The following is a 56,586-nucleotide window of genomic DNA, read 5'->3' as shown; positions in this document are numbered from 1 at the left end:
GATGGGTGCGCCTGCGCCGACAATGCCGTTCGCGCCCAGCATCCCGACATTCATGTCGGCAATGTGCATCGACCCGCCCTTGCCTTTGCACAGGCCGTCGCGTGACCCGTAAATCTCCTTCATCATCGCCATGACGTCGCATCCCTTGGCGATGCAATGCCCATGGCCGCGATGGGTGGAGATGATATAATCGGTCGGCCCCAGATGCTCGCACACCCCCACGGCGCAGGCTTCCTGGCCCGCATAGAGATGGGTGAAGCCGGCGATCTCGCCCAGCGCGATTTCGTCGTGAAGGCGCTCCTCGAACAGGCGGATCGTCTTCATCTGACGATAGGCCCGGATCAGTGCCTCGCGGCTCAATTGCATATCGTCTCTCCCGATCGGTCGATTCTGCCGGTCACAGCCCCAGAACCGTTTTTGCTATGATATTGCGCTGAACCTCATTGGTCCCGCCAAAGATGGTCCAGGCGCGTGAATTGAGATAGCGGGGCGCGGCGAGTTGCGCGGCCTTGCCATGCAGGGCGGGCGGTGCCTGATTGCCATAGAGCGGCCTTTGCCCCTCCAGTGCGATCCCGGCATAGCCGTAGAGCTGCACCGCCAGCCCGTCGACCTGCTGCCGCAGGGTGGACGCGACCAGTTTGGACAGTGACGTCTGCGGTCCGGGCGGCAGCCCCTTGGCCATCTCCGCCAGCACGCGCATCTCGGTCATTTCCAGCGCCTGTGCCTCCAGTTCGACCCGCGCCAGCCGCGCCATATAATGGGGATCATCGCTCATGCAGCCGCCCTTGCCGTCTGGCTCCGCGCCCGCCGCCTTGCGCAGCCGGGCGATGTCGGACAGCAATTTGGGCGCATGGCACGCGCCGCCGCGTTCATTTTCCAGCAGGAATTTGGCGATGGTCCAGCCTTGCCCCTCTTCGCCCACCAATTCGCTGGCCGGGGTGATGGCGTCGTCCAGAAACACCTCATTGACCTCATGATCGCCCGCCAGCCCGATGATCGGCCGCACCTCTATCCCCGGCTGGGCCATGTCGATCAACAGGAAGCTGATCGCGCGCTGCGGCTTGGCGGCGGGGTCGGTCTTGGCGAGGCAGAAGATATGGGTCGCATGGTGGGCGTGGGTCGTCCACAGCTTGCGTCCGTTGATGACATATTCGTCGCTGCGCCTCTCCGCCCGCGTCCGCAGGCTGGCGAGATCGGAGCCGGAACCGGGTTCGGAAAAGCCCTGACACCAGAAATCGGTGCCGTCGAGAATGCGCGGCAAGATGCGCGCTTTCTGCTCCTCCGTGCCGAAGCGGCAGATCACCGGCCCCAGCAATTTCAGGCTCAGCACCGGCAAGCTGGGCGCATCGGCCAGCGCACATTCCTTTTCGAAAATATAGCGCTGGATCGGCGTCCAGCCAGTGCCGCCGCAGGCGACCGGCCAGTTATAGGCGAGCCACCCCTTCGCGTGCAGGATCGCCTGCCATTCACCGCCAATGTCCGGTTCCACGAACACGCCGGGCGTGCCACGCATCCCCTCGCGCAGATGCTGGGGCAGATGCTCGTCCAGAAAACGGCGAACCTCGGCGCGGAACGCCTGATCCTGCGCGGAAAAATCCAGGTCCATCTTATCGTTCCAATATGGTCACGCCGGAAATGCCCGGTGCGCCGTAAACATGGGAGTAAGCGGTGCGCGGTTTGCCCGGCACCTGCCGCCCGCCACCAAGCCCGCGCAGTTGCAGCGCATTTTCATAGACCTGCCGCAGGCCCGACGCGCCGATCGGCTCGCCACAGGCAAGGCACCCGCCATCGGTGTTAACCGGCAGGCGACCATCGATGTTGGTCCAGCCATTGGCCAGCCATTCTTCCTGATCGCCATCGCCACAAAAGCCATTTTCGGCCATGTGCATGATTTCAGCGCCGGACTCGGTGTCCTGCAATTGGACCAGATCAATGTCCTGCGGGCCGATACCGGCCATTTCATAGGCCGCTTTGCTGGCCAGAAGGGTCGGTGCGCCGCCGCGCTCTATGTCCATGCAGGGCGCGAACACCTCGAACGATCCGGGCGGGCGGGTCCGCACGACGGCGGCCTTGATCCGCACCTGATCGCGCCCCAGTTCGCGCGCCTTTTTCGCGCTCGCCAGCACCAGCGCGACGCCACCTTCGGCAGGGGAGCAGAACATATATTTGGTCAGCGGGTCGCTGATCATCTGGGCGTTTAGAATCGTGTCGATATCGACCGGCGATCGCCGCCAGGCATGGTCGGCATGAACAGCGTTGCGAAACGCCTTCTCCGCGACGCGACCCAAGGACGTCGGGCTGATGCCGTGCAGCGCCATATAGCGTTGCAGCTTCATCGCGAAAAACTGGGTCGTCACCATGAAGCCTGCTTCGCCATACCATTCGGGCAGGCTATATTCGGCCGGCAGGGCGTTGAACGCGCCACGCGGATGCTTGTCGAAGCCGATGGCGATGCCGACATCATGCGCGCCCGACGCGATCGCCTGCCATGACCCGATAAGCGCCGACCCGCCGGTAGCACAGCCATTTTTGACGTTGATGAAGGGCAGGCCGGTCAGCCCCAGTTCGTTGACGATCGTGTCGGCATTGCCCGCCGAATCCGATCCGCCGAAACCGAATTGCATGTCGGGCCATTCCAGCCCCGCGTCGGCCATCGCGGCGCGCGCGGCGTTTGCGCCCTGCTGCAACCCGCTGACCCCGTCAGTGCGGCCGAAGGGGTGGATGCCGATTCCTATGATATAGACGTCCTGCACCGCTCAGCCCTCCGTCACGGGGGTGAAGGCGTAGAGGCGAACATCCTTACCATCGGCGTCGGTCGTAAAGGCTATGGTCGTCAATTCGATGGCCATGCCGATCATCAGCCGGTCGAAATCCACGCCGGTGAGCTGCGTCTCCACGATCGTCGCGCCAGGCAATTCGACATAGCCGATGGCGAAGGGGGCAAAATCCTCCGGCCCGGTATAGGGCGGCGACTTGGGGCGGAACCGCTGCACCGTCCAGGACCAGAGCGTCCCCCGGCGCGGCAGGTCCACCGCCTCCCAGCGCGCGGCATCGTCCGGGCAGGGAAAGACGATCCGTCCCGTCTCACGATGGCGGCCGCCGATCAGGGTCGGTTCGGGCGTCTCCCGGAACAGTCCTTCGGCAATGGCAGATGCGCCCAACGTTCTAACCCTCTCATCCTTGTGTCGGGCCACTATGGGAAGAAGATGGGGCAAAGGCTTCTGTAAGAAAGCATAGGTTGGTCATTGAACATCTTCCGCCGCGCGGGGAGGGGGGGGAAGAGCATCCTCCACTTATTTTCTTGTCATCCCCGCCAAGGCGGGGATCCATCTCCAGACCTAAAATCAAAGTGATAAGTTGGGAGATGGATTCCCGCCTTCGCGGGAATGACGAAGATTTGACATAATCAGACGAAAAAAAGGCCAGCCGGTCGCCCGGCTGGCCCATGCGGTGTCCCAAGGGGGAGGGAGCTTTATTTCGCGGCGACCTGCGCCTCGATCTGCGGATGGGGGACCATCACGGCAGCGACATTGCCCAGATAGCCCAGCTGGGTCGCCTTGAACACGGTCTGGCTGCGGTTGACGGCTTCCAGCTTGATCGCGGCATTATGGATGTGGAAGCGGACCGTGGCGCAACTGCGCTCCAGGATCAGCGCGATCTCGACGTCGGTCTTGCCGACTGCTGCCCAGCGCAGACATTCGACCTCCCGCTTGGACAGGCGGCAATTCTTGGGAATCCAGGGGCGCTGGCTCGATACGCGGGTATAGCCATGGACGAAGCGCCGGGCGTGATATTCCAGCTGGTCGCTGTAAAGGTCGAATTCCTTGCTCAGATCGTCGCGCTTGTCGCTGAAGGGCGAGAAGCTGATCGCCGCGATCTGGCCGAAGGACATATGGACCGGCACGCAGATGACCGCGTTCGCATTCACTTCGCCCTGGAATAGGCTAAGGTCAATCTGGTCGAGCAGGGGATTGGGCGAGCGGGTGTGGATGCCATGGGCATTGGCCCAGAAGGGTTCATTTTCATAGCGACAGGCGAAGGTGAGCGGTGAGCTGAGCGCCAGCAGCGGCTTTTGCCACCATTGTTCCTTGGTCGCGGGCCAACCGAACACGCCGCTGGCCAGCACGTCGCCATCGGCGTCGGTCATAGGTGATCGGGAGGCTATGTTGGCGCAGGCGGCGACGCGGAAATTGCCCAGTTCGCGGGCAATGTCGCGTAGCGCTTCGGCAGCGGGCCGAATGTCGGCGGCCGTCTGAATCGCGGTTGGAACCTGCCTGCCCATACGAAAATCGGTCGCTGTCTTTGCAGCGTCCCCATTGTCGGACCGGGCGGCGACGAGCATGTCACCTGATCTCTCCATGGCGATGATGCTAATCCTGCTGCACGGCTGCGACAAGCGGCAAAACCTATGACTAGCGATAGGTTTTGCCGTTCACGGGACGGTATCACCAACCTAGCGGAAAGCCCAGTCAACGCCGCGCCTGCCCACCGTGCATAAAAGCGTCATGGAACAGCAACAGCGGGGCAGCGCACGGCGCGTCCCAGCCATGACAGACCGGGGGATGGTGGCTTGAATTTCGATCTCAGCGAAGAGCAGGCCATGCTTCGCGATCTGGTCGACCGGTTCGGCGCGGACCGTTACGATCCCGCCCGCCGCCTTGCCTATCTGCGCGAACCGCGCGGCTTTGCCGACGCCAACTGGGCGATGCTGGCGGAAACCGGCCTGCTGGCCTTTGCCCTGCCGGAGGAAGCGGGCGGATTTGGCGGGTCGGCTGTGGATATCATCACGGTGATGGAGGCGCTGGGCCGCTGTGTCGCGGTGGAGCCGGTGTTGCCTGCGATCATATTGGGGGCCGGGCTGGTCGCAGCGGCAGGGACGGACAGCCAGAAGGCGACGCTGCTGCCCGCGATCGCGGCGGGCGAGGCGATCGTAGCCGCTGCCCTGTTCGAGCGGCAGGCGCGCTTTGATCTGGATGGCATCAAAACCCGTGTCCATGACAGCCGGATCAGCGGCACCAAGCAGATGGTGCTGGGCGGCAGCTATGCCAATCATCTGCTGGTCGCGGCGCGGACGGGAGAGGGCGCGCTGACGCTCCATCTGGTTAAGGCCGATGCTCCGGGCATCACCATTACCCCCTACCGGCTGGTCGATGGGTCTATCGCCGCCGATCTACAGTTTGTCGATACGCCGGCCCAGCTCATGGCGGGCGGGGAGGCGGCATTGGCGCAGACTCTGGATCAGGTGCGGCTTGCCATTTGCGGCGAATTGCTGGGGCTGATGGACATGATGTTCGCCGCCACGCTCGACTATATCAAGACGCGCCAGCAATTTGGCCAGCCGATCGGCAGCTTTCAGGCGATCCAGCACCGCATGGCCGATTGCTATGCCCGCGTCGAACTCAGCCGATCGCATCTCTACCGCGCCGCTGCCGCCGATGGCGCGACCTGTGCCGCTGCGGTCATGGGGGCCAAGGCCTATATCGCGCAGAGTGCGATGCAGGTGGGCGAGGAAGCGGTGCAGCTGCATGGTGGCATCGGCACTACCGAGGAACTGATGGTGGGGCAGGCGTTCAAGCGGGTGATGACGCTTTCCACATTTTTGGGCGACACTGACCACGACATTATGGCCTATATCGCGATCACTAGCGGCGCGACGCAGCAGGATCTGGCATGACGGAGAGCTATCACCGGGTCGTGGAGGCCAGCTTGGTCGAGGAGCGGGCGTTGCTCCCGTTCCTCGTCAATGGCTGGCCGGTGCTGATCTGCAAGGATGACGGGCAGATCCATGCCCTGATCAACCGTTGCACCCACGCAGCGGCAGAACTGGCACCGGGCGGCCGGGTGCGGCGCGGGGCGGTAATGTGCCCGCTGCACGGCGCGCGGTTCAAGCTGGACAATGGCGCATGTCTGGGTGGAGCGGGCTACAAGCCGCTCAAACTCTACCCCTGGCGCGAAAGCGCGGATGGGTGGATTGAGGTCGCGGTGCCGGATGCAGCGCCGGGTGCGGAGGATATGCCGGTTAAGCCACTGATATAATTGTGACTATGACCCAGAGTTCCTCCCCTGCAAGGGGAGGGGGACCGTCGGCGTAGCCGATGGTGGAGGGGTTCACCCTATCGATCGGGCGACACCCCTCCGTCAGGGCTTCGCCCTGCCACCTCCCCTTGCAGGGGAGGATTTTGGCGAGTTTATCTGCTCTCGCTTTTGCACCACTCGATACCCCGCCGCAGCAGATCGTAGAAAACCGGCAAATCCCAGGCGCAGCGATCGACGGTGGGCCACCAGTCCAGAAATGGCTGCATGTCATAATGGCCGCGACAATGGCCGAGCGTGTTGTACAGCACCGCGCCCTTGCCCTGCGCCTTGATATACATCACCGGGTGCCGGTCCTGCGCCCAGTCATGTTCGTCAAAGCCGGTCGCTTCGCCCGCAAATTCAGTGTCGAGCAGGACGTGCAGGTCGCCATGCCGCTCCATCAGATAGAGTTCGTCGGTCGTTTCGAAGGGTGCGATGCCGCGCGTCAGCACATGGTCTGGGTCGGCCACATCGACCCGGTAGGGCGCGATCGGCGGGTGGGCGATGAATTGGCTGCCCAGCGTTTCCATCATCAGTGGCGCCCAGCGCGGGCTGCCATAGAGGCCGTTGTCAAACAGCCGCAGCACCGAATTGGTGCCGTGCAACGCATACCAGCGCCCGCCATCGCGCACCCACTCCCGCAGCGCTTCCTGCGCGGGCAGTGGCGGCACGACGTCGCAGGTGTAGGTGATGAGCATGTCGGCGGCGAGGATGGCGTCGAGATGGCCATAATCCTCAAACACGCGGGTCCGCACGCGCGGATCGTCGGCCAGCAGCTTGAGCAATTCCAGCCGGGCGAAATCCATGTCGTGATAGAGACCACCGACGATCAGCACACAATTGATGCGGGCAGGCTGCGTCTCGCTCATCATTGCCGCCTCGCTCAATATTGCACGCCCTTGGTGATGCCGCCGTCGATGAGGACGTTGGCCCCGGTCATGTAGCGGCAGGCGGGCGAGGCGATGAAGGCGATCGCCTTGGCCAGTTCTTCGCCCGTACCCATCCGGCCGAACGGGATTTGCTTGAGGATGCCATCGTGGAAATCGGCCATATGTTCCTTGATATAGGCCCAGGGACCGTCATCGGTATAGACTGGGCCAGGCGACACGCAATTGACCCGCAATCCCTGCGGCGCATGTTTCTGCGCCAGCGCGGCGCTATAATTGATCACTGCGGCCTTCATCGCATTATAGGGCTGCGGTCCCATAAACTCCTCCAGCGCGCCGGTGGAGGATATGGTGACGATCGACCCGGCGTCGGATTGTTCCAGCGCGGGCAGGGCGGCGTGGATGCCGCGCACCAGCGGCAAAATGTCGCCGTTCAGCACTGTGGTCCAGGCTTCGGGCGTATCCACCCCCGGATTGACCGAGACGAAGGAAATGAAGATGTCGCACCCGCCCAATTGCTCAGCGGCGCTGGCGACCCAGTTGGGGAAGGCCTCCGCATCGGTCACGTCCACCGACGCGCCGATACCGCGCACGCCCAGCGCCTGCACTTCGGCGACAACCATATCGACCTTGTCCTGCGTCCGCCCGCACAGCGCCACGTCGCAGCCTTCGGCCGCCAAGACCTTCGCTACCGCCCGGCCGATGCTGGCATTGGCCCCTGCCAATATGGCTTTGCGCCCTTTCAGACCAATGTCCATGACGGCATCCTTTTCCTGAATTTTCTTCAATCGTCCGCCTGTTTACCGGCATATGTGACGGGCTGCACTGGCAAAAGCGTCAGGGTAGGCTGGCCTGCTTAGCGATTGTGACAGGGCGACGCCCGGCCTTTTTCCGCTATGCAGGGCGTCCAAGCGGAGGGACCATGGGGACGAGCGTCATCACTATAGCGGATCATGTCCGGGCGCACGCCGCTGCGACGCCCGATGCCGTCGCCCTTATTTTCGAGGGGCGGGAGACCAGCTATGCCGCGCTTGACCGGCAGGCGAGCCGGGTCGCCAACGCGCTGATCGCGGCGGGCCATGCACCGGGTGATCGGGTCGCCTATCTCGGCAAGAATCGCGACGACTATTTCGGTTTCTGGCTGGGCGCGGCCAAGGCGGGCCTAGTCACCGTGCCGGTCAACTGGCGGCTCGCACTGCCGGAGGTCGCCTATATAGTGGCCGACGCGCGCCCCTGCCTGATCCTGGTCGAACCGGAATTTCTCGACCGGGTAGCGGGGCAGGGGGCGACGATCCTGCTGACTGATCCGTGCGGCGATCACCCGCTCTTTGCCGACTGGCGCGATGCGCAGTCCGACGCTGATCCGCGCCGCGACGGCGGCTATGACGATGCGGTACTGATGCTCTACACGTCCGGCACCACCGGCAATCCCAAGGGGGCGATGCTCTCCAATCGCAGCCTGCTCGGACTGCGCGCGTCGGAGCCGGACCTACCGGACTGGTATCGCTGGACCGCAGCGGACGTGTCGCTGATCGCGATGCCGATCTTCCACATCAGCGGATCGGGCTGGGGCCTGTGGACGCTCCAGCATGGCGCGAAGGGCGTGGTCGTGCGCGAGTTTGATCCCGCGCGCGTGCTGGACCTGCTCGTCACTTTCCGCATCAGCAAGATCATGCTGGTGCCGACCGCGCTGCGCATCTTGTGTGATCATCCCGCCGCTGCCGCCACGGATTTCAGCTTCCTGCGGACCATCTGCTATGGCGGATCGGCGATCCCGCTCGATCTGCTGCGGCAGGCGATCGCCGTCATCGGCTGCGGCTTTGCGCAAATGTACGGCATGACCGAGACGGCCGGCACCATCATCGGCCTGCCGCCGCAGGATCATGATCCGGCAGGGAGCGAGCGGATGCGCGGCATCGGCCTGCCGCTGCCCGGCGTCAAGGTGCGGATCGCGGACGAGGGCGGTGATACGCTGCCGCCCGGTGCGATCGGCGAGATAGTTGTGGCGTCGCAGGCCAATATGATCGGCTATTTCGACCGGCCCGACGCGACCGCCGAAGCGATCGACGCCGACGGCTGGCTGCGCACCGGCGACGCCGGCTGGATGGATGCGGACGGCTATCTCTATCTGGCCGACCGGATCAAGGACATGATCATCACCGGGGGCGAGAATGTCTATCCGGCGGAAGTGGAAAATGCGCTCTACAGCCACCCCGCGGTGGCGGACGTCGCGGTGATCGGCGTGCCGGACGCCAAATGGGGGGAGGCGGTCAAGGCGATCGTCGTGCCTGTTGCAGGCGAGACGCCCGATCCCGCGACGCTCATCGCCTGGGCGCGCGAACGCGTTGCGGCGTATAAGGCACCCAAGACAGTGGAATTTCGCACCGACCTGCCCCGCAACCCGTCGGGCAAGATTTTGCGCCGCCTGCTACGCGACGAGTATCGGTAAGACCTGCGATTTCCGGCAGGTTCCGGGCGTCCGGTCCCCGCCTATCCTCCCACAAAACAGAATGAGGAGAGAGGTTTTGACCGCTAATTTTTCCGGTCCGCTGGAGGATCGTCTGGCCATTCGGGAGTTGCTCGAAACCTATGCCGATGCAGTCAATCGCGTCGATCGCGATTTATGGGCCTCGCTCTGGGTGGAGGACAGCCATTGGGATCTGTCGCACTATCCCGAACTTGGCGTGGTGTCGGGCAAGGCTGCCATCGTCGAGTTATGGGCCAGCGCCATGCCCCATTATCCCCAGCTCAGCTTCCTGCTCAATCCCGGTATGATCCGCGTGGATGGCGACCGGGCGGAGGCGCGCGCCTATTTCTCCGAAGTCTATGCCGAGCCGGGAACGGGCAAGGATAAGCGCGCGCGGGCCTGCTATATTGACAGGCTGGTGAAGCAGGACGGGCAATGGTTTTTCCAGAGCCGGTCCTTCACCATCATCCACCAGAGCTGACGATATTTCCGCCAGCTCGCTCTCCAGGAGCTGCGGAAATTGACCCGGTCGCCTCGCGCGACCGGGTTCTTTTTTGCCTTCAAACCCTGGCAAAACAGCAATCCTCCCCCTGCGGAGCGGTGCTGTTGTCTGTGAAACTGCCCTCTTCTCCAACGTCATCCTGAACTTGTTTAGCTGCACTGGCCTGCGGCTCAGGATCCATTTCTCGTCACGGGCAGCGGCTTTTGGGGCACGATGGATGCTGAAACAAGTTCAGCATGACGAAGTAAAAATGAGGTATGTTTCACATGCGATGGCCGCGGCGTTGGAGGGGAGGATTTTTGGCGACGGTCAATGCGCGGTCATGCCGCCGTCGATCACCAGTTCCGATCCGGTCACGAAGCTGGCGGCAGGCGCGGCGAGATAGACGATGCCGTCGGCAATCTCCTGCGCGGTGCCCATCCGCCCCAGCGCATGGCCCGCTGATACCGTCGCCCGCGCGGTCGCTTCATCGGGGAAGGCGCCGGTTTCGACATAGCGGGCGTAGATGGTGTCCATCATATGGGTGTCGATGCCGCCGGGATGGACGCTGTTGACGCGGATGGGCTGACCGAGCGCTGCATATTCCAGCGCGGCGCATTTGCTGAATAGCCGCACCGCGCCCTTGGACGCGCAATAGGCCGACATGAACGGCGCGCCAGCCAGCCCGCCGACCGACGACAGGTTGATGATCGACGATCCGCCCCGCCGATCGGCACCACTGCGTCCAAGCAGGTCGGCCATGGCGCGAGTGCCCAGAAATATCCCCTCGACATTGATGCTCATACATTTGCGGAACGTCGCAAGGCTGGTTTCGGCAATCGCATCGGTGACCGAAATCCCGGCATTATTCACCAATATGTCGAGCCGCCCATAGGTTGCCGTCACATGGTCCGCCAGCGCGGCCCAGCCCGCTTCGTCGGTCACGTCGAGCGGTCGATAGTCCGCCGCGCCCCCCACCGTCGTGCTCGCCGCCATATCGGTCGCGATCACGGTCGCGCCGGCGTCGGCCAGCGCCTGGACGGTCGCCCCACCAATCCCGCCGCTGGCCCCGGTTACCAGCGCCACCGCACCGCTCAGGTCAAAATTGCTCATCGCGCCGTCCATCCTCCGTCCACCACAACCTCGCTGCCGGTCATATAGCTGGCGTCGTCGCTCGCCAGAAAAGCAACCACTTTGCCGATCTCAATGGGTTGGGCCAGCCGCTTGATCGGCGTCGTCTGCGCCATCTGGTCGATCAGATCGTCCGCCGTTAGCGTTCCGTCGCGCGCGGCCCATCGCTCCATCCCCTGTCGCAGCAGCGGCGTGTCGACAAAGCCGGGATGCACGCTGTTGACGCGGATCGGGACGCCCGCATCGGCAAATTCCAGCGCATTGGACTTGCTGAACAGCCGCACCGCGCCCTTGGACGCATTATAGGCCGACACTTCGCCCATGCCGACCAGCCCCATGATCGAGCTGATATTGATGATGCTGGAGCCATAGGGCGTCGTCGCCCCGCTTTGCGCGAGCAGCGGCTGGAACGTCTTGGTCCCCAGAAACACCGTGTCCATGTTCAGCGTCATCAGCCGCCGCCAGGTCGCCAGTTCCAGATCCTGCACCTTGCCGGTCAGGTCCGCGCCGACATTATTGACCAATATGTCGAGCCGCCCGTGCGCCGCCATCACCCGGTCGCGCGCCGCCTGCCACGCCTCCTCCAGCGTCGCGTCCAGCCGGATATAGGAACAGCCCGGCATTGCCCCGATCGCGGTGGCGACGGCCTCGCTATCCTCGGCATCCAGATCGGTGATGATCGTCGTCGCGCCATCGGCGGCCAGGCATTGCGCTATGGCCCGCCCGATGCCCCGCAGCGCGCCCGATACCAGCGCCACTCGTCCGTCCAAACGCCCTGCCATGCGCAATCCTCTCCCGCTTGGCCCGCACCGGGCCTAGCCTCTTTGTCGAGCTATTTGTCGGCCCGTCGGCCCTTTGCTTCACCTGCCGCTTTTTACAGGTTCGCGGCCATCCCCAAGCGCGCATCTAGGCTGGAACAGGAGAGTATTTGCCATGGATTCGCACCGCTACACTGCCATCCGGGCGATGGTTGAAACCATCTACGCGCTGACCGGCGCTGGCCGCTGGGACGAGGCGGAGGCGATGATGACCGATGATTTCCGTATCCTGGAGGCCGACAGCCTGCCCTATGCCGGGGAATATCTGGGCAAGGGCGCGCTGCGCGACCTTTATACCAAGGTGTTCGCCTTCTGGGAGGATGCCTCACTGGAAACCAGCGACATTACCGTGTCGGAGGATCATGCGATCGTCATGCTAACCGTCCATGCCACGTCGCGCCATAATGGCCAGCGGCTGGCCATGCCGTTGTGCGAGGTATTTCATCTGCGCGGCGATAAGTTCAGTGGCATCACCCCCTATTATTTCGATACAGCGTCGATCGCGCGGGCGACCGGCACGCTGATGGCGGATTGAGGACAAGATATGACTGATCTTTCGGGCAAGGTGGCGATCGTCACCGGCGGCACATCCGGCATAGGCCGCGCGACCGTTCAGCGGCTGGCGCGGGACGGGGCGCAGGTCGTGTTCACCGGATCAAATGAGGATGCCGCCAGCACCCTGTGCGCACAGACCGGCGCGCGCTTTGTCAAGGCGCGGGTGCAGGAGGAGGGTGATTGGGACAAGGTTGCCGCCCTCATCAGCGACGAATTTGGCCGCCTCGACGTCGCCTTCGCCAACGCCGGGACCGAAAGCGGCGACGGCAGCGTCGAATCGATCAGCATGGATGGCTGGGCCGGGATCATCGGCGTCAACCAGACCGGGGTGATGCTGACTGCCCGGACGGCGCTGCGCCTGATGCGTGCCAATCCCGGCGGTCCGTGCGGGTCGATCATCATCAATTCGTCCATGTCGGCGCACAAGGTGATGGGCAATTATATGGCCTATTCGGTGACCAAGGCCGCCGTGCTGGCCATGGCCAAGTCGATCGCCATCCATTGCGCAACGGAAAAACTGCCGATCCGTTGCAATGCCATCCTGCCCGGTGTGGTGGAGACGGAGATGATCAGCGCGATCATCGCCAAGTCCGCGTCGCCCGAAGGCGCGCGCGCGGCCTATAACAGCATGTCCCCGATGGGCCGGATGGGCACCGTCGAGGATATTGCCGCGCTGGTCGCCTTCCTCGCGTCCGACGAGGCCGGTTTCATTTCCGGCGCGGAATATGCCATTGACGGCGCATCCACTGCCGGGATGACCGGGGTGTGATGGCGCTGGCCGTCAATGGCATAGTGTCCTGTCCCAAAAGAGGGATCGGCCCGATTATTGCGTGAACATATTCTTGTCGGTGACGATCAGGTTGGTGACGCCGCAATAGTCGACCGGGCTGTTAAATTCGCTGGCATCGGCAAAGACCACGCGGGTCTGCACTTCGCAGCGTTCGTCGCCTTCAAAGAATTTGAGCGCGCGCGTCGTGGCGGGTTTGACCGGCAGCTTGAGCCAGTCGTTCGACCAGGTGCCATTCTTGCGCTTGGTAAAGAACTGGATGGCGTCTACGGTCGATTTGTTGACGAGGACAAAGGCATTGTCGTCGCCATCATCGGCCTGGGCGGCGGGCGCAGCGAACAGCAAGGCGGCGGCAAGCGTGGCGGCGGTGGCAAAGAATTTCATGGATGGTCCCTCCCCGTATTGGCGCGCGAGCGGAGTCGTGGCCTTGGGTCAAGGGGTTAGCAGCATTTTAGGCAATTGCCAGCGGGTTGGGTTACCAGTTGCCGCCAATATCCTTGATAGCCTTGAGCAGGGCTTTCTTGCTTTCGGTGCGCCGGGTGCCGCTGTTGCGGGGGATGTCGGCGTCAGTGATGCCGAGTTCGGCGCGACGGCGCGCGATCTGGCGACCGAGTTCTTCGAGCGAAACGGCTGGTTGGCTAGACTTGTAGGTCCGAAACGCCAAATTCACTTCCTGTTTCTTCGCGGATACGCTTTTCCATTTAATGGAGGTTGAGGTCTTTAGAAAGAGCGAACAGGGCGCGAGCCTGCCCCAGCAATAGCATTTTTGGCACTATCTCAAAGTTCAAGCGGATCAATACTGGCTATCAAGCCCAAGCCTGACTGTCCCGTTCGGCCTTCTCGTCGCTTTAAAAGGGCTTAAGAAGTGTTGTGTGAAATATCAGGTAGGGGACCACGGCAAAAACCCAGCCTTGCTTCTTAAACCCTCTTAAATCGGTCTTAGATTGCTTTTCAGGATAATCCTGATAAGCAGGAAAATGACTATAGACAGAGGTTTCGGCAAGTGACAGATTCTCTTTTTGCGGTTCCAGCGAAGGAAGTCGCCAGCCGTTTTGGCTTCTACACGGACGAGGCCATGCAGCGTCCGGTTGGCATCCAGAGGCATGGCACGACGCGCATCGTGATGATCTCGCTCAAGGAGTATGAGCGACTCAAGCGGCGGGATCGCGAAGTGATGTTGACGAGAGACCTTGATGACGAAACGCTCGACGCCATCCTCACCGCAGAGCCGGGGGAGCGCTCCAGGGAAGCCGGGCGGCGGCTGGCCGATCCCGACGCCGGGTGATGTCCTGTGCTATGCCTATCTCTGGGCGCGTGAGGCGGCGCAGGGGCAGGAAGAGGGGTTGAAGGACAGGCCGGTCGTGGTCGTGCTGGCAGCGACGGATACCGGGTCCGGCACAAGGTTGACGGTTGCACCGATCACGCATAGCGCGCCGGACGGGGCGGGCGATGCGGTGGAGGTGCCGCTGACGGTGAAGCGCGATTTGGGGCTGGACCGCGAACGCAGTTGGATCGCGGTGAGCGAGGTCAACAGCTTCCTGTGGCCGGGACCGGACGTGCGACCGCTGGCGGATGGCAGTCCCTTTTATGGCGCGATACCGGACTGGCTGTTCCTGCGGATGCGGGAGGGGATTGGCGTTCATGCCGGGCGGGGTCGGGTTAGGGTTACGAAGAGGACGGAGTGAGGTTGTTGAGAGTTGTAAACTGTCCGTGCAATTCCAAGGGGCATTGGGCAGGCTATTAGTGGGTATAAGTTTCTGTTGCTGTCAGGGTGGTTTCCCGCGACGGTTGCAATATCGGATCGTTGTGGGGCAACAAAACATGGGGGATGCAAAAGGATTTTATGCGGCACTTGAACTCGATAGTTCGGCCTCCGCGACCGAAATTAAAACTGCTTACCGTCGATTGGCAAAAGAGCATCACCCTGACACTGGAAGGGTCCGAGACGGAGGTGCCCGTTTCCAACAGATTAGCGCTGCATACGAGATTTTGGGCGATGCAGAGAAGCGTGCCAACTACGACAATTTATCTGAGCAAACTGATCAGGCAGACTATTCCGAAAAGCGTAGTCGCTTAAATCCAATACGATGCGGGGTCTGTAGACAGGTCACCGCTCAACCGCGCTATATCATTTTTTGGCGGGTCATTAGCGTAGTGTTGGCAACAACGCGCACGCCGGTCCAAGGTATTTTTTGCTCTGCTTGTGCGGCAAAGGAATCACTGAAGTCCACAGCAATCACAGGGCTCATAGGTTGGTGGGGATTCCCTTGGGGACCGATTTGGACGGTGTTGGAGGGGCTGAAAAACCTCGTTGGGGGCGTCCAAAATAACGAGCATGAAGAGGCCTTACTTTGGCACAACGCTTTGGCTTTTGCAGACGCTGGTAAAGTACCCTTGTCATACGCACTTGCCGAACGGCTCCTGTCTGCAAAAAGTAGCGAAATCAGGGCCGGAGCAGCCCACTTGACGACTTTTTATCGTTCTCAGGGATTTAAACCGACTGGGACACTAAAAAACAACTGGACCATCAATCCGGCTCAATTTTTGGTTAAACTGCTTTTTCTATCTGTTGTGCCGGTCGCTTTGACTGCTGCCATTATGTACTCGGATCGCTCATCTTCTGAGGCATCCTATGGCGTAGCGACCCCGCCGTCGGTAGCCTATCGCGAACCGACATCAAGCTCTTTGGACGCTCCAGCGATTGACTACAATGCCTTTGAGCCAGCCACCCCCACGTGCGACCACGAGGTCGCAAGTGGCAAAATATTGTCTGGTGCCAAGCGGTTGAGCAAAGAAGGGCATATTTTGCAGATCAGCAACGGTTCAAGCGGAAATGCTATCGTGAAGGTGCGGAAGGCCGATACTGGCAGTTTACTCGCCTCCTTCTTCATAGAGCAAAATGGTGAATCTCAGCTTTCGGGGATACCAGATGGACTTTACAGAATCCAATATGCCATTGGAACACAACTAGCAGAAAACTGTAAATCATTTACCGAAACATCTACCGTAAATGAGTTCCCAAACCTCGAAGCATTAATAACAACAAGTGAAGAGACGTTTGAAGGCACGCTGGTCAAACGCAAGAGGCTCTCGTACACGTTATATGCCGTACCCGGCGGAGACGTGGCTCCGACTTCCATAAGTCCTGCAGAATTTGAGGACGGAAATTGACATCACTCCGCCGCCACACTCTCCAGCCCCAGCAACGGTGCCAGATAATGCCCGGTAAATGAGCGTGGCTCCTTCGCGACCTTTTCCGGCGTTCCCTCGGCCACTACTTCACCGCCCTTGACGCCGCCCTCCGGTCCCATGTCGATGATCCAGTCGGCGGTCTTGATGACGTCCAGATTATGTTCGATCACGACGACGCTGTTGCCCTGGTCGACCAGCGCGTGGAGGACTTCGAGCAGTTTGCGGACATCCTCAAAATGCAGGCCGGTGGTGGGTTCGTCCAGGATGTAGAGGGTCTGGCCGGTGGCTCTGCGGGCGAGTTCCTTGGCGAGTTTGACGCGCTGGGCTTCGCCGCCCGACAGGGTCGTGGCCTGCTGGCCGACCTTGACATAGCCCAGGCCCACTTCGGCGAGCATGGCCATCTTGTCGCGGATCGGCGGGACGGCCTTGAAGAATTCGACCGCATCCTCGACCGTCATGTCCAGCACGTCGGCGATGGAGTGGCCCTTGAACTTCACCTCCAGCGTTTCGCGATTATAGCGCGCGCCGTGGCACACGTCGCACGTCACATAGACGTCGGGGAGGAAGTGCATCTCGATCTTGATCAGGCCGTCGCCGGTGCAGGCTTCGCAGCGGCCGCCCTTGACGTTGAAGCTGAAGCGGCCGGGCTTGTAGCCGCGGGCCTGGCTTTCGGGCAGCCCTGCGAACCAGTCGCGAATGTTGGTGAAGGCGCCGGTATAGGTGGCCGGGTTGGAGCGGGGGGTGCGGCCGATGGGCGACTGGTCGATGTCGATCACCTTGTCGCAATGTTCCAGGCCCGTCACCTTGTCATGCGCGCCGGCGAGGATGCGCGCGCCGTTCAAGGCACGGGCGGAGGCGGCGTAGAGCGTGTCGATGGTGAAGCTGGACTTGCCGGAGCCGGAGACGCCGGTGATGCAGGTGAAGGTGCCGAGCGGGATGCTGGCCGTGACGCCGGTGAGGTTGTTGGCGCGGGCATTATGGACGGTGATCTTCTTGCCATTGCCCTTGCGGCGTTTGGCCGGCACGTCGATGCGGCGGGTGCCGTTCAGATAATCGGCGGTGAGGCTGTTTTTGGCTTTCAGGATTTCGGGCAGGGTGCCCTGGGCCACGATCTGCCCGCCATGGATGCCTGCGCCCGGTCCCATGTCGACAATATAGTCGGCGTGGCGGATCGCGTCCTCGTCATGCTCGACGACGATGACGCTGTTGCCGAGGTCGCGCAGGCGTTTGAGGGTCACGAGCAGCCGGTCATTGTCGCGCTGGTGCAGGCCGATCGAGGGTTCGTCGAGGACGTAGAGGACGCCGGACAGGCCGCTGCCGATCTGGGAGGCGAGGCGGATACGCTGGGATTCGCCGCCGGACAGGGTGCCGCTGGTCCGGTCGAGGTTGAGATAGTCGAGGCCGACATTGTTGAGGAAGCCGAGGCGTTCGACAATTTCCTTGAGGATGGCCTTGGCGATCTGGTTCTGCTGGTCGTTGAGCTTGTCCGGCATCGCGGTGAAGAAATTGAGCGCGTCCACGACCGAGCGGCGGGTGGAGAGGGAAATGTCCTCGCCCGCAATCTTGACCGCGAGCGCTTCGGGTTTCAGGCGCGCGCCGTGGCAGGTTTCGCAGGGCTGGGCGCGTTGGTACTTCGAGAGTTCCTCGCGCATCCAGGCGGATTCGGTTTGCAGGAGACGGCGGTTCAAATTGCCGATGACGCCCTCAAACGCCTTCTTCACCTCATAGCTTTTGCGGCCGTCCATGAATTTGAGCGTCACCGGCTTGCCGCCGGTGCCGTGGAGGATGATGAGCTTCACCTCGCCGGGCAGGTCGGCCCAGGGGGTGTCGAGGCTGAACCCGAATTCGCGGGCGAGGGAGCCGAGCACCTGCATATAATAAGGCGAGGGCGGGTTGGATTTGGCCCAGGGGACGACCGCGCCCTTTTTGAGGGAGAGGGCTTCGTTGGGGACGACCAGTTCGGGGTCGAACTCCTGCCGTTCGCCGAGGCCATCGCAGGCGGGGCAGGCGCCCATCGGGGCGTTGAAGGAGAAGAGGCGCGGCTCGATCTCCGCGATGGTGAAGCCGCTGACGGGGCAGGCGAATTTTTCGCTGAACACGATGCGGTTGGCGGGGATGCCGGACCCCTTCATCTTCTTGTCGGCGGCGGGGGCTTCATCCTCGCGGCCCGGCACGACGCCATCGGCCAGATCGACGAACGCCAGCCCATCCGCGAGTTTCAGCGCCTGCTCGAAACTGTCGGCCAGGCGGGTGCCCATGTCGGGTTCCACGGCCAGACGGTCGACCACGACTTCGATGTCATGCTTATATTTCTTGTCGAGCGCGGGGGCGTCCTCGATCAGCATCATTTCGCCGTCGATGCGGACGCGGGTGTAGCCCGCCTTCTGCCATTCGGCCAGTTCCTTGCGATACTCGCCCTTGCGCCCGCGCACGACGGGGGCGAGGAGGTAGAAGCGCGTGCCTTCGGGCAGGAGCATCACGCGGTCGACCATCTGGCTGACGGTCTGGGCGCTGATCGGCAGGCCGGTCGTGGGGCTGTAGGGGATGCCGACGCGCGCCCATAGCAGGCGCATATAGTCGTAGATTTCGGTGACGGTCGCGACGGTCGAGCGCGGGTTTTTCGACGTGGTTTTCTGTTCGATACTGATCGCGGGGCTTAAGCCCTCGATATGCTCGACATCGGGCTTCTGCATCATCTCCAGAAACTGGCGCGCATAGGCGGAGAGCGATTCCACATAGCGCCGCTGCCCTTCGGCATAGATGGTGTCGAAGGCGAGCGAGCTTTTGCCCGATCCCGACAGGCCGGTGATGACGATCAGGCTGTCGCGCGGCAGATCGACATCGACGCCCTTGAGATTATGCTCGCGCGCGCCGCGGACGGATATGTGGGTCAGACTCATGGGGCGTGTTGTTCCAGATTTGTTCTGATCGGGCAAGACCATCTGCCGGTCGCCCCGACAGATGGGGCGAGGGCAGGGATTTGAGAAGGGAAAATCCGCAGGGTGGGGCGGAAAGAGGTTTGTCCTGCACCAAAGACATGGGCGCGCGGTCAGATGCTATGTCGGATTTTCTTAGCCATGACGTAGCGTTATCGGCCCAAGTCGAGGGTGCGCTGGCTATCGCTGGCTGACCGCCGTTGGACGCATGATGTCGTTGGTGGACGCAGGTTGACGGTTTGTCGCCCGATCATGCTGCCGGGCGTGTTGCGGGGGCAGATTGTCGAACGGCGGGTTCGCGGGGCCGTGTTGGGGCTATGATGGGCGTCATGCAGGATACGGTTGCGCAAATGTCGCACCGTCATTCCCGCGACAGTTTATCGCGATCCCGGTGCCCGACAGCATCCTGGATACGCCCCCGGCCATCCCTTGCGCCGGGGGCGTTTTTGCGTCTGGGCTGTGGGGCGCATTATTGACGATAGGGTGACACCCCTTGTATCTGGACGGACGCAGCTTGTTTCTGCTGGAAGCAACTGAGCACAGGGGTGGGTGGCCACCCACCCCGGCGCTACGGTGATGTCGCCCGTTACCCCTCAGGTGTCCGCCGAGACGGAGCTTGGGATCATCGCCGTTGTCACGCATGACCGAACAGTCGGTTGATTTGCAATCGTACAGACAAGGCAGGTTACCGTGATGCACAACATTTGTGGAGTCGATGTTTCCAAGGCCTGGCTCGATAGCTGGGTTGCCCAACACTATTGCCGTTTTGCCAGTACAGACGAAGGCGTCGGACAGTTGCTGGCATTTTGCCGCGCGCACAGCGTCGGACTGGTTGTGATGGAGGCGTCGGGTGGGATCGAACAAACGGCCTTTCTGTTCCTGTGGAGCCAGGGCCAGCCCTGCGCCATCGCCAACCCCAGGGCAGTGCGCAGCTTTGCCGATGCCATGGGTCATTTTGAAAAGACCGACCGGATCGATGCGCAGATGATCGCGCGTTATGCCGATGCCAAAAAGCTCGTCGCAACGCCTCCGCCCTCGCAGGATCAGCAGCGGCTGACCGCGCTGGCCGCAAGATTGCGGCAGGTTTCCGCCGATCTCTCGATCCAGAAGCAGCGGCTCCACAGCACCAGCGACCCTGACGCTCTGGCAAGCCTCAAGGAAGCGGTCGCCTTCTTCACGCGTCAGGCCAAGGCGCTCGCCGCCCGCATCGCCACACTGGTTGCCAGCGATCCTATATGGGCCGAACTCGATAAAACGATCCGTTCGGTCAAAGGCCTTGCCGATCGCACCGTCGCTATCCTGCTTGCCGATCTGCCCGAACTGGGCACCATCTCCAACAAAGCGATCGCCAAGCTCGCAGGCCTCGCGCCGCTGGCCAATGATAGCGGAAAACGCCATGGCCCACGGTCCGTCCGTGGGGGCAGGGCATCGGTGCGATCCATCCTCTTCCTCGTCGCCGACGTCGCTCGAAAATACGACACCAGCCTCGCCGATTTCAGACAGAGGCTTCTCGATCAGGGCAAACCAAAAATGGTCGTCCGTATCGCACTCGCCCACAAACTCCTCGTCCGCCTCAACGCCAAAGCCCGCGAAACACGAACAAATATCGCTCAGACCATTTGACAAGCCAGATAGTCGCTCCGTCAGGCCTGCCGCCCGACACCTCCCCTGCAAGGGGAGGATGACGGAGAGAGCGCTCCCCAAACTCAAACCGGTCGCGTGCGCCACATCGCGATCGGCATCATCGTCAACACCGGCTTGTCGTCCTGATTAAGGATTGTCACCTTGCTGCGCACAATCCCCATTTCCGGGCGGCTTTGCGACGCTTTCTTGTCGATCACCTCGCTGGTGCCGCGCAGCGTGTCGCCGGGCCGCACCGGGCGCAGCCAGCGCAACTCGTCCACGCCCATCGCGCCCAGACTGGCCGCCTGCCGCCCCGGATCGCGCTGAATTTCGGCCACAAACATCTTCATGAACAAAGCGGTGGTATGCCATCCGCTGGCCGACAGCGTGCCGAAATGGGTGGTCGCCGCCGCCTCGTCCGACAAATGAAAGGGCTGCGCGTCGAACTCGGCGGCAAAGGCGATCGTCTCCTCCCGGCTCACCGTCAGCGGGCCGAAGGTGAAGCTGTCGCCCACTTCAATATCCTCGAAATAGACCGTTGCGTCCGTCATGGCATTTCCTTTCGCAACGGATCTAATGTCAGCTTACGTTTACGTCAATGTCAGCTGATCTGGAGCGAGGGCTGGCCACGCGGCACGGTCATGCTCGCCCGCGTGCTGATCGCGCCGCCCGGCGTCGATACCTGATCCACCACCCGCGCCCTGGTCGTCCAGGCGTCGGGCGTCACTTCGCACACCAGATAGCCGCGCTGGTCGTTGATGAATTTCAGCTCCGGGTTGTTCTTGAGCATCACATCACTTCCGGTCCGCCGGTCCGACCCGTTGCCACCGGACGAGATCGAGGTGGACACAAATTCCACCGCCACCGTCTTGTCACCATTGTCCAGCAAGCCGGCGAAATTCTGATGCTCGTCGCCGGTCAGCACCACGACATTGTCCAGCCCGCGCATCTTGCCCAGCAAGCGGTTGCGCGGCGCGCTATAGCCCGCCCAGCTGTCGATATTATAGATTTTAGCCTTCTCGTCCGCATAACGCCGCCGGTCGAGCGACATCATCATCACCTGCTGCGCCAGGCAATTCCACTTCGTTTGGCCCCGCGTCATGTTGCGGACCAGCCAGCTTTCCTCCTCGGCGGAAATCACCTGCGCCTTGCTGTCGTCAATGCCGGGGCACCAGGGCTTGAACCCGTCATCGCACGGCTGGGCGCTGCGGAAGGATCGTGTGTCGAGAAAATCGATCGACAGCAGGTCGCCAAAGCGCGCCTCGCGATACATGTTGGTGATGATGCCATCGTGCGGCAGCATCGCGGCCCGCACCGGCATATATTCATACCAGACCTGCAATCCCGCCTGACGGCGCAAGCGGAATATCTCCGGCGGCACATCCTTCCAGTTGTGGTCGCCGGTCCAGTTATTCTCGACCTCATGGTCATCGAAGGTCGAAAACCATGTGTGTTTCGCCCGCGCCGCCTGCAAATCATAGTCGCTCAGATATTGGGCATAGCGCAGCCGATAGTCGGCCACGTCGAAACAGTCCTGGCCGATATGATGGCGGATCTGATCCTCCGGCAGACCATCCTTGTCATAATCCGGCCCGCGCTGCTTATATTCGTAGATGAAGTCGCCATAATGATAGACGAAATTCAGGTCATCCTCGCGCGCCAGATGGCGGAAGGCGGTGAACAGCCCATCCTCGTAATTCTGGCAGCCCGCGACCCCGAATTTGAGCGCAGCGGGGCTGGCCGACGCCAGCGGCAAGGTCCGCGCGCGCCCGCGCGACGACTGGTCGCTGCCCAGCGAAAAGCGATACCAATAGGGCCGATCAGGCTGCAATCCTGCCACCTCGACATGGACGCTATGGCCCAGTTCCGGCCGCGCTATTGCCTCGCCCGATGCCATGATGGTCTTGAACCTGTCGTCGCTCGCCACTTCCCACTTTACCGGCAGCGGCACCATCGGCATCCCGCCATGCGGCTCGAACGGCTTGGGGGCGAGCTTGGTCCAGATAACAAAGCCGTCCGCCGCCGGATCACCCGACGTCACCCCCAAAGCGAAGGGATAGCCCGCAAACCAGCTTTGCGCCTTCAACAAAGCCGGCGCGCCGATCAGCGGCGCTGTGGTGGCGACGGTCAGCAACTGGCGACGGGAAAACATGGCGGCGACCTTCTGTGAAGCTGTTTTAATACTGTCTCTTAGCCTGCTGATCTAGCCGCGCAATATGACAGGGATATGCAGCCCCTCAGACGATCCAGTCGCAGAGCACCCGCCACGCCTGCACCTTTTGCCCGCGTGACACTGTCGCATGAGCGCCGCTGGAGGAGGGCAGGTCGATCAGCGCCAGATCATCCCGGTCGCCCAATTGCCGCCGCCCGTGCAACGCCGCCATCTTGCCGTTGAACGCCACCGCCTGCAAAGCGGGCAGGGCCGCGATGAAGCCACCCAGATCGCGAACATCCGCATCGCTGATCGCGCTGTCCAGACTGCCGGGCCGGGTAGCACTGGCCATCACATCCCACAGCCCCACACCGCGCGCCTGCAACCGCGCGAGCCGCAGCGGATAGGGCTGCCCCGCCAATGCCTCGCCCAGCACATCGCCGATCAGCGCCCAGAACGCATTGCCCCGATGGGCATAATATTCCTGCCGTGCGATCGATACATCGCCCGGCAGGCTGCCCAGGATCAACAGGCGGGTGCTGGCATCGACGCTAGGCGGAAAGGCGAATTTGGGCGGCATCGCGTTCTCTCAATCCGTCACCCCAGCGCAGGCTGGGGTCTCAGGCTCAGCGCGCTGCCGCACGAGGCCTCAGCCTGCGCTGGGGCGACGATGCGCTATTACACGTTAAACCGGAACAGCATGATGTCGCCATCCTGCGTGACATAGTCCTTGCCTTCCGACCGCCACTTGCCCGCTTCCTTGGCCCCGGCCTCGCCATTATACTGGACATAATCGGCATAGGCCATGGTTTCGGCGCGGATAAAGCCCTTTTCGAAATCGGTATGGATCGCGCCCGCAGCCTGCGGGGCCTTCGATCCCTTATGCACGGTCCAGGCCCGCGCTTCCTTCGGCCCGACGGTGAAGAAGGTGATGAGGCCCAGCAATTCATAGCCCGCCCGGATGATCCGCGCGAGGCCCGCTTCGGTCAGCCCCAAAGCCTCCAGATATTCGCCGCGTTCCTCGACCGGCATGGTCACCAGTTCCGCCTCGATCGCCGCCGACACGATCACCGCGCTGGCATTTTCCGCCGCAGCCTTCTCGAACACCCGCCTGGAAAAGGCATTGCCTTCGGACGCCGCAGCTTCCTCGACATTACAGACGTAGAGAACCGGCTTGGCCGTCAGCAGCTGCGCCTGCGCGAACAGCCTTTCCTCTTCCTCGTCACGCGGTTTGGTCAGGCGCGCAGGCTTGCCATCGCGCAGCAATTCCAGCGCCTGTCCCAGCACAGCGGCAGCAGCCTTGGCTTCCTTGTCACCCTGCGCACCTTTTTTCAGCAGGTTCGGCACCCGCTTTTCCAGGCTCTCCAGATCGGCCAGCATCAGCTCGGTCTCGACCGTCTCTGCGTCGGCGATCGGATCGACCTTGCCCTCGACATGGGTGATGTCGTCATCCTCGAAACAGCGCAGCACATGGACGATGGCATCGGTCTCGCGGATATTGGCCAGGAACTGGTTGCCCAGCCCTTCGCCCTTGGACGCGCCCCGCACAAGGCCCGCAATGTCCACGAACGCCAGCTGCGTCTCGATGATCTTCTGCGACCCGCCAATCTTCGCGATCGTTTCCAGCCGGGCGTCCGGCACGGCCACGCGCCCCTCATTCGGCTCGATCGTGCAGAAGGGATAGTTCGCCGCCTGCGCCGCCTGCGTCTCGGTCAGCGCATTGAACAGGGTGGACTTGCCCACATTGGGAAGCCCGACGATACCGCAACGAAAACCCATTTGACTGCCTTCACTTCATATTCGATGGCGCGCCCGATAGCGGTTTCAGTCCCTATTGGCCAGCATCTCCATCAGGTAATGACGCTGGGCGCATCCATGCCGGTATAGCCGCTTATGTCCGCCAGTTCCTGCGCGGCGGCGACCAGCGGTGCCAGCGCATCGCCTGTCGCAAGCTTAAGATCGCCGTCAGGGGCCATGTAGCGCTCGATATAGACGCGCAGCGTGGCCCCTTGCGTGCCGGTGCCGGACAGGCGGAACACGACGCGCGATCCGTCCTCGAACAGGATGCGCACGCCCTGATGGCTGCTGACCGATCCGTCGGTCGGGTCGGTATAGGCAAAATCGTCGGCGGCGCAGATCGTCCCGCCGCTGTTGCCAGTTCCGGGCAAACTGTCGAGCTTGCCGCGCAACGCCGCCATCAGCGCATCGGCCCGGTCGGTGGCGATCGCTTCATAATCATGCCGGGCATAATAGTTGCGGCCATAGGTCGCCCAATGATCGGCCATGATCGCCGCGACGCTCTGCTGGCGCACCGCGACGATGTTCAGCCATAGCAGCACCGCCCATATGCCATCCTTCTCACGCACATGGTCGGACCCGGTGCCAGCGCTTTCCTCGCCGCAGATCGTCGCCATGCCTGCGTCGAGCAGATTGCCGAAGAATTTCCAGCCGGTCGGCGTCTCATAAAGCGGAACGCCCAGCCTCTCCGCCACCCGGTCGGCCGCACCGCTGGTCGGCATCGACCGCGCAATACCTTTCAGGCCCGCCTTATAGCCCGGCGCGAGATGCGCGTTCGCGGCCAGCACCGCCAGCGAATCCGACGGCGTGACATAGCAATGCCGCCCGATGATCAGGTTGCGGTCGCCATCGCCATCCGACGCCGCACCGAAATCGGGTGCATCGGTGGCCATCATCTTGTCGTAAAGCTCCTTGGCGTGGACCAGATTGGGATCGGGATGGTGATGGCCGAAATCGGGCAGGGGGGTGCCGTTCATCACCGTGCCGGACGGCGCGCCCAGCCGTCGCTCGAATATCTCGACCGCATAGGGACCGGTCACCGCGCTCATCGAATCGAAGGCGAGGGTAAAGCCACCTGCGATCATCGCCCCGATCGCGCCGAAATCGAACAGCTGCTCCATCAAATCGGCATAGAGGGTGACCGGATCGACCACCTCGACCAGCATATCGCCCATCCGGCTGGTGCCGATACTGTCCAGGTCGATGTCGACGGCCTGCAATATGCGATACTGGTCGATGGTCAGCGTCCGCGCGTGGATCGCGTCGGTCACCTTCTCCGGTGCGGGGCCGCCATTGCCGACATTATATTTGATCCCGAAATCCTCGTCCGGCCCGCCCGGATTATGGCTGGCCGACAGCACCAGCCCGCCAAATGCCCCCGACGACCGGATCAGGTGCGATGCGGCAGGCGTGGACAAAATCCCGCCCTGGCCCACCAGCACCCGGCCAAAGCCATTGGCCGCTGCCATTTTCAGGACGATCTGGATAGCCTCGCGATTGAGATAACGCCCGTCGCCACCCACCACCAGCGTCTGCCCGGCAAAGCCATCAAGGCTGTCGAACACGGACTGGACGAAATTTTCGGCATAATGGGGCTGGGCAAAGACCTTCACCTTCTTGCGCAGGCCCGACGTGCCCGGCTTCTGGTCGGTAAACGGCGTGGTCGAAACTGTCTGAATCACCCGGTAATCCCCTGCATAACGCAATGCCCCGCGCCCTTATGGCCTTGGAAGGTCCTTGGGTGCAATGCGAAGGATTCTTGAATCCTCCCCTGTGGGGGAGGTGGCAGCGCGTAGCGATGACGAAGGGGTATCTCAGTCTCGATAGGGTGGCACCCCTTGTATCTGGACGGACGCAGCTTGTTTCTGCTGGAAGCAACTGAGCACCGGGGTGGGTGGCCACCCACCCCGGCGCTACGGTGATGTCGCCCGTTACCCCTCAGGTGTCCGCCGAGACGGAGCTTGGGATCATCGCCGTTGTCACGCACGACCGAACAGTCGGTTGATTTGCAATCGTACAGACAAGGCAGGTTACCGTGATGCACAACATTTGTGGAGTCGATGTTTCCAAGGCCTGGCTCGATAGCTGGGTTGCCCAACATTATTGCCGTTTTGCCAANGGCAAACCAAAAATGGTCGTCCGTATCGCACTCGCCCACAAACTCCTCGTCCGCCTCAACGCCAAAGCCCGCGAAACACGAACAAATATCGCTCAGACCATTTGACAAGCCAGATAGTCGCTCCATCAGGCCTGCCGCCCGACACCTCCCCTGCAAGGGGAGATTTGTTGTCATTGCGATTCCCGCTTTCCGTTACGGCACATGTCGTTTGGCGGAGCATCCATGTCGTTCGTCGCGCTGTTTGTCTGCGCCGCGCGGCGCTTTGTCGATGGGGGTGTCGTTGGCCGATGCGGGGCGCTGCCGGTCGAACCGGGCGGGCGCACTGACCGCCATGCGCCTAAACAGGATGGGCGAACGGGCGATGGCGCCGCCCCAAAGACCCCCAGGCCCACCCCGTTCGCACCCGGACCGCCGCCAGCCCCTAACCGGCAGCGGCCGGGCCGCAACAGTTTAGAGGAGATAAGCCGATGTTCCGTTCGACCCTTTTTGCCGCGCTGGGTTCGCTTGCGCTGATCGCCACCGCCGGTTCGGCCAGCGCCGGGGAGTTTGTTTCCAATGGCCGTACAAGCGAAGTGCGCCATGGCGACCTGAACCTGTCCAAGGCGTCTGACCAGCAGCAACTGCGCCAGCGGATCTCCCGCGCCGCCAGCAAGGTGTGCAGTTCGATGGATCGCTCCACCGCGCAGATGTGCAAGGCGCGGGCGATCGCGCAGGTCGAAGCGCCGATCAACGCCGCCATTGCCCGCGCCGAAACCAGCGAACGCTATGCCGATGCAGGCGCGAAGGGCGTGCAGAACTGATCGCGGATATGCCCGCCAAGACGTGAAGAAGCCCGGTGGATGCCGGGCTTTTTTTGCGTGGGGCTTGTGCCATGCCCCCTCCGTCAGCGCTTCGCGCTGCCACCTCCCCAAGACAAGCTTGGGGAGGATTTTTTTAGCGTCCGGTCATGGCTCTGGCGTTGGCCAGGAAGGTGCGGCCGATGCGGATTTCATTGCCGTCGGTGAGGGCGGCGAACCAGACGCCGCTGCCGTCGTGGCGCAGGCGGGCGATATGGTCGCGGCGGACGATGTGGGAGCGGTGGAGGCGGACGAATTGCTGCGGGTCGAGCCGCTCCTCCAGGCTGCTGATGGTCTGGTGCAGCAGATAGCTGTGGCTGCCGACATGGAGGCGCATATAGTCGCGCTCCGCCTCTATCCGGTCGATCTGGTCGGTGGCGATGCGGATCAGTTCGGAGCGATGGGGGACCCAGAATTCCTCGGCCCAAGCGGGTTGTGGCTCGGTAGGGGCGGGGGGGGGGACGGGCGCGCGGTTGCGCAGCGCCGCCTCAACCCGGTCGATCGCGCGGGTCAGGCGATCATGCGCGACGGGCTTGAGCATATAGTCGATGGCGGCAAGGTCGAAGGCTTCGACCGCGAAACCCTCAAAGGCGGTGACGAAGATGACCGCCGGGCGGATGCCCATGCGCCCAACGGCGCGGGCGACGCCGATGCCGTCGAGCAGGGGCATGGCGATGTCGAGCATGACGAGATCGGGCTTCAACCCCTCGATCAGGCGCAGCGCGGCTTCGCCATCGGTGGCGGTGCCAACGAGCGCGATGCGCGGTTCGCGCGCGCACAGCATCTGGAGCCGCTCGACCGCGAGCGGTTCATCATCAACGATCATGGTACGGATGGACATGGGCGTCAGCAACCCCGGCGGATGATAGGTAGGGTGAGGAGGACTGAAAAGCCCTTCTCCTCACGCGGACCATAGGCGATCTGGCCCTGATCGCCAAAGCGTGCCGTCAGCCGATCCCGCACATTCGCAAGGCCAATGCCGCTGCCGCTGTCCGACAGGCCGGGCGGGTTGTCGCCATCGTCGGTGACGGCGATGTGCATCAGATCGCCATCCTCCCGCGCGGTGATGCGGATTTCCACCGGGCTGGAGGTGCGCGAGACGCCATATTTGATCGCGTTTTCAACGAGCGGCTGGAGGATGAGGCCGGGGACGCAGGCGCTCATCAGGGCGGGGGGGATGTCGATCACCGTATTGAGCCGGTCGGGGAAGCGGACCCCCTCAATATCGAGATAGAGTTTCTGGAGATGGACCTCCTCCTCCAGCGGCACGTCGTCCAGCGGATCGCCGGTCAGGCTGGTGCGGTAGAAGTTGGAGAGCGACATGATCATCTGCTCGGCCTCGTCCCGCCGATCCTTCATGACCAGGGAGGAGAGGGAGTTGAGCGTGTTGAACAGGAAATGCGGGTTCACCTGATAGCGGAGCGAACGCAGTTCGGCCTGCTGGGCGGCGCGCTCCAGCCGGGCGGCGCGGCGTTCGGTGCGGTGCGCTTCGCTGGCGTAGGAGAGGGCGAGGTAGAGACCGGCCCAGGCGGCGAGGAAGAAATAGCGGCTGATCGCATCCTCTACGATCTGGACGAAGGCATAGGCTTCTTCGCTGCCATATTTGCTGTGGTCGGCATCGGCAAAGATGTTCACCGGGTCATAGACGTTGAACATGTAGAAATTGGCCGACGCCATGGCGAGCGCGAAGGGCGCGGCGAGCGAGAAGGCGGCGACGATGCGGACGCTCAAGGGTTTGGCATCGAAGCGGCGGAGCACCAGATAGAGTATCCAGGTGACGACGATGCCGATCACGGTGACTACGGCGCGGCGGACGCCCAGTTCGCCCTGCGATTCAAAGCCCATCACGGCGGCGCGCAGGGTCACGAGTATGGCGTAAAAGAGCCAGAAACCCAGGATGGAATAAAGCGCGATCGCTGGCGATACGCCGCGTTCGCCGTCGTCGGGAAGGCTTGTCATCCTGTCCTTTTACGCGCTGCCAAACGAAATGTCGCCCCAGCCGCGCGTAGCTGGTCGAACTGGCCCGACAGTTGGTCGAACGAGGCCGGGAACCGCCGCCCGTCGCTGCCCGTTGATCATGGAAATGAGGAGAGAGCGATGAACGAGCAAGATGGCGTGCGCCCCAACAGCCGCGAGGAAGCGGGCGACGAGCGCGAATCCGACGCGCAGGACCATGTGTTGAGCGAGGAAGAGAAGCTGGACGAAGGGTTGAAGGACTCGATGGATGCGTCCGATCCGCCCGCCAACAGCCATCCCGATGACAAGGGCGATCCGGTGCCATCATCGGGCTTCAAGCAAGATCAGGATTGATGGTTATTTGCCGGGAATCATGCTAGTTTTGGTTCGCAGGACAGCGAATACGCGCCTGCACTTTTGAGAGGAGCGACCAATCCATGCCGACATCTGCCACCCCTGCGATCGAACGCATTGCCCGTGTTCTGGCCGGCCGCCAGCTGAGCCACAATGGCGGCGGCTCTGATCCCCATGCGGCCAATGCAGTGGATGCGGCGTGGCCCGATCATGTCGATGATGCCTATGCGATATTGCACACACTGCGCGAGCCGGATGCGCAGATGGCGCAGGCGGGGGATGTGGCGGTGTGGCGCAGCATGATCGGCGCGGTACTGGAGCGGCGACCGGGCGCGTGACTCGCTTCAGCGCGGCTGTGACATTTTCATGTTGCGCCGCACAAAAAAATCTGGTCCCTTGTGAATGGCCGTGGAACAGGTGCTTAAGCCTATAGTAACCATAGTAGGCGCATGTTCTGACGATCGACTTCAAGTCGGAGGGCATGACAATGGGTACGAGTGCAAGACCTGCGGACGGGGCCGTTACCCTGGCGGAGTTGCGTGAATTCGCCAGTTTCCCGTCAGCCACACAACGCTATATTCGCCGGTCGCTCGACATCGGCCTGCATCGCCGCGATGCGATGAAACTATGGTCGCGCGATCTGGTGGAGGAAGCCTCCATCCGGGCGCAGGCGCGGATCTATGGCCGGATCGAGGAGATCAAGGCGCGCGTCCCTGATGACAGCGGGCTGGACCAGGTGGAGCCGTTCATGGCGCCGCTGGTGACGATCTCCGCCTTCGACCTGGGGCAGGACCGGCTGGCGAGTTTTTCGGCCTATCGTTTTCTCTATGAGCGGCTGCTGGGCGCGGGCGCGCGGCCATGGTTGCCGGGCGCTTTCTGCGCGGCGGCGAGCCTGCCGCATCTGCATCCTGAAAAGCGGCGCGTGCTGCTCCAGTCGATCAGCGAAGCGGCGGCAACAGCTGCGGGATGGTCCAATCGTGAGCCGACCTTTTACCCTGAGTGGGTCGAGAAGGTGGATCTGAGCAAGGCCAACTGAGGCCGGGACTGAACAAGTCAAGCGATCTGGCTTCAACCGCCCGTGTCGATCTGGGCCGGGCCGAACTGGTCGATCGCCTGGAACAGCCGGGTCAGCGCTTCGCGTTCTTCGGGGCTGATTTCGGGACGCCAGACTTCGAACAGCAGGACGACGCGGGTGTCCGTGCCGCGGTTCCATGCTTCATGTTCCACGCTGTCATCGAAGATCAGCATTTCACCAAGGCGCCATGCACGGGTTTCCGCGCCGACGCGCAGGGCGCAGCCTTCGGGGACGAGCAGAGGCAGGTGGCAGATCAGCCGGGTGTTGAGCAGGCCATGGTGCGGCTGGATATGGGTGCCGGGCTTGAGCAGCGACCACAGCGCCATCGGCGAGCGGCCAGCGATGACCGGTATTGGGGCCAGGGCCAGCGCGGCCATAACGGCGGGGCAGCGAGCGGCATGGTCTGCGACGGGTGCGCCGCCCTGCCAGAAATAATAGGCACCCCAGCTGGGATCGTCGCGCAGCGGATTGTTGGGAGCGGGGCCATTGGACGGGGTTTCGACATAGGGGGCAAAGTCGGGCGCGCCCGCGCGCAGGGCGTTCAGTTCAGTAACAACTTCGCCGGTCATAGCCTCCATGGGGGCGACCCATTCAAACTCGCTGCGTTCGTAAAAGGCGCGCTGGGGCAGGCCGGGGAAATAGAACATGCTCGGTTGCTGGAGGTAGAGCTGGCTTTTGCCCAGCAGCAGGTCGGTCGCGTGGGTGATGCGGGGGAGGGCAGGAAGGTCGTGGATGGCGGCGCTCAGATGATCCTCGAACCGGGCGCTGGCATTGTTCAGGATCGCCTGCGCCTGGAGCAGCATCGGCTGGAGTTGGGCTGGCGCGCCGGTCGCGGCGGCCTGCGCCACGGCAGCGCGGCACCAGCGAGTGGCCTCTCGCTCATCGCCACGCCGCAGGGCGTTCTGCCCCATCGCCAGCAAGGCGGGCAGGTCACGCGGCTGTTCCCGCAGGATATGTTGAAGCGCGGCGGCTTCGCCGTCCCAGTCGCCGGTGCGATTGCACGCCTGCGCCAGCAGCATGGGCGGTGGGGCGACCATGTCGTTCAATGCCGCGCGCGCAACGGCGGCCTCCCCGCGTCGTAACGCGGCGATGGCGGCCTCTTGCAGCGCGCTTTCTCTTGCCTGATCGGTCATGGTCCCGCCTTAAACGGCGACGGGGCGGGGCGAAAGCGGCTTATTCGCAGGGAATGGCGACAAGGCGCGTCGTGCGCCGTTCCAGCATGATCGACAGGAGAAAGATGCCAAGGCCACCCAGCGCCAGCGCCGCGCCGATCCAGCCGGTCGAGGTCAGGCCATAGCCCGCCGCGATCGACAGGCCGCCCAGCCATGGGCCAAGCGCATTGGCGATGTTGAAGGCGCTATGGTGGAGCGCGGCCGCGAGCGTCTGCGCGTCGCCCGACACGTCCATCAGCCGCGCCTGCAACGGCGTGCCGAGGCCGCCACCTGCGCCGATCAGGAAGATGCTGAGACAGAGCGTCCAGATATTGCCCGCCATGAAGGGGAAGAGCGCCAGCGCGGCGGCGCTCCACAGGGTGACGCCGATGACGGTGCGGTTGAGCGAGCGGTCCGCGAGCCAGGCCGAGACGAAATTGCCTATCGTCAGGCCGATGCCGAAGATCGCCAGCACCACCGGCACCCAGGCCGGGGAGACATGGGTGATCTCCATCATGGTCGATGCCACATAGGTATAGACGGCGAACAGGCCACCAAAGCCGATCGCGCCGGTCAGCAGCGTCATCCAGACTTGCGGCTTGGCCAGCGCGCCCAGTTCGCGTGCTGGGCTGGCTTTGGGATCGCCCGCGTCGCGCGGCGCATAGAGCGCCACCAGCGTCATCGTGGCGATGGCGAGGGCGGCTACAACGAAGAAGCCGGAGCGCCAGCCCATCGCCTGTCCCATCCAGTTGGCGACCGGCACGCCGATGACGGTGGCAATGGTCAGGCCCGACATAACCCGCGCGATCGCCTGCGCGCGCTTTTCGATCGGCACCAGACTGGCCGCCACCAGTGCGGCGACGCCAAAATAGGCGCCGTGCGGCACACCGCTGAGGAAACGGAAGGCCAGCATCCAGCCATAGCTGGGCGAGAGTGCGGAGAGGCCGTTGCCGACTGCAAACATCGCCATCAAGCCGATCAGCAGGGTGCGGCGCGGCAGGCGCGCGCCGAAAGCCGCGATGACTGGTGCGCCGGCTACGACGCCGAGCGCATAGGCGCTGATCGCATGGCCCGCAGTCGGCGCATCGATGCCCAGGTCGCGGGCGAAGAAAGGCAGCAGGCTCATCGCCGCAAATTCGGTCGTGCCGATGGCGAAGGCACCGACCGACAGGGCGAAAAGGACAAGGGCGGGGTGCGCCTGATGAGGGCGTGTGCCCATGGCATGGCTCCATGCTGCGATGCAAAAAGGGTGAGCCGGGCAGATGGTCCGCATGACAACGCTGGTCAAGGGCTGAGGCGGGTGAGTTTATTGCAAGTGCGTCGTCATGGCGCGCAATGGGGGTGAGGCGTGGGCGGATTTGCAGCTTGGTAGGATTCGGGTTCCCTCGCTTTCACGGAAGGGAGGTTGCACAAGACTTTCCGTTATCAATTCAACGTCATGCTGAATTTATTTCAGCATCCATTTCTCGGCACAAACAACTGCTTGAGCGGGAGAAATAGATCCTGAAACAAGTTCAGGATGACGATGAAGGTGGGGGCGGTTTCATATGCGGTAGCCTTGTCCTTGCAGGGATGCCACCTTGGTCTGCTCTACATTAGCGCAGCGTCATGCGCCGACTTGCGCCTTGCTGACATCCAGCATCTTGCCGTTGGTGATGACGACGAGGTCGCCGGGCTTGGTCACACCGAACAGTTTTTGGGCGAATTCCTTCGGCACACCGATGCAGCCATGGGTGCCGCGGCCCCATTGCACATCGCTGCCGTGGATGAACACGCCATCGTTGGTCAGGCGCTGCGCGAAGGGCATGGGGGCATTGTCATAGGTGCGCGAATAATAGTCGGCATGTTTGGCCATGATCGGGAAGGCGCCCAGCGGGCTGGGCTTGTCGGTCGCGCCGTAGAGGATGACGGCGGCCCCAATCTCGTACCCGGCACGGAATACGGAGAGGGTTTGCGCGCGCAGGTCCACGGTGATGATGACCGGGCCGGTCGCTGGCGCGCCATTTTCGTCCCAGGCAAAGTCGCCATGGCGGAACGGGCCGTCGATCTTCAGCACGCGCTTGACGCGCAGCGCTGCGGGATCGACCGCCATGCCCTGATCACTGCTCCGTTCTACCGGCTTTGCGGGCGTGGGGGTGGATGCGGCGACCGGCTGGGCAACGGGCGCCGCTTCTTCGGCGGCGGGCCGGTCGATCCAGTTGGTCACCAGCAGGCCGACGCCCGCCAGCGCTGCGCCGATCGCCAGCTTGGGTCCGGCGCTTTTCGCCAGCGCCTTGAGCAATCCCGCCATGTCCGTCCTCGCTTATGTCCAGTCGGCGCGACCCTAGCGCCAAAAGGTTAAGCTCAGCCTTCGCGCGCGACTTCCGCCGCCGCGATGGCAGTGAGGTTCAGGATGCCGCGCGAGGTGACGCCGGGCGTCAGCACATGGATGGGTTGTTTCAGGCCCATCAGCATCGGCCCGACCGTGGGCGAGCTGGAGGAGGCGGAGAGCGCCGTCAGGGTGATGTTGGCCGCGTCCAGATTGGGCATGACCAGCAGATTGGCCGGGCCTTCAAAGCGCGAATCGGGGATGAGGCGCTCACGCAACGACTGGCTGAGCGCCGCGTCGGCGTGCATTTCGCCATCGACCATCAGCTCGGGTGCGGCTTCGCGCACCAGCTTGAGCGCCGATCGCATCTTGCGCGCGCTGTTGCTGTGCGATGCGCCGAAATTGGAGTGCGACAGCAGGGCCGCGCGCGGGGTCAGGCCGAAATTGAGCAATTCGGTCGCCGCCAGCAGGGTCATTTCGGCAATCTGTTCGGGCGTCGGATCGGGCACCATATGCGTGTCGGTGATGAACAGCGCACCTGCGTCCAGGATCAGGCCCGACAGCGCATAGACGCGGCTCTGACCCGGCACCCGGTCTATGATGCGCAGCACATGTTCGACCTGGCCCCAATATTCGCTGTTGCCGCCGACCAGCGCGGCATCGACCCGACCGGTGCGCAGCAGCAAGGCGGCTGTCACGGTCGGGCGGCGATAGACATGGCGGATGACTTCGGCAGCGGGCACGCCCCGGCGCGAGGCGACGGCGCGATAGGCTTCGACCAGTTCGCCCATGACCAGATGATCGGTTTCGGGGTCGATCACCTCGACATCGCGGTCCAGCTGGAACCGCAGGCCAAGGTCGGGTAGCTTCTGGTTCAGGATGCGGCGACGCGCGACGATGACGGGGCGGACAATGCCTTCGTCCAGCGCGTCCTGAATGGCGCGCAGCACGCGCTCATCCTCGCCTTCGCCATAGGCGATGCGGCGGTTGCCGCCGCGGGCGGCCTCGAACACCGGCATCATCAGCTGACCCGACCGGGCGCTCTGGCGCGACAGGCTGCGCTTATAGTCTTCCAGGTCGATCGGGCGACGGGCGACGCCGCTGTCCATCGCCGCCTTCGCCACGGCGGGCGCGATCTCTGCGATCAGGCGCGGGTCGAACGGGGTGGGGATGATGTAGTCCGGGCCGAACACCAGTTTCCGGCCGCCATAGGCCTGCGCCACGCTGTCATGCGCGGGCAGGCGGGCGAGGCCGGCAATGGCTTCGGCAGCGGCGGCCTTCATCGCTTCGTTGATCTGGGTCGCGCCCACGTCCAGCGCGCCGCGGAAGATATAGGGGAAGCACAGGACGTTATTGACCTGATTGGGATAGTCCGAGCGGCCCGTCGCAATGATCGCGTCAGGGCGGACTTCGCGCGCGGCTTCGGGGCGGATTTCGGGCTCCGGGTTGGCCAGCGCGAAGATCAGCGGGTTGGGGGCCATCAGCGGCAACCATTCGGGCTTCAACACGCCGGGGGCAGAGAGGCCGAGAAACAGGTTGGCGCCGGGCAGTACGTCGGGCAGGGTGCGGGCGTTGGTGACGCGGGCATAGCGCGCCATGTTGGGCAGCATCCCTTCGCGCCCTGAATGGATGACGCCATCCTTGTCGGTCATGGTGACATTATCGACTGGCAGGCCCATCGACACGAGCAGGTCGACGCAGGCCAGCGCTGCGGCACCTGCGCCCGATGTCACCAGCTTGGCGTCTGCCAGCGTCTTGCCCTGCAACACCAGCGCGTTGCGCACGGCGGCGGCGACGACAATGGCTGTGCCATGCTGATCGTCATGAAAGACCGGGATATTCATCCGTTCCTTCAGCCGCGCCTCGATCGCGAAACATTCGGGGGCCTTGATATCCTCAAGATTGATGCCGCCGAAGGTCGGCTCCATCAGGGCTACGGCCTCGACGAATTTGTCGGCGTCGGTCGTGTCGATTTCGATATCGAACACGTCGATGTCGGCGAATTTCTTGAAGAGGACCGCCTTGCCCTCCATCACCGGCTTGGACGCCAGTGCGCCGATCGCGCCGAGGCCAAGGACGGCGGTGCCGTTGGTGATGACCGCGACCAGATTGCCGCGCGCGGTATAATCGAGCGCCTTGTCGGGATCGGCAGCGATCTCCATGCAGGGCGCGGCGACACCGGGCGAATAGGCCAGCGCCAGATCGCGCTGGTTGACCATTCGCTTGGTCGGTTCGATGCGGAGCTTTCCGGGCCGGGGAAAGCGATGATAGTCGAGGGCGGCGCGGCGGGTATTATCGTCCATGCGATGCCCTTAGAGGCGCGGCGCGCCGGGGGCAATGGCCGAGCGCTCCCAGGGTGGGGCAGGCGCATAGAGTTGGACAAGAAAATCGACAAAGGCGGTGATGGCGAGCGGCGGATTATGCTGCGGCAGTTGCACGGCGAACAGACCAACGTCCGCTGAGCCTTCAAAATCCGGCAAAATCTGCCGAACTTCGCCGCGCGCCAAGGCGTCGCTGATATCCCACAAGGACCGTAGCGCGATGCCGCCGCCCGCCAGCGCGATTTCGCGGACGACTTCACTGCTGTTGGTGCGGACATGGCTGCGACCTTCCACCATGACCGGACCCTTTGGCCCGACCAGCCGCCAGGGCATCTGGCCGTCGGCAGCGAGCAGGCGATGGCTTTTGAGGTCGGCGATGCGCCGCGGTGTGCCGAAGCGGTCGAGATAGGCGGGGGCGGCGCAGAGGATGCGGCGGTTGGTGGCGAGACGACGGGCGGTGAGCGTTGGGCCGGGATCGGCAGTGATGCGGATGGCGAGGTCCGCGCGCGCTTCGATCAGGTCGGCGAAATCATCGGACAGGTTGAGCGTCAGGTCGACGCGGGGATGGTCGTCGAGGAAGCGGGGGAGCCAGGGGGCGAGATGGAGGCGACCAAAGGATGTGGGGGCGGTGATGCGCAGCGGCCCGGCGGCGACCGCCGACACGCCCGACACGCGCCGTTCGGCCTCGTCGAGCGCGGCCAATATGGTGCGCAGATCGGCGTGGAGCCGCTCGCCAGCCGGGGTGAGGGCCAGGCGGCGGGTGGTGCGGTGGATCAGCCGCGCGCCCAGTCGCTCCTCCAGCCGGGCGAGGCGCTTGGACATCATGGCAGGTGAAATATGCAGGCGGCGGCCCGCGGCGGCGAGGCCACCTTCGTCCACTATGGTCGTGAAGAGTTCATGGTCCGGGTCCATCATATTCATTCACCTTGGGAAATACTATGTTCGTATAATAGTGAATATACGACATAATGGAAAAACTCTATGGGTGTCGGCAATCAAGGAGTGGAATGATGACCGAACGCATGATCGACAGGGCCGGCCTTCAGGTCGCAGCATCGCTCGCCGATTTTATCGACAGTCAGGCGCTGCCCGGCACGGGTATCGCACCCGACGCTTTCTGGGCCGGGACGGCCGATATTTTCGCACGCTTTACGCCCGACAATATCGCGTTGCTGCGCAAGCGCGACACGATGCAGGCGCAGATCGACAGTTGGCATGAGCAGCGCGCCGGGCAGCCGCATGACGCCGCCGCCTATCAGGCGTTTTTGCGCGAGATTGGCTATCTGGTCGCCGAACCGGCGCCTTTTACGATCGGCAGCGAGAATGTCGATGATGAGGTTGCGCGGCTGGCCGGGCCGCAGCTGGTCGTTCCCATTCTCAACGCCCGATTCCTGCTCAACGCGGCCAATGCGCGCTGGGGCAGCCTTTATGATGCGCTTTACGGCACGGATGCGATTCCCGGCGCGGCGGCGGGCAAGGGCTATGACGCCGCGCGCGGCGCGCAGGTCATTGCATGGGCCAAGGCGTTTCTGGACGAGGCGATTCCGCTGGCCAATGGCAGTTGGGCTGATCTGGCAGGCGACGAGATCATCCTCGCCGATCCGGCGCAATTTCTGGGGCGGAGCGCCAAGGGGCGCCTGTTCCGTCATAATGGCCTGCATATCGAAGTTGTTTTCGACAGCGCGCATCCGATTGGCGCGACCGATCCGTCGGGCATTTCCGATGTCATCCTGGAATCGGCACTGACAGCGATCTGCGATCTGGAGGATTCGATCGCGGCGGTCGATGCGCAGGACAAGGTTGCCGCCTATGCCAACTGGCTGGGGCTGATGAAGGGCGACCTGACCGAGACGTTCGAGAAGGGCGGCGCGATGATGACCCGCGCACTCAATCCCGACCGTGCCTACACAGCGCCGGACGGCAGCGGTTTTACGCTGCCGGGGCGCAGCCTGTTGTTCGTTCGCAATGTCGGGCATCTGATGACGACGCCCGCGATCCGCCTGCCCAATGGCGACGAGGCACCCGAAGGCATATTGGACGGTATCGTCACCAGCCTGATCGCCATGCACGATCTGGCGCGGGAGGGCGGCAACAGCCGGGCGGGCAGCGTCTACATCGTGAAGCCCAAGATGCACGGGCCGGAAGAAGCCGGCTTCACCAACGCCCTGTTCGACGCGATCGAGGATATGCTGGGCATGACGCGCCATACGCTGAAAGTCGGCGTCATGGATGAGGAACGGCGCACGTCTGCCAATCTGGCCGCCTGCATCCATGCCGTCCGCGACCGGATCGTCTTCATCAACACCGGCTTCCTCGATCGCACCGGGGACGAGATGCACACGTCGATGCAGGCCGGGCCGATGATCCGCAAGGGCGAGATGAAGAGCAGCGACTGGATCGCCGCCTATGAGGATCGAAACGTCCAGATCGGCCTTGCCTGCGGGCTGTCGGGCCGGGCGCAGATCGGCAAGGGGATGTGGGCTGCGCCTGATCGCATGGCCGACATGCTGGAGCAGAAGGCCGGGCATCCCCGGACGGGGGCGAACACGGCCTGGGTGCCGTCGCCGACCGCCGCGACGCTGCACGCGACCCATTATCACCGGATCGACGTTTTTGCCCGGCAGGAGGAGCGCAAGGCGGAGGGGATTGCCTCGCTCGACCGGCTGCTGGCGATTCCCGTCGCGACCGGGCGTAACTGGTCGGAGGAAGAGATTGCCCAGGAACTGGATAATAATGCGCAGGGCATGTTGGGCTATGTCGTCCGCTGGATCGACCAGGGGGTCGGCTGTTCCAAGGTTCCCGACATTCACGACATCGGCCTGATGGAGGATCGCGCGACGCTGCGCATTTCATCGCAGCATATGGCCAACTGGCTGCTGCACGGCGTCTGCACGGAGGCGCAGGTCGATGCGGCGCTGACGCGGATGGCGGCGAAGGTCGATGCGCAAAATGCGGGCGATCCGCTCTATCAGCCGATGAGCGGACGGGAAGCGGAAAGCCTGGCCTTTCAGGCGGCGCGGGCGCTGGTGTTCGAGGGCGTTGAACAGCCCAACGGCTATACCGAGCCGCTGCTGCACGCCTGGCGCGCGCGGGCCAAGGCGCAGGCGGCACTTGAACCGGCATAAGTGGGGACGAAGCAGCTTTTTGATGGGTCGGGGCGTTCTCTCCTATATTTGATGGGAGAGTATCGTCTTGAAACAGTCTCTGCTTGTAGCGGCTCTATGCTGTTCGGCTTGCAACATGTCGGTGACGGAGGCGAATGACAGCGCCGCCGACCGCCAAGGCGAGGAGCAAGCCGCGCCGCAGCCCGCGGCTGACCCCTATGCCTTTATCGTGCAGCCCGAACCTGCGGGAACGCCGCCGCGTGTGGAATCGATCCTGCAAGCGCAGGTGGCGCTTGATCGGGCGGGTTTTTCGCCCGGCGTGCTGGATGGCAAGGAGGGCATGTCCTTCACCAAGGCGCTGACCGGCTTCCAGCAGGCGCGCGGACTGACGCCCAATGGGCAATATGACGAGGCTACCGCCAAGGCGTTGCTGGGCGATGCGCCGCCGCCCGCAACCTGGCTGGTGCAAGTGCCGGATGGCTTTGCGCGCGGGCCTTTTGCGGTGCTGCCCAAGGGGTTGAACGAGCAGGCGAAGTTGCCCGCTCTGTCCTATCGCAATCTGCTGGAGAAGCTGGCGGAGCGGTTTCATACGACGCCGGAGGTGCTGGTGGCGCTAAACCAGCCCGGCACGAAGGTTGGCGCAGGGGCGACGATCCGGGTGCCAGCGGTCGCCAATCAGCCGGTCGCGACTATCGAGGGTGATGAGCGCGGCTGGGGTGAGACGCTGGCGGGGCTGGCGGTCGCGAAGGACCAGCCCAAGGCCGATCATATCGTGGTCGACAAGTCTGAAGGGCTGCTCAAAGTCTATGACGCCAATGACAAGATGATCGCGCAATTCCCCGCGACGACTGGGTCGCAGCATGATCCGTTGCCGATCGGCAACTGGACGGTGAAGGGCGTCAGCCGCAATCCCGATTTCCATTATAATCCAGACCTGTTCTGGGACGCGGCGGCCAAGGATGAGAAGGCCGTGCTCAAGCCCGGACCCAACGGCCCGGTGGGCGTGGTGTGGATCGACCTGTCGAAGGACCATTATGGCATCCATGGGACGCCGGAGCCGCAGAACATCGGCCGGACCCAAAGCCATGGCTGCATCCGCCTGACCAATTGGGACGCGGCGCGGCTGGCGCAGATGGTGCAGGGCGGCATGAAGGCGGTGTTCCAGCCGTGAGGCTGAGTGTGCGAAGGCGGGGCGGGGTGGTGCTGGCGCTGCTAGCCTGCATCGCCTTTGCGCATTTTTGCGTGCGGATCGTGCCGGGTGATGGACCAGAGCCGTCCGCTAAGCGCGTGGGTGGGACTCTGGTTATTCCTGTCGAGGATGTGCCACCTGCCGCTTTGACTGACACCTTCACCCAGGCGAGGGACTCCGGCGCGCGGCCTCACGACGCGATCGACATCATGGCGCCACGCGGCAGCGCGGTGATCGCGGCGACGGACGGTCGGATCGAAAAACTGTTCTGGAGCGATGCGGGCGGGCGAACGCTCTATCTGCGTTCACCAGACCGGCGGACGCTCTATTATTACGCGCATCTGGACGGCTATGCGCCCGGCGTGCGCGAGGGGCTGGCGGTGCGGCGGGGGGAACGGATCGCGCGCGTGGGGAGCAGCGGCAATGCCGATCCGGCGGGGCCGCATCTCCACTTCGCGGTCCACGCCATCGCGCCGGGCGAGCCATGGCATGGCGGGCGTCCGGTCAACCCCTATCCGCTGCTGACCGGCTCGCGTTGACGCCCCTCTTGCCCTATAGCCCGTCTGTCTGTATTGGCCCGCGCAGCCTTTTTAACGAAGGCGCGGCTCTTTTCACCACAGACATACAGGCAGGCTCTTCCCATGAAGATCAGCGGCGTGGACATTCGTCCCGGCAACAATATCGAATATGAGGGCGGCCTGTGGCGCGCTGTCAAGATTCAGCACACCCAGCCCGGCAAGGGCGGCGCCTATATGCAGGTGGAGCTGAAAAACCTGATCGACGGCCGCAAGAATAATGTCCGCTTCCGCTCCGCCGAGAGCGTCGAGCGCATCCGGCTCGACACCAAGGATTTCCAATATCTCTATGCCGAAGGCGACATGCTCGTTTTCATGGATCAGGAAACCTATGAGCAGATCAATCTGCCGCAGGAATTGCTGGGTGATGCGGCCGATTTCCTGCAGGACGGCATGGAAGTGACGCTGGAAATGTATGAAGAGCGGCCGATTTCGGTACAGTTGCCCGACACGATCGAAGCGACCGTGGTGGAGGCCGACGCCGTGGTGAAGGGGCAGACCGCCTCTGCCAGCTACAAGCCCGCGATCCTGGACAATGGCGTGCGCGTCATGGTGCCACCGCACATCGTCAGCGGCACGCGCATCGTCGTCGATGTGTACGCCCGCGAATATGTGAAGCGCGCGGACTGACGCGACCTCAAAGTCCCCCTCCCGCGTGCGTGAGGGGTTAGGGGAGGGCGTGTCTCGCCCTCTCCATAACATGCCCTCCCCCGACCCCTCCCGCCAGCGAGAGGGGAGAAAGACAGTAATATGGCATCCCACTCAGGCCTTCTCACCGTCATGGAACGCGCCGCGCGCAAGGCCGGCTCCAAGCTGCGCCGCGACTTTGGCGAGGTCGAGCATCTTCAGGTGTCGCGCAAGGGACCGGCCGATTTCGTGTCCAAGGCCGACAAGCAGTCGGAAAAGACGCTGGTGGAGGAATTGCAGAAGGCGCGGCCCGACTGGGGTTTCCTGCTGGAAGAGGGCGGGGTGATCGAGGGCGATCCGACCAAGCCGCGCTGGATCATCGATCCGCTCGATGGCACCACCAACTTCCTGCACGGCATCCCGCATTTCGCCATCTCGATCGCGGTCGAAGAGCCGCTTTATGGTGGCAAGCGCGAGATCACGACGGGCCTGGTTTATCAGCCCTTTTCCGACGAAAGCTATTGGGCCGAAAAGAGCCGCGGCGCGTGGCGGCATGACCAGCGGCTGCGCGTGTCGGCGCGGCGTGACATGGGCGAATGCCTGATCGCGACCGGCATTCCCTTCATGGGCCATGGTGATTTTGCGCAATGGACCCGCATTTTCGGCGCGGTCGCGCCGTCGGTCGCGGGGATTCGCCGTTTCGGCGCGGCTTCGCTTGATCTCGCCCATGTGGCGTCGGGCCGCTATGACGGTTTCTGGGAAAGCGGCCTCCAGCCCTGGGACGTGGCCGCCGGCATGTTGCTGGTGCGCGAAGCGGGCGGTTTCGTGTCGGATTTCCGCGGCGGCGATCAGGCGATCGAGCGCAAGGAAATCATCGCGGGCAATGACGCGATCCACAGCAAATTGCACAAGCTGGTCGCGAACGCCCTGCGCTAAGGTCCATCTAGGCCAAGCGCTTCAGGGGCTTGGCCTTTTTGCGATTCATTCTCAGCCTTTAGGCCCCTTGCTTCGCATATGCAGCAGGCCTAAAGCGCCCCCACAACCTTTTCGCCCAGGGGATAACGTTGGTCGATCTTGCCCAATATCTGCCGATCCTGATCTTTCTTGGGGTCGCTTTGCTGCTCTCCAGCGCGTTCGTCTTTCTGCCGATGCTGGTGGGCCGCCTGACCGGCGCGCACAAGCCGGACCCGGACAAGCTCAGCGAATATGAATGCGGCTTTCCCGCATTTGAAGAACCGCGCAGCCAGTTCGACGTCCGCTTCTATCTGGTGGCGATCCTCTTCATCATCTTCGATCTTGAAGCGGCGTTCCTGTTTCCCTGGGCGGTGAGCCTCGACCAGATCGGCTGGGCCGGCTGGACGACGATGATGATTTTCATAGCGGAGCTGGTGCTCGGTCTCGTCTATGCGTGGAAGAAGGGAGCACTCGATTGGGAGTAGAACTCACTAGCCCGGTGCCCGGCACGATGCCGCCCGTTGGGACGCAGCCCGATCAGGACTTTTTCAACTCGCTCAACAGCGAAGTGAATGACAAGGGTTTCCTGGTCACATCGACCGAGGATCTGTTCACCTGGGCGCGCACCGGTTCGCTGTGGTGGATGACGTTCGGTCTGGCCTGCTGCGCGGTCGAGATGATCCACGTCAACATGCCGCGTTACGACATGGAGCGTTTCGGCGCTGCCCCGCGCGCATCCCCGCGCCAGAGCGATGTGATGATCGTCGCGGGCACGCTGTGCAACAAGATGGCTCCCGCGTTGCGCAAGGTTTACGACCAGATGTCGGAACCGAAATATGTGATTTCCATGGGCAGCTGCGCCAATGGCGGTGGCTATTATCACTACAGCTATTCGGTAGTGCGCGGTTGTGACCGGATCGTGCCGGTCGACATCTATGTGCCGGGTTGCCCGCCGACTGCCGAAGCCTTGCTCTATGGCGTGATGCAGTTGCAGCGGAAGATCCGCCGGATCGGGACGATTGAGCGTTAAGATGGGCCATTCCGCACCGAAAATCGCGACCATCGAGGGGATCACGCAGGAAATCGAGGCGATCCTCGGTTCGATGCTGGTCGAGACGGTCGATCATGCCGATGAGCTGAGCTTCACCGTGCTGCGCGACGCGCTGCCGCAGGCGATGACGCTGCTGCGTGATCGTGCGCAGTATCAGCAGTTGATGGAGATTGCAGGCGTCGATTATCCCGACCGTCCCGAACGGTTCGAGGTCGCCTATCATCTGCTCAGCGTGACCCGGAACCATCGCATCCGCGTGAAGGTGTCGACCGATGAGGATTTGCCGGTGCCGACCGTCACGCACATCTGGCCCGTTGCGGGCTGGCTGGAGCGCGAAGTGTTCGACATGTATGGCGTGGTGTTTGAGGGCAATACCGACCTGCGCCGCATCCTGACCGATTACGGCTTCAAGGGACATCCGCAGCGCAAGGACTTCCCGCTAACCGGCTATGTCGAGCTGCGCTATTCCGAAGAGGATAAGCGCGTCGTCTATGAGCCGGTGAAGCTGGCGCAGGACTTTCGCAGCTTCGACTTCATGTCGCCATGGGAAGGCGCGGAATATATTTTGCCGGGTGACGAGAAGGCGAAGGGCGAAGCGCCCGGCGCGCCGACGCCCGCTGCCCCGGCTGCCTTCACGCCCAAGACGACCGAGAAGAAGGCAGACACCGGCGCTGGCGAAGCGGCGAACAAGGCGTCGCAGGTCAAGTCGGCCGACGCGCCCGCCAAGCCTGCGTCCGCGACGGATGAAGGCAAGGGCGCCGCCAAGCCGGAGGACAAGGCATGAGTGTCAACCAACCTCCGTTCGCCCTGAGCTTGTCGAAGGGGTCGGCTGAGCTTGTCGAAGCCCCTTCACTTCGTTCAGGCGAGGGCTTCGACTTCGCTCAGCCTGAACGGATTATGGAGGCGGATCATGGCTGATTATCTCGAAAAGCTGGACCACCACACCGACGCCGCCGATCCGACCTATGGCGACACGGAAATCCAGAATTACACGATCAATTTCGGCCCGCAGCATCCCGCGGCGCACGGCGTGTTGCGCCTCGTCATGGAACTGGAGGGCGAGATTGTCGAACGCTGCGACCCGCATGTCGGGCTGCTGCATCGCGGCACAGAGAAGCTGATCGAATATAAGACCTATTTGCAGGCTTTGCCCTATTTCGACCGACTCGATTATTGCTCGCCGCTCGGCATGGAGCATAGCTATGTGCTGGCGATCGAGAAGCTGCTGAACCTGGAAGTGCCGCTGCGCGCGCAATATCTGCGCGTATTCTTCGCGGAACTGACCCGCATCTGCAATCATATGCTCAACCTTGGCAGCCACGTCATGGACGTGGGCGCGATGACGCCCAACCTGTGGCTGTTCGAGATTCGCGAGGATTGCCTCAATTTCTTCGAGCGCGCGTCGGGTGCGCGGATGCACAGCGCCTATTTCCGGCCTGGCGGCGTGCATCAGGATGTGCCGCTCAAGCTGCTCACCGACATTGCCGACTGGCTCGATGGTCGTTTGCCGCGCCTGTTCGAGGATGCGATCAGCCTTGTCGCAGACAACCGTATCTTCAAGCAGCGCAATGTCGATATCGCGATCGTGTCCAAGGAAGATGCGCTGAAATGGGGTTTTTCCGGCCCGATGCTGCGCGGCTCCGGCATTGCGTGGGACATTCGCAAGGCGCAGCCCTACGACGTCTATGACCGGGTCGATTTCGACGTGCCGGTCGGCACCCAATATGACTGCTATGATCGCTTCATGGTGCGCGTGGAGGAGGTCCGTCAGTCGGTGCGGATCATGAAACAGTGCCTGAACGACATGCCCGAAGGGCCAATCGCCAGCTTTGACCGCAAGGTGGTGCCGCCCAAGCGCGGCGAAATGAAGCGCTCGATGGAAGCGCTGATCCACCACTTCAAGCTCTATACCGAGGGCTTTCATGTGCCCGCCGGCGAAGTCTATGTCGCGACCGAAAGCCCCAAGGGCGAATTCGGCGTCTATCTGGTCGCGGACGGCAGCAACAAACCCTACCGTTGCAAGATCCGTCCGACCGCGTTCAGCCATTTGCAGGCGATGGACTTCATGATGAAGGGCCATATGCTGGCCGACGTCACGGCGGTGCTTGGCTCGATGGACATCGTGTTTGGGGAGTGTGACCGGTGAGGAAGGCGTTCTGGAAATACGCCTATTGGCGATACCAGAATCGTCCCATTAACCCGTTGGTTGAGTGGGCGCTAATCGTCTGGGGCGTTTTCTGGATTCTGCCCAATGCCTTGGCATTCATGCTGAGGTTTGATGCCGTTGCTACGGATGTCCGGGCGTATGCTTGGTTGGCAGTAGGAATTGTATTGTTGGCGGCGGGTTTGGCTCGTCGCACTATTCGTAAGGCTCAGGTGATCGGTGGCCAGTCGGCGCTGTATCGTAAGCGGTTGGAAGTTCTGAATGGCTGACGCACCCCATATCCCCGATGAAGCCGAAACCCGCGCGCGCTGGGGCAATTTCGCGTGGACGGCGGAAAATGCCGAACAGGTGAAAACCATCATCGCCCGCTATCCCGCCGGTCGCCAGCAGTCTGCGGTCATGCCGCTGCTCGACCTCGCCCAGCGGCAGGTGGGGGCGGAGACGCAGACGCAGGGGTGGCTGCCCGTGCCGGTGATGGAATATATCGGCGATCAGCTCGATATGCCCTATATGCGCGTCTATGAGGTCGCGACCTTCTACACCATGTATAATCTGGCGCCGGTTGGCCGCTATCATGTGCAGGTGTGCGGCACGACGCCCTGCATGTTGCGCGGCTCCGACGATGTGTTCGCGGCCTGCAAGAACAAGGGTCTGGTTAAGGGCGCGACGACGCCCGACGGCCTGTTCACGCTGACCGAAGTCGAATGCCTGGGCGCCTGTGCCAATGCGCCGATGGTGCAGATCAACGATGATAATTTCGAGGATCTGACCTATGACAGCATGAGCGCGGTGCTGGAAACGCTGGCGGCGGGTGGCCAGCCCAAGATCGGGCCGCAGATCGATCGGCAGACGAGCTGCCCGGAGGGTGGCCCGACGACGCTGAAAGAGATGGTCGAGGGCAATCATGATTATCGGGGGGCGTGGGCGTGAAGCGCCATTCTCTCTTCCTCCGTCATCCTGAACTTGTTTCAGGATCCATTTCGCCCCGCGCGCCTTCACTGAGGGTGGCACAGAAGGGTCGCGTTTTCGGCGTGCGAACCGCCTCGGCGGCCAAAACTGCGCCTGAACCACGATGGATGCTGAAACAAGTTCAGCATGACGGGTGTGGGTTGATGGGGAGCGCCGCCGCATGAGCGCCCTGATCGCCATCATCCTGGGGCTGATCATCTTCGTGATCGCGCTCAAGATTATCGGGGCGGTGCTGGGTCTGGTCATCGGGCTGGGACTGGCCGTCATTGTCTATTTCGTGGCTGAAAAACTGATCGGAAAGGGCCGCTGATGGCCGACGAAACCGCCCCTGTTGCGCCGCCGCCTCCACCGCCGTTCGTCGGCCCGCTGGAGGACCGGGATCGCATCTTCACCAATGTCCATGGTTTTCAGGACTGGGGGATCGACGCTGCTTGTCTGAGGGGCGACTGGGACAATACCAAGGCGCTGCTGGCGCTGGGCCAGGACGCGATCATCGACATCATGAAGGCGTCGAACCTGCGCGGCCGTGGCGGTGCGGGCTTCCCGACCGGCATGAAGTGGAGCTTCATGCCCAAGGAAAGCAAGGATGGCCGTCCGAGCTTCCTGGTGATCAACGCCGACGAATCCGAACCGGGTTCCTGCAAGGATCGCGAGATCATCCGCCACGATCCGCACAAGCTTATCGAGGGCGCGCTGGTCGCAGGCTTCGCAATGCGCGCGCGTGCTGCCTATATCTATATTCGCGGCGAGTTCATTTACGAAGCCAAGGTACTGTTTGCGGCGGTCGAGCAGGCCTATGCCAAGGGCTTCATCGGCAAAAATGCCTGCGGGTCGGGCTATGATTTCGACGTGTTCGTCCATCGCGGCGCGGGCGCTTACATCTGCGGCGAGGAAACCGCGCAGATTGAAAGCCTGGAGGGCAAGAAGGGCCAGCCGCGCCTGAAACCGCCTTTCCCGGCGGGCGCGGGCCTCTATGGCTGCCCCACCACGGTCAACAATGTCGAGAGTATCGCGGTTTCGCCGACGATCCTGCGGCGCGGCGCGGCCTGGTTCAACCGCTTCGGGCGCGAGGGCAATCGCGGCACCAAGCTGTTCCAGATCAGCGGCCATGTGAACAAGCCCTGCGTTGTCGAGGAATCGATGTCGATCCCGTTCCGCGAACTGATCGACCGCCATTGCGGCGGTATCCGTGGCGGCTGGGACAATCTGATGGCGGTGATCCCCGGCGGATCGTCGGTGCCTCTGGTCCCCGCGCGCGAAATCATGGACGCGCCGATGGATTTCGACGGGTTGAAGGCGGTTGGCTCCGGCCTTGGCACCGCCGCCGTCATCGTCATGGACAAGTCCACCGACATCGTCCGCGCCATTTCGCGGCTGTCCTATTTCTACAAGCATGAAAGCTGCGGCCAATGCACGCCATGCCGTGAAGGCACCGGATGGATGTGGCGTGTGATGGAACGGCTACGCACCGGCGATGCTGACCTGTCCGAAATCGACATGCTGCATCAGGTGACCAAGCAGGTCGAAGGCCACACCATCTGCGCGCTGGGCGACGCAGCGGCATGGCCGATCCAGGGGCTGATCAAGCATTTCCGACCGGAAATCGAACGGCGCATCAACGAGCGCGGCGCGCCGGTGATGGAGGCAGCGGAGTAATCATGCCTAAAGTCAAAGTTGACGGCGTAGAATTGGACGTCCCGGCGGGCGCTACCGTCCTGCAGGCGTGCGAACTGGCGGGGAAGGAAATTCCGCGCTTTTGCTATCATGAGCGGCTGTCCATCGCGGGCAATTGCCGCATGTGCCTGGTCGAGGTGAAGCCCGGACCGCCCAAGCCGCAGGCGTCGTGCGCGCTGCCCGCTGCCGAGGGTCAGGAGATCCGCACCGACAGCGAAATGGTCAAGAAGGCGCGCGAAGGGGTGATGGAGTTCCTCCTCATCAACCATCCGCTCGATTGCCCGATTTGCGACCAGGGCGGCGAATGCGATTTGCAGGACCAGTCGGTCGCCTATGGCCGCGGCGCGTCGCGCTATGACGAAAATAAGCGCGCGGTGACCGAGAAGAATATGGGGCCGATCGTCAAGACGGTCATGACCCGCTGCATCCAGTGCACCCGCTGCGTGCGCTTTGCCGAGGAAGTCGCGGGCGTGCCGGAAATCGGTGCCATCTATCGCGGCGAAAATATGCAGATCACCACCTATCTGGAACATGCCGCCAAGAGCGAGCTGTCCGGCAATGTGGTCGACCTGTGCCCGGTCGGCGCGCTGACCGCCAAGCCCTATGCGTTCGAAGCGCGGCCCTGGGAGCTGAAAAAGACCCATGCGATCGACGTGATGGATGCGGTTGGCACCAACATCCGCCTCGACAGCCGGGGCCGTCAGGTGCTGCGCGCCGTGCCGCGCATCAATGATGACGTGAATGAGGAATGGGCGTCGGACAAGACCCGGCACAATGTCGACGGTCTGGTCCGCAAGCGGCTCGACAAGCCCTATGTGCGGCGGGACGGCAAGCTGGTCCCGGCGACCTGGGCCGAAGCCTTCGCCGCTATCGCAGCGGTGCAGCATAGCGGCAGCGTTGCCGCTATCGCGGGCGACCTGCTCGATTGTGAGACGATGTTCGCTGGCAAGGCGCTGGTCGAGAGACTGGGCGGGACGATGCTCGAAGGGCGTCAGACGGGCCTTGCCTATGACGTGTCGAGCCTGTCGTCGGTGGTGTTCAATACGCCGCTCGCCGATCTGGAGACCGCGGACGTCATCCTGCTGGTCGGCACCAATCTGCGCTGGGAAGCGCCGCTGGTGAACACGCGGCTACGCAAGGCGATCAAAAAGGGCGCCAAGGTTTTTGGTATCGGGCCGGAGTTTGACCTGACCTACAAGGTCGAGTGGCTGGGCAATGACGCGGCGCTGCTGGGCAAGCTGCCTGCCGCCGTCGTCGAGGCGTTTGGCAAGGCCGCGCGGCCCGCGATGATCGTGGGCGGTGGCGTTCTGGCCAAGGACGGCGCGCATGGCGATACGCTGACGCTGGTCGAGACGCTGGGCCTCGTGAAAGAGGGCTGGAACGGGTATAACGTCCTGCATTTCGCCGCGGCGCGGATGGGCGGGTTGATGCTCGGCTATGCCACGGCTGGCGGGATCAAGGCGGTGGCGGCGGTCAAGCCGAAGCTGCTGTTTGCATTGGGCGCGGACGAGGTGGATTATGCTGCTTTCACCGAAAGCTTCAAAGTCTATGTCGGCCATCATGGCGACAAGGGCGCCCATGCCGCGGACGTGATCCTGCCGGGGGCCAGCTATGCCGAAAAGGCGGGCACCTACGTCAATCTGGAAGGTCGGGTGCAGCGGGGCGAAAAGGCCGTGTTCGCGCCGGGCGATGCCCGTGAGGACTGGTCGATCCTGCGCGCTCTGTCCGAAGTGATGGGTGCTACGCTGGCATTCGATAGCTTCGAGCAACTGCGCGCCGAAATGGTCAAGGCAGTGCCTGCGCTGGGCGTCGAAGGTCTGGCCGATTATGGCTGGTCCATTCCTTCTCTGTCCACCGGGGCGACCGGTGAACTGGCTTCGCCGATCAAGGATTTCTACCTGACCAACGCCATCTGCCGCGCCAGCCCGACGATGCAGCAATGCTCGGCCGAACTGGTCCATGGGGTTGAATTTGCGGAGGCGGCGGAATGAGTGCGTTAGCTATGCTAACTCCCTCTCCCCGACGGGGAGAGGGCCGGGGTGAGGGGGCTCGACGTCAATGTCGGTCCGTTCCTTCGACCTCAGTACACCCTCACCCAACCCTCTCCCTCAAGGGAGAGGGCTTTAAGGGGCTGCCGCAGTGACCGCTTTCTTCCAAAATCTGGGCCTGCCGTTTGAAGGTGCCTGGTTCCTCTCGACCATCATCGGCATTCTGGTGATCGCGCTGCCGCTGATGCTGGCGGTCGCGATGATCATCTATGCCGATCGCAAGATCTGGGCGGCGATGGCGTTGCGGCGCGGGCCAAACGTGGTTGGCCCCTTCGGTCTGCTCCAGTCCTTTGCGGACGGGGCCAAGGTGTTCCTGCAGGAAACCATCATCCCGTCGGCGGCGAACAAGGCGCTGTTCATCATCGCGCCGATCATCACCTTCACGGTGGCGCTGCTGGCCTGGGCGGTGGTGCCGTTCGATGTTGGCGTGGTGCTGGCGGATATCAATGTCGGGCTGCTCTACATTCTCGCAATCTCGTCGCTGGGCGTGTACGGCATCGTGCTGGCGGGCTGGGCGTCCAACTCCAAATATCCCTTCTATTCCGCGATCCGCGCCAGTGCGCAGATGATCAGCTATGAAGTCTCGATCGGCTTCATCCTGATCTGCGTCGTGCTGTGGGCGGGCAGCTTCAACCTGACCGCGATCGTGGAAAGCCAGAAGGGCTATTATGGCTTTCTGAACGGCAACGGCTTCAACCCGCTGCTCTTCCCGATGGCGATCATGTTCCTGATCAGCGCCATGGCCGAAACCGCGCGCGCCCCCTTCGATCTCACCGAAGCGGAAAGCGAGCTGGTTGCGGGCTATCAGACCGAATATTCGTCCATGGCCTTCGCGCTCTACTGGCTGGGCGAATATGCCAACGTCATCCTGATGTGCGCGCTGAACGCCATCCTGTTCTGGGGCGGATACCTGCCCCCGATCGACTGGGCGCCGCTCTATTATGTGCCCGGCATCCTCTGGCTGTTCGCCAAGATCCTGTTCTTCTTCTTCGTCTTTTCCTGGGTAAAGGCGACGGTGCCTCGCTACCGCTATGACCAGCTGATGCGGTTGGGCTGGAAGATTTTTCTGCCCACCTCGCTCTTCTTCGTCTTTCTGGTGTCGGGCTTCCTCATGCTGACGCGCTATGGAGGCGCACAATGAGCCTCGGATATTACGTCAAAAGCTTCACCCTCTGGGAGTTTGTGAAGGCGCACTGGCTGACCTTGAAATATTTTTTCAAGCCCAAGGCGACGATCAACTATCCCTATGAGAAGAACCCGATAAGCCCGCGTTTTCGCGGCGAACATGCGCTGCGTCGCTATCCCAACGGGGAAGAGCGCTGCATCGCGTGCAAGTTGTGCGAGGCGGTATGCCCGGCGCAGGCGATCACCATCGAGGCGCAGCCGCGCGAGGATGGCAGCCGCCGGACGACGCGCTACGACATCGACATGACCAAGTGCATCTATTGCGGTTTCTGTCAGGAAGCCTGCCCGGTGGACGCGGTCGTGGAAGGCCCGAACTTCGAGTTTGCGACCGAAACCCGCGAGGAGCTGATCTACGACAAGGCCAAGCTTCTTGAAAATGGTGACAAGTGGGAACGCGCGATCGCCGCGAACCTTGCCGCCGATGCGCCTTATCGGTAATGCGCGCCGTGTCTAACTCAAACCCGTTCGCCCTGAGCCTGTCGAAGGGTTCGACTGAGCGTAGCGAAGTCACTTCACTTCGTTCAGTGGAAGGCTTCGACTTCCCCCGGATCAGGTCCGGGGCCGAACGGAAAATTGGGGGCCATCAGGTCAAATGATCCACGTCTTAGCCTTTTACCTGTTCGCGATCCTGGTGGTGTCCAGCGGTGCGCTGACGATCCTGTCGCGCAACCCGGTCCATTCGGTGCTGTGGCTGATCCTGGCCTTCTTCAACGCGGCGGGTCTGATGATCCTGCTGGGTGCGGAATTCATCGCGATGCTGCTCGTCATCGTCTATGTCGGCGCGGTCGCGGTGCTGTTCCTGTTCGTCGTCATGATGCTCGACATCGACTTTGCCGAACTGCGCGCCGGTTTCGTGAGTTACCTGCCCTTCGGTCTGCTGATCGCTTTTGTGCTGCTGGCGGAAATCGTGCTGGGCATAGGCCTGTGGAGCGCGGGTCCGATCGAGCTGGCGCAGCGCGCCGCGCCGACCGCGCCGGACGTGTCGAACATCAAGGCAATCGGGACATTGCTCTACACCCGCTACATCTTCCTGTTCGAGGCAGCGGGTATCGTCCTGCTGGTTGCGATGATCGGTGCGATCGTGCTGACCCATCGGGCGCGGGGCGGGGTGAAGGGCCAGAATATCGCCAAGCAGAACCGCCGCCGTCCGCAGGATGCGGTCCGCAATATCAATCAGCCCATCGGGCAGGGGGTGGAGCTGTGATCGGTCTTCAACATTATATGGTGGTCAGCGCCATCCTGTTCGTGATGGGGGTGCTGGGCATCTTCATCAACCGCAAGAATGTCATCATCATTCTGATGGCGATCGAGCTCATCCTTTTGAGCGTGAACATCAACCTTGTCGCCTTCAGCGCCTTTCTGGGCGATCTGGTGGGGCAGGTATTTTCGATGTTCGTGCTGACCGTCGCGGCGGGTGAGGCGGCCATCGGGCTTGCCATCCTCGTCATTTACTTCCGTGGTCGCGGCACCATCGCCGTCGACGATGTCAACCGGATGAAGGGCTGAGCCTGAACTCATGATCCAGCTTATCGTTCTTCTTCCGCTGCTGGCCGCTGCCATTGCGGGCCTTGGCAACAAGGCGCTGGGCAAGCTGCCTGCCAAGATCCTCACCACCGGCGCGCTGTTCATTTCCTGCGCGCTCAGCTGGCCGATCTTCATCAGCTTCCTGACGGGCAGCGCGGAGGCGCATGTCACTCCGCTGTTCACCTGGATTCAGTCGGGCAGCTTTGACGCGCAATGGGCGCTGCGGGTCGATGCGATGACGGCGGTCATGCTGGTGGTCATCACCAGCGTGTCCAGCCTCGTCCACCTCTATAGCTGGGGCTATATGGATGAGGAGCCGGATCAGCCGCGCTTCTTCGCCTATCTCTCGCTCTTCACCTTCGCGATGCTGATGCTCGTGACCGCGAACAATCTGTTGCAGATGTTCTTCGGTTGGGAAGGGGTGGGCCTTGCCTCTTACCTCCTCATCGGTTTCTGGTTCCGCAAGCCCAGCGCCAATGCGGCCGCGATCAAGGCGTTTGTCGTTAACCGCGTCGGCGACCTTGGCTTCATGATGGGGATTTTCGGCACCTATCTGGTGTTCAACACCATCTCCATTCCCGAAATCCTTGAAATGGCCCCGTCCATGGCGGGATCGACCATCGGTTTCCTGGGCCATCGCTTCGACACGATGACGGTGCTGTGCCTGCTGCTGTTCGTGGGTGCCATGGGCAAGTCAGCCCAGTTGGGCCTGCACACCTGGTTGCCGGACGCGATGGAAGGCCCGACGCCCGTGTCGGCGCTGATCCACGCGGCGACCATGGTGACGGCGGGCGTGTTCATGGTGTGCCGTCTGTCGCCGATGTTCGAGACGTCGCAAACGGCGCTGACGGTCGTGACCTATGTGGGTGCCGCGACCTGCCTGTTCGCGGCGACCGTGGGTACGGTGCAGACCGACATCAAGCGCGTCATCGCCTATTCGACCTGTTCGCAGCTGGGCTATATGTTCTTTGCCGCTGGCGTCGGTGCCTATGGCGCGGCGATGTTCCACCTGTTCACCCACGCCTTCTTCAAGGCTTTGCTGTTCCTGGGGGCCGGTTCGGTCATCCATGCGATGCACCATGAGCAGGATATGCGCTATTATGGCGCGCTGCGGAAGGAAATCCCGATCACCTTCTGGACGATGACGCTCGGCACGCTGGCCATCACTGGCGTCGGCCTGCCGCTGATCGGCGTCGGCTTTGCGGGCTTCTATTCCAAGGACGGTATCCTCGAAGCGGCCTATGCCGCGGGCGGGGCGGGGACCGGCGCGTTCCTGGTCGGTATCTTTGCCGCTCTGCTCACCAGCTTCTATTCGTGGCGTCTGGTGTTCCTCACCTTCTTCGGCAAAGCCCGCTGGGCCGCGTCGGAGCATATCCAGCACGCGCTGCATGACGCTCATGGGCATGACGATCATCACGACGATCATGCGCATGACGACAATCATCATGCGCCCGCAACCGGGACCGGCGGCTATCATCCGCACGAAAGTCCCTGGGTCATGCTGGTGCCATTGATTGTGCTGAGCCTGGGCGCGGTGTTTGCCGGCTTCCTGTTCCACGACCAGTTTATCGGTGCCGAAGGTGGGATCGAATTCTGGAAGGGTGTGCTCTCGTTCGACAGCCATCTGATGCACGCCGCGCATGAAGTGCCGACGTGGGTCAAGTTCGCGCCGTTCACGGTGATGCTGACCGGGCTGCTGATTGCCTGGCTGGCCTACATCAAGAATACCGACTGGCCGCAGCGCTTCGTCGCGACCTTCACCGGTCTGTACACCTTTCTGCTCAACAAATGGTATTTTGACGAGCTGTACAATGTCCTGTTCGTCAAGCCCGCCTTCGCCATCGGCCGCTTCTTCTGGAAGTTCGGGGACGTCGGTTTCATCGACCGGTTCGGACCCAATGGTCTGGCGGCTCTGGTCGTGCAGGGCAATAAAGTGACCCGTCGGCTCCAGTCCGGCTACCTCTACACTTACGCGCTGGTGATGCTGATTGGCCTCGCCGCTGCCGCAACCTGGGCGATGACACGATAATGGACGGCTTCCCCATCCTTTCCCTGATGATGGCAGTGCCGATGGCGGGGGCCATCGCCTGTCTGTTCGTGGGCGCGAACAGCGCGCGCTGGATCGCCTTGATCGCCACCCTGGTCGATTTCGTGCTGGGCATGGCCCTGTGGGCGAATTTCGACCAGTCGGGCGGCGGCGCGCAGTGGCAGTTTCAGGAATATGCGCCGATCTTCGGCAAATTCGCCTGGGCGCTGGGCATTGATGGCATCGCGCTGATGCTGATCGCGCTGACCGTGTTCCTGATGCCGATCTGCATCGGCGCCAGCTGGAACGCGATCAACAAGCGCGTCGGCGAATATATGGCGGCCTTCCTGTTCATGGAGGTGTTGATGATCGGCGTCTTTACGGCGCAGGATCTCTACCTTTTCTACATCATGTTCGAAGCCGGCCTGATCCCGATGTATCTGATCATCGGCATCTGGGGTGGCGCGGACCGCAT

The 56,586-nt window shown here is 62.7% G+C and carries 58 protein-coding genes (2 of these 58 running past the window's edge); 34 read left to right on the top strand and 24 right to left on the bottom strand.

Going from position 1 to position 56,586, the window contains the following annotated elements; translation table 11 throughout:
- From D0Z70_RS02865 to D0Z70_RS02845, 5 genes are all read right to left on the bottom strand, one after another.
- Positions 1-366: the 5' end (the start) of a thiamine pyrophosphate-dependent dehydrogenase E1 component subunit alpha gene (locus D0Z70_RS02865; RefSeq protein ID WP_119743886.1), read on the bottom strand. It extends 597 nt beyond the left edge of the window; the window shows 366 of its 963 coding nt (coding positions 1-366); the start codon lies at positions 364-366; its stop codon lies off the left edge, out of view.
- 31 nt (positions 367-397) lie between these two features.
- Positions 398-1,606 carry an acyl-CoA dehydrogenase family protein gene (locus D0Z70_RS02860; RefSeq protein WP_119743885.1) on the bottom strand — a complete coding sequence of 403 codons (1,209 nt, stop codon included), beginning with the start codon at positions 1,604-1,606 and terminating at the stop codon, positions 398-400.
- 1 nt (position 1,607) lies between these two features.
- Positions 1,608-2,753 (bottom strand): thiolase family protein, encoded by a 1,146-nt coding sequence (locus D0Z70_RS02855; protein WP_119743884.1) that lies wholly within the window; start codon positions 2,751-2,753, stop codon positions 1,608-1,610.
- Positions 2,754-2,756: 3 nt separating this feature from the next.
- Positions 2,757-3,161 carry a Zn-ribbon domain-containing OB-fold protein gene (locus D0Z70_RS02850; RefSeq protein ID WP_119743883.1) on the bottom strand — a complete coding sequence of 135 codons (405 nt, stop codon included), beginning with the start codon at positions 3,159-3,161 and terminating at the stop codon, positions 2,757-2,759.
- A gap of 311 nt (positions 3,162-3,472) precedes the next feature.
- Positions 3,473-4,360, bottom strand: a complete 888-nt coding sequence (locus D0Z70_RS02845) for a helix-turn-helix transcriptional regulator (protein WP_239018789.1) — start codon at positions 4,358-4,360, stop codon at positions 3,473-3,475.
- Positions 4,361-4,570: 210 nt separating this feature from the next.
- Between D0Z70_RS02845 and D0Z70_RS02840 the strand changes: the two genes are divergently transcribed.
- Positions 4,571-5,674, top strand: coding sequence for an acyl-CoA dehydrogenase family protein (locus D0Z70_RS02840; protein ID WP_119743882.1), 1,104 nt, complete (start codon positions 4,571-4,573; stop codon positions 5,672-5,674).
- Positions 5,671-6,036: a Rieske (2Fe-2S) protein gene (locus D0Z70_RS02835; RefSeq protein WP_119743881.1), complete on the top strand. Its 366-nt coding sequence runs from the start codon at positions 5,671-5,673 to the stop codon at positions 6,034-6,036. The genes D0Z70_RS02840 and D0Z70_RS02835 overlap by 4 nt, the downstream gene beginning before the upstream one ends.
- Positions 6,037-6,188: 152 nt before the next feature.
- Here D0Z70_RS02835 and D0Z70_RS02830 read toward each other — a convergent pair whose 3' ends face one another.
- Together D0Z70_RS02830 and D0Z70_RS02825 are read right to left on the bottom strand one after the other, a co-directional pair.
- Positions 6,189-6,944 carry a ThuA domain-containing protein gene (locus D0Z70_RS02830; RefSeq protein WP_119744088.1) on the bottom strand — a complete coding sequence of 252 codons (756 nt, stop codon included), beginning with the start codon at positions 6,942-6,944 and terminating at the stop codon, positions 6,189-6,191.
- A gap of 14 nt (positions 6,945-6,958) precedes the next feature.
- On the bottom strand, positions 6,959-7,750 hold the full coding sequence (locus D0Z70_RS02825; protein WP_239018788.1) for an SDR family NAD(P)-dependent oxidoreductase: 792 nt from the start codon (positions 7,748-7,750) through the stop codon (positions 6,959-6,961).
- A gap of 134 nt (positions 7,751-7,884) precedes the next feature.
- On the opposite strand from D0Z70_RS02825, the gene D0Z70_RS02820 reads away from it, so the two are divergent.
- Both D0Z70_RS02820 and D0Z70_RS02815 read left to right on the top strand, forming a co-directional pair.
- A complete protein-coding gene (locus D0Z70_RS02820; protein ID WP_119743880.1) occupies positions 7,885-9,411 on the top strand; it encodes a fatty acid--CoA ligase in 1,527 nt (508 codons plus the stop codon).
- A 76-nt stretch (positions 9,412-9,487) separates the two neighbouring features.
- Positions 9,488-9,910, top strand: a complete 423-nt coding sequence (locus D0Z70_RS02815) for a nuclear transport factor 2 family protein (RefSeq protein WP_119743879.1) — start codon at positions 9,488-9,490, stop codon at positions 9,908-9,910.
- A 330-nt stretch (positions 9,911-10,240) separates the two neighbouring features.
- Here D0Z70_RS02815 and D0Z70_RS02810 read toward each other — a convergent pair whose 3' ends face one another.
- Both D0Z70_RS02810 and D0Z70_RS02805 read right to left on the bottom strand, forming a co-directional pair.
- On the bottom strand, positions 10,241-11,023 hold the full coding sequence (locus D0Z70_RS02810; RefSeq protein WP_119744086.1) for an SDR family NAD(P)-dependent oxidoreductase: 783 nt from the start codon (positions 11,021-11,023) through the stop codon (positions 10,241-10,243).
- The gene (locus D0Z70_RS02805) at positions 11,020-11,823 is read right to left on the bottom strand and encodes an SDR family NAD(P)-dependent oxidoreductase (protein ID WP_119743878.1); all 804 of its coding nucleotides are present in this window, start codon (positions 11,821-11,823) and stop codon (positions 11,020-11,022) included. The genes D0Z70_RS02810 and D0Z70_RS02805 overlap by 4 nt, the downstream gene beginning before the upstream one ends.
- A gap of 151 nt (positions 11,824-11,974) precedes the next feature.
- On the opposite strand from D0Z70_RS02805, the gene D0Z70_RS02800 reads away from it, so the two are divergent.
- Positions 11,975-12,394: a nuclear transport factor 2 family protein gene (locus tag D0Z70_RS02800; RefSeq protein ID WP_119743877.1), complete on the top strand. Its 420-nt coding sequence runs from the start codon at positions 11,975-11,977 to the stop codon at positions 12,392-12,394.
- A gap of 9 nt (positions 12,395-12,403) precedes the next feature.
- Entirely contained in the window at positions 12,404-13,183 is a 780-nt protein-coding gene (locus D0Z70_RS02795; RefSeq protein ID WP_119743876.1) for an SDR family NAD(P)-dependent oxidoreductase, read from the top strand.
- Between the two features lie 54 nt (positions 13,184-13,237).
- Here the strand turns inward: D0Z70_RS02795 and D0Z70_RS02790 are convergent, their stop codons facing one another.
- Positions 13,238-13,585 (bottom strand): hypothetical protein, encoded by a 348-nt coding sequence (locus tag D0Z70_RS02790; RefSeq protein WP_119743875.1) that lies wholly within the window; start codon positions 13,583-13,585, stop codon positions 13,238-13,240.
- Between the two features lie 91 nt (positions 13,586-13,676).
- The gene (locus D0Z70_RS02785; RefSeq protein WP_239018787.1) at positions 13,677-13,871 is read right to left on the bottom strand and encodes a hypothetical protein; all 195 of its coding nucleotides are present in this window, start codon (positions 13,869-13,871) and stop codon (positions 13,677-13,679) included.
- A 333-nt stretch (positions 13,872-14,204) separates the two neighbouring features.
- Here D0Z70_RS02785 and D0Z70_RS02780 point away from each other — a divergent pair, with 333 nt between their 5' ends.
- From D0Z70_RS02780 to D0Z70_RS02770, 3 genes are all read left to right on the top strand, one after another.
- The gene (locus tag D0Z70_RS02780) at positions 14,205-14,486 is read left to right on the top strand and encodes a type II toxin-antitoxin system Phd/YefM family antitoxin (protein WP_119743874.1); all 282 of its coding nucleotides are present in this window, start codon (positions 14,205-14,207) and stop codon (positions 14,484-14,486) included.
- On the top strand, positions 14,395-14,886 hold the full coding sequence (locus D0Z70_RS02775; RefSeq protein ID WP_182913816.1) for a type II toxin-antitoxin system PemK/MazF family toxin: 492 nt from the start codon (positions 14,395-14,397) through the stop codon (positions 14,884-14,886). Before D0Z70_RS02780 ends, D0Z70_RS02775 begins: the two co-directional genes overlap by 92 nt.
- 136 nt (positions 14,887-15,022) lie before the next feature.
- Complete coding sequence (locus D0Z70_RS02770; RefSeq protein ID WP_182913815.1) at positions 15,023-16,372, top strand: J domain-containing protein; 1,350 nt, start codon at positions 15,023-15,025, stop codon at positions 16,370-16,372.
- A 2-nt stretch (positions 16,373-16,374) separates the two neighbouring features.
- Here the strand turns inward: D0Z70_RS02770 and uvrA are convergent, their stop codons facing one another.
- Entirely contained in the window at positions 16,375-19,293 is a 2,919-nt protein-coding gene (gene uvrA / locus D0Z70_RS02765; RefSeq protein WP_119743872.1) for an excinuclease ABC subunit UvrA, read from the bottom strand.
- Between the two features lie 726 nt (positions 19,294-20,019).
- Between uvrA and D0Z70_RS02755 the strand changes: the two genes are divergently transcribed.
- The gene (locus D0Z70_RS02755; protein ID WP_119743871.1) at positions 20,020-20,952 is read left to right on the top strand and encodes an IS110 family RNA-guided transposase; all 933 of its coding nucleotides are present in this window, start codon (positions 20,020-20,022) and stop codon (positions 20,950-20,952) included.
- Between the two features lie 83 nt (positions 20,953-21,035).
- Here the strand turns inward: D0Z70_RS02755 and D0Z70_RS02750 are convergent, their stop codons facing one another.
- From D0Z70_RS02750 to D0Z70_RS02730, 5 genes are all read right to left on the bottom strand, one after another.
- Complete coding sequence (locus D0Z70_RS02750) at positions 21,036-21,503, bottom strand: MaoC family dehydratase (protein WP_119743870.1); 468 nt, start codon at positions 21,501-21,503, stop codon at positions 21,036-21,038.
- Positions 21,504-21,553: 50 nt separating this feature from the next.
- Entirely contained in the window at positions 21,554-23,104 is a 1,551-nt protein-coding gene (locus D0Z70_RS02745; protein WP_119743869.1) for an alkaline phosphatase D family protein, read from the bottom strand.
- Between the two features lie 85 nt (positions 23,105-23,189).
- Positions 23,190-23,684 (bottom strand): DNA-deoxyinosine glycosylase, encoded by a 495-nt coding sequence (locus D0Z70_RS02740; protein ID WP_119743868.1) that lies wholly within the window; start codon positions 23,682-23,684, stop codon positions 23,190-23,192.
- A 98-nt stretch (positions 23,685-23,782) separates the two neighbouring features.
- Positions 23,783-24,883: a redox-regulated ATPase YchF gene (gene ychF, locus D0Z70_RS02735; protein WP_119743867.1), complete on the bottom strand. Its 1,101-nt coding sequence runs from the start codon at positions 24,881-24,883 to the stop codon at positions 23,783-23,785.
- Positions 24,884-24,954: 71 nt separating this feature from the next.
- Entirely contained in the window at positions 24,955-26,583 is a 1,629-nt protein-coding gene (locus D0Z70_RS02730) for an alpha-D-glucose phosphate-specific phosphoglucomutase (RefSeq protein WP_119743866.1), read from the bottom strand.
- A gap of 904 nt (positions 26,584-27,487) precedes the next feature.
- On the opposite strand from D0Z70_RS02730, the gene D0Z70_RS02720 reads away from it, so the two are divergent.
- Complete coding sequence (locus D0Z70_RS02720; RefSeq protein WP_119743864.1) at positions 27,488-27,820, top strand: UrcA family protein; 333 nt, start codon at positions 27,488-27,490, stop codon at positions 27,818-27,820.
- Positions 27,821-27,953: 133 nt separating this feature from the next.
- Here the strand turns inward: D0Z70_RS02720 and D0Z70_RS02715 are convergent, their stop codons facing one another.
- Together D0Z70_RS02715 and D0Z70_RS02710 are read right to left on the bottom strand one after the other, a co-directional pair.
- Positions 27,954-28,697, bottom strand: coding sequence for a LytR/AlgR family response regulator transcription factor (locus D0Z70_RS02715; protein WP_119744083.1), 744 nt, complete (start codon positions 28,695-28,697; stop codon positions 27,954-27,956).
- 5 nt (positions 28,698-28,702) lie between these two features.
- Entirely contained in the window at positions 28,703-29,815 is a 1,113-nt protein-coding gene (locus tag D0Z70_RS02710; RefSeq protein WP_119743863.1) for a sensor histidine kinase, read from the bottom strand.
- Positions 29,816-29,953: 138 nt separating this feature from the next.
- Between D0Z70_RS02710 and D0Z70_RS02705 the strand changes: the two genes are divergently transcribed.
- The 3 genes from D0Z70_RS02705 to D0Z70_RS02695 all read left to right on the top strand — a co-directional run bounded on the left by D0Z70_RS02705 (position 29,954) and on the right by D0Z70_RS02695 (position 31,202).
- On the top strand, positions 29,954-30,166 hold the full coding sequence (locus D0Z70_RS02705; protein WP_182913814.1) for a hypothetical protein: 213 nt from the start codon (positions 29,954-29,956) through the stop codon (positions 30,164-30,166).
- 83 nt (positions 30,167-30,249) lie between these two features.
- Positions 30,250-30,504: a hypothetical protein gene (locus D0Z70_RS02700; protein WP_119743862.1), complete on the top strand. Its 255-nt coding sequence runs from the start codon at positions 30,250-30,252 to the stop codon at positions 30,502-30,504.
- 149 nt (positions 30,505-30,653) lie between these two features.
- On the top strand, positions 30,654-31,202 hold the full coding sequence (locus D0Z70_RS02695; protein WP_119743861.1) for a hypothetical protein: 549 nt from the start codon (positions 30,654-30,656) through the stop codon (positions 31,200-31,202).
- 32 nt (positions 31,203-31,234) lie between these two features.
- Here the strand turns inward: D0Z70_RS02695 and D0Z70_RS02690 are convergent, their stop codons facing one another.
- The 5 genes from D0Z70_RS02690 to D0Z70_RS02670 form a co-directional block, all read right to left on the bottom strand.
- Positions 31,235-32,374 carry an aspartyl/asparaginyl beta-hydroxylase domain-containing protein gene (locus D0Z70_RS02690; protein ID WP_119743860.1) on the bottom strand — a complete coding sequence of 380 codons (1,140 nt, stop codon included), beginning with the start codon at positions 32,372-32,374 and terminating at the stop codon, positions 31,235-31,237.
- A 40-nt stretch (positions 32,375-32,414) separates the two neighbouring features.
- Entirely contained in the window at positions 32,415-33,611 is a 1,197-nt protein-coding gene (locus tag D0Z70_RS02685) for an MFS transporter (protein WP_119743859.1), read from the bottom strand.
- A gap of 387 nt (positions 33,612-33,998) precedes the next feature.
- Complete coding sequence (locus D0Z70_RS02680) at positions 33,999-34,682, bottom strand: L,D-transpeptidase family protein (RefSeq protein ID WP_119743858.1); 684 nt, start codon at positions 34,680-34,682, stop codon at positions 33,999-34,001.
- 53 nt (positions 34,683-34,735) lie between these two features.
- Positions 34,736-37,003, bottom strand: coding sequence for an NADP-dependent malic enzyme (locus tag D0Z70_RS02675; RefSeq protein ID WP_119743857.1), 2,268 nt, complete (start codon positions 37,001-37,003; stop codon positions 34,736-34,738).
- A gap of 9 nt (positions 37,004-37,012) precedes the next feature.
- A complete protein-coding gene (locus D0Z70_RS02670) occupies positions 37,013-37,936 on the bottom strand; it encodes a LysR family transcriptional regulator (protein ID WP_119744081.1) in 924 nt (307 codons plus the stop codon).
- Positions 37,937-38,028: 92 nt separating this feature from the next.
- Here D0Z70_RS02670 and D0Z70_RS02665 point away from each other — a divergent pair, with 92 nt between their 5' ends.
- The 20 genes from D0Z70_RS02665 to D0Z70_RS02575 all read left to right on the top strand — a co-directional run.
- Positions 38,029-40,146, top strand: a complete 2,118-nt coding sequence (locus D0Z70_RS02665; RefSeq protein WP_420820354.1) for a malate synthase G — start codon at positions 38,029-38,031, stop codon at positions 40,144-40,146.
- 67 nt (positions 40,147-40,213) lie between these two features.
- Positions 40,214-41,296, top strand: coding sequence for a L,D-transpeptidase family protein (locus D0Z70_RS02660; protein ID WP_119743856.1), 1,083 nt, complete (start codon positions 40,214-40,216; stop codon positions 41,294-41,296).
- 2 nt (positions 41,297-41,298) lie between these two features.
- A complete protein-coding gene (locus D0Z70_RS02655) occupies positions 41,299-41,853 on the top strand; it encodes a M23 family metallopeptidase (RefSeq protein WP_182913832.1) in 555 nt (184 codons plus the stop codon).
- A gap of 102 nt (positions 41,854-41,955) precedes the next feature.
- Entirely contained in the window at positions 41,956-42,519 is a 564-nt protein-coding gene (gene efp, locus D0Z70_RS02650; protein WP_119743854.1) for an elongation factor P, read from the top strand.
- A 120-nt stretch (positions 42,520-42,639) separates the two neighbouring features.
- Positions 42,640-43,452 carry an inositol monophosphatase family protein gene (locus D0Z70_RS02645; protein WP_119743853.1) on the top strand — a complete coding sequence of 271 codons (813 nt, stop codon included), beginning with the start codon at positions 42,640-42,642 and terminating at the stop codon, positions 43,450-43,452.
- Positions 43,453-43,580: 128 nt separating this feature from the next.
- Positions 43,581-43,955, top strand: a complete 375-nt coding sequence (locus D0Z70_RS02640) for an NADH-quinone oxidoreductase subunit A (protein ID WP_119743852.1) — start codon at positions 43,581-43,583, stop codon at positions 43,953-43,955.
- On the top strand, positions 43,946-44,500 hold the full coding sequence (locus tag D0Z70_RS02635; protein ID WP_420820352.1) for a NuoB/complex I 20 kDa subunit family protein: 555 nt from the start codon (positions 43,946-43,948) through the stop codon (positions 44,498-44,500). Before D0Z70_RS02640 ends, D0Z70_RS02635 begins: the two co-directional genes overlap by 10 nt.
- Position 44,501: 1 nt before the next feature.
- Complete coding sequence (locus tag D0Z70_RS02630) at positions 44,502-45,305, top strand: NADH-quinone oxidoreductase subunit C (protein WP_119743851.1); 804 nt, start codon at positions 44,502-44,504, stop codon at positions 45,303-45,305.
- 126 nt (positions 45,306-45,431) lie between these two features.
- A complete protein-coding gene (locus D0Z70_RS02625) occupies positions 45,432-46,667 on the top strand; it encodes an NADH-quinone oxidoreductase subunit D (RefSeq protein WP_119743850.1) in 1,236 nt (411 codons plus the stop codon).
- The gene (locus D0Z70_RS02620) at positions 46,664-46,954 is read left to right on the top strand and encodes a hypothetical protein (protein ID WP_119743849.1); all 291 of its coding nucleotides are present in this window, start codon (positions 46,664-46,666) and stop codon (positions 46,952-46,954) included. The genes D0Z70_RS02625 and D0Z70_RS02620 overlap by 4 nt, the downstream gene beginning before the upstream one ends.
- Positions 46,947-47,615, top strand: coding sequence for a complex I 24 kDa subunit family protein (locus D0Z70_RS02615; protein ID WP_119743848.1), 669 nt, complete (start codon positions 46,947-46,949; stop codon positions 47,613-47,615). Before D0Z70_RS02620 ends, D0Z70_RS02615 begins: the two co-directional genes overlap by 8 nt.
- Before the next feature lie 199 nt (positions 47,616-47,814).
- Positions 47,815-47,964 carry a hypothetical protein gene (locus D0Z70_RS24785; RefSeq protein WP_182913813.1) on the top strand — a complete coding sequence of 50 codons (150 nt, stop codon included), beginning with the start codon at positions 47,815-47,817 and terminating at the stop codon, positions 47,962-47,964.
- Positions 47,964-49,310, top strand: coding sequence for an NADH-quinone oxidoreductase subunit NuoF (gene nuoF, locus D0Z70_RS02610; RefSeq protein ID WP_119743847.1), 1,347 nt, complete (start codon positions 47,964-47,966; stop codon positions 49,308-49,310). Before D0Z70_RS24785 ends, nuoF begins: the two co-directional genes overlap by 1 nt.
- Before the next feature lie 2 nt (positions 49,311-49,312).
- Positions 49,313-51,319 (top strand): NADH-quinone oxidoreductase subunit NuoG, encoded by a 2,007-nt coding sequence (gene nuoG / locus D0Z70_RS02605; RefSeq protein ID WP_119743846.1) that lies wholly within the window; start codon positions 49,313-49,315, stop codon positions 51,317-51,319.
- Between the two features lie 148 nt (positions 51,320-51,467).
- On the top strand, positions 51,468-52,517 hold the full coding sequence (nuoH, locus tag D0Z70_RS02600) for an NADH-quinone oxidoreductase subunit NuoH (RefSeq protein WP_119743845.1): 1,050 nt from the start codon (positions 51,468-51,470) through the stop codon (positions 52,515-52,517).
- The gene (nuoI, locus tag D0Z70_RS02595) at positions 52,514-52,999 is read left to right on the top strand and encodes an NADH-quinone oxidoreductase subunit NuoI (protein WP_017184597.1); all 486 of its coding nucleotides are present in this window, start codon (positions 52,514-52,516) and stop codon (positions 52,997-52,999) included. The genes nuoH and nuoI overlap by 4 nt, the downstream gene beginning before the upstream one ends.
- A 154-nt stretch (positions 53,000-53,153) precedes the next feature.
- A complete protein-coding gene (locus D0Z70_RS02590; RefSeq protein WP_119743844.1) occupies positions 53,154-53,765 on the top strand; it encodes an NADH-quinone oxidoreductase subunit J in 612 nt (203 codons plus the stop codon).
- Complete coding sequence (gene nuoK / locus D0Z70_RS02585; protein WP_004211745.1) at positions 53,762-54,067, top strand: NADH-quinone oxidoreductase subunit NuoK; 306 nt, start codon at positions 53,762-53,764, stop codon at positions 54,065-54,067. Before D0Z70_RS02590 ends, nuoK begins: the two co-directional genes overlap by 4 nt.
- A 10-nt stretch (positions 54,068-54,077) precedes the next feature.
- Positions 54,078-56,114: an NADH-quinone oxidoreductase subunit L gene (nuoL, locus tag D0Z70_RS02580; protein WP_119743843.1), complete on the top strand. Its 2,037-nt coding sequence runs from the start codon at positions 54,078-54,080 to the stop codon at positions 56,112-56,114.
- Positions 56,114-56,586 carry the 5' end (the start) of an NADH-quinone oxidoreductase subunit M gene (locus D0Z70_RS02575; RefSeq protein WP_119743842.1) on the top strand. It continues 1,093 nt past the right edge of the window, so only the first 473 of its 1,566 coding nucleotides appear in the window; its start codon is at positions 56,114-56,116; its stop codon lies beyond the right edge, outside the window. The genes nuoL and D0Z70_RS02575 overlap by 1 nt, the downstream gene beginning before the upstream one ends.

Origin of the sequence: Sphingobium terrigena (genome assembly GCF_003591655.1) — a bacterium.
In the GTDB taxonomy this organism is placed as follows: Bacteria; Pseudomonadota; Alphaproteobacteria; order Sphingomonadales; family Sphingomonadaceae; genus Sphingobium; species Sphingobium terrigena.
This window is presented reverse-complemented; position numbering and strand designations above follow the sequence as displayed.

Excerpts from the sequence above, each read along its gene's own strand:
- D0Z70_RS02860 (WP_119743885.1), bottom strand. The coding sequence starts at position 1,606 with ATGGACCTGGATTTTTCCGCGCAGGATCAGGCGTTCCGCGCCGAGGTT.
- D0Z70_RS02845 (WP_239018789.1), bottom strand. The coding sequence starts at position 4,360 with ATGGAGAGATCAGGTGACATGCTCGTCGCCGCCCGGTCCGACAATGGG.
- D0Z70_RS02835 (WP_119743881.1), top strand. The coding sequence starts at position 5,671 with ATGACGGAGAGCTATCACCGGGTCGTGGAGGCCAGCTTGGTCGAGGAG.
- D0Z70_RS02830 (WP_119744088.1), bottom strand. The coding sequence starts at position 6,944 with ATGAGCGAGACGCAGCCTGCCCGCATCAATTGTGTGCTGATCGTCGGT.
- D0Z70_RS02820 (WP_119743880.1), top strand. The coding sequence starts at position 7,885 with ATGGGGACGAGCGTCATCACTATAGCGGATCATGTCCGGGCGCACGCC.
- D0Z70_RS02810 (WP_119744086.1), bottom strand. The coding sequence starts at position 11,023 with ATGAGCAATTTTGACCTGAGCGGTGCGGTGGCGCTGGTAACCGGGGCC.
- D0Z70_RS02805 (WP_119743878.1), bottom strand. The coding sequence starts at position 11,823 with ATGGCAGGGCGTTTGGACGGACGAGTGGCGCTGGTATCGGGCGCGCTG.
- D0Z70_RS02800 (WP_119743877.1), top strand. The coding sequence starts at position 11,975 with ATGGATTCGCACCGCTACACTGCCATCCGGGCGATGGTTGAAACCATC.
- D0Z70_RS02795 (WP_119743876.1), top strand. The coding sequence starts at position 12,404 with ATGACTGATCTTTCGGGCAAGGTGGCGATCGTCACCGGCGGCACATCC.
- D0Z70_RS02790 (WP_119743875.1), bottom strand. The coding sequence starts at position 13,585 with ATGAAATTCTTTGCCACCGCCGCCACGCTTGCCGCCGCCTTGCTGTTC.
- D0Z70_RS02775 (WP_182913816.1), top strand. The coding sequence starts at position 14,395 with ATGACGAAACGCTCGACGCCATCCTCACCGCAGAGCCGGGGGAGCGCT.
- D0Z70_RS02770 (WP_182913815.1), top strand. The coding sequence starts at position 15,023 with ATGGGGGATGCAAAAGGATTTTATGCGGCACTTGAACTCGATAGTTCG.
- uvrA (WP_119743872.1), bottom strand. The coding sequence starts at position 19,293 with ATGAGTCTGACCCACATATCCGTCCGCGGCGCGCGCGAGCATAATCTC.
- D0Z70_RS02750 (WP_119743870.1), bottom strand. The coding sequence starts at position 21,503 with ATGACGGACGCAACGGTCTATTTCGAGGATATTGAAGTGGGCGACAGC.
- D0Z70_RS02745 (WP_119743869.1), bottom strand. The coding sequence starts at position 23,104 with ATGTTTTCCCGTCGCCAGTTGCTGACCGTCGCCACCACAGCGCCGCTG.
- D0Z70_RS02740 (WP_119743868.1), bottom strand. The coding sequence starts at position 23,684 with ATGCCGCCCAAATTCGCCTTTCCGCCTAGCGTCGATGCCAGCACCCGC.
- ychF (WP_119743867.1), bottom strand. The coding sequence starts at position 24,883 with ATGGGTTTTCGTTGCGGTATCGTCGGGCTTCCCAATGTGGGCAAGTCC.
- D0Z70_RS02720 (WP_119743864.1), top strand. The coding sequence starts at position 27,488 with ATGTTCCGTTCGACCCTTTTTGCCGCGCTGGGTTCGCTTGCGCTGATC.
- D0Z70_RS02715 (WP_119744083.1), bottom strand. The coding sequence starts at position 28,697 with ATGTCCATCCGTACCATGATCGTTGATGATGAACCGCTCGCGGTCGAG.
- D0Z70_RS02710 (WP_119743863.1), bottom strand. The coding sequence starts at position 29,815 with ATGACAAGCCTTCCCGACGACGGCGAACGCGGCGTATCGCCAGCGATC.
- D0Z70_RS02705 (WP_182913814.1), top strand. The coding sequence starts at position 29,954 with ATGAACGAGCAAGATGGCGTGCGCCCCAACAGCCGCGAGGAAGCGGGC.
- D0Z70_RS02700 (WP_119743862.1), top strand. The coding sequence starts at position 30,250 with ATGCCGACATCTGCCACCCCTGCGATCGAACGCATTGCCCGTGTTCTG.
- D0Z70_RS02695 (WP_119743861.1), top strand. The coding sequence starts at position 30,654 with ATGGGTACGAGTGCAAGACCTGCGGACGGGGCCGTTACCCTGGCGGAG.
- D0Z70_RS02690 (WP_119743860.1), bottom strand. The coding sequence starts at position 32,374 with ATGACCGATCAGGCAAGAGAAAGCGCGCTGCAAGAGGCCGCCATCGCC.
- D0Z70_RS02685 (WP_119743859.1), bottom strand. The coding sequence starts at position 33,611 with ATGGGCACACGCCCTCATCAGGCGCACCCCGCCCTTGTCCTTTTCGCC.
- D0Z70_RS02680 (WP_119743858.1), bottom strand. The coding sequence starts at position 34,682 with ATGGCGGGATTGCTCAAGGCGCTGGCGAAAAGCGCCGGACCCAAGCTG.
- D0Z70_RS02675 (WP_119743857.1), bottom strand. The coding sequence starts at position 37,003 with ATGGACGATAATACCCGCCGCGCCGCCCTCGACTATCATCGCTTTCCC.
- D0Z70_RS02670 (WP_119744081.1), bottom strand. The coding sequence starts at position 37,936 with ATGATGGACCCGGACCATGAACTCTTCACGACCATAGTGGACGAAGGT.
- D0Z70_RS02665 (WP_420820354.1), top strand. The coding sequence starts at position 38,029 with ATGATGACCGAACGCATGATCGACAGGGCCGGCCTTCAGGTCGCAGCA.
- efp (WP_119743854.1), top strand. The coding sequence starts at position 41,956 with ATGAAGATCAGCGGCGTGGACATTCGTCCCGGCAACAATATCGAATAT.
- D0Z70_RS02645 (WP_119743853.1), top strand. The coding sequence starts at position 42,640 with ATGGCATCCCACTCAGGCCTTCTCACCGTCATGGAACGCGCCGCGCGC.
- D0Z70_RS02630 (WP_119743851.1), top strand. The coding sequence starts at position 44,502 with ATGGGCCATTCCGCACCGAAAATCGCGACCATCGAGGGGATCACGCAG.
- D0Z70_RS02625 (WP_119743850.1), top strand. The coding sequence starts at position 45,432 with ATGGCTGATTATCTCGAAAAGCTGGACCACCACACCGACGCCGCCGAT.
- D0Z70_RS02615 (WP_119743848.1), top strand. The coding sequence starts at position 46,947 with ATGGCTGACGCACCCCATATCCCCGATGAAGCCGAAACCCGCGCGCGC.
- D0Z70_RS24785 (WP_182913813.1), top strand. The coding sequence starts at position 47,815 with ATGAGCGCCCTGATCGCCATCATCCTGGGGCTGATCATCTTCGTGATC.
- nuoF (WP_119743847.1), top strand. The coding sequence starts at position 47,964 with ATGGCCGACGAAACCGCCCCTGTTGCGCCGCCGCCTCCACCGCCGTTC.
- nuoG (WP_119743846.1), top strand. The coding sequence starts at position 49,313 with ATGCCTAAAGTCAAAGTTGACGGCGTAGAATTGGACGTCCCGGCGGGC.
- nuoI (WP_017184597.1), top strand. The coding sequence starts at position 52,514 with ATGAGCCTCGGATATTACGTCAAAAGCTTCACCCTCTGGGAGTTTGTG.
- D0Z70_RS02590 (WP_119743844.1), top strand. The coding sequence starts at position 53,154 with ATGATCCACGTCTTAGCCTTTTACCTGTTCGCGATCCTGGTGGTGTCC.
- nuoL (WP_119743843.1), top strand. The coding sequence starts at position 54,078 with ATGATCCAGCTTATCGTTCTTCTTCCGCTGCTGGCCGCTGCCATTGCG.